The sequence below is a fragment of the Methylococcus capsulatus genome (assembly GCF_036864975.1).
GTDB lineage: Bacteria > Pseudomonadota > Gammaproteobacteria > Methylococcales > Methylococcaceae > Methylococcus.
The window spans coordinates 600,320-655,000 of sequence record NZ_CP104311.1 but is presented as its reverse complement, the minus strand read 5'-3'; the positions used below and the strand labels follow the sequence as shown (position 1 = coordinate 655,000).

General features: G+C 61.5%; 48 protein-coding genes, 2 rRNA genes and 1 riboswitch (2 of these 51 only partly in view). Of the genes, 28 read left to right on the top strand and 22 right to left on the bottom strand.

The annotated features are described in order from the left end of the window. Together N4J17_RS03020 and rrf are read left to right on the top strand one after the other, a co-directional pair. Positions 1 to 2,110 (top strand): 23S ribosomal RNA (locus N4J17_RS03020); it begins 784 nt to the left of the window's first position. A gap of 103 nt (positions 2,111 to 2,213) precedes the next feature. Further along, a 5S ribosomal RNA gene (gene rrf / locus N4J17_RS03015) occupies positions 2,214 to 2,327 on the top strand. Positions 2,328 to 2,411: 84 nt separating this feature from the next. Here rrf and N4J17_RS03010 read toward each other — a convergent pair. From N4J17_RS03010 to N4J17_RS02990, 5 genes are all read right to left on the bottom strand, one after another. Then, entirely contained in the window at positions 2,412 to 2,714 is a 303-nt protein-coding gene (locus N4J17_RS03010; RefSeq protein ID WP_277458156.1) for a DUF3240 family protein, read from the bottom strand. 3 nt (positions 2,715 to 2,717) lie between these two features. Beyond that, positions 2,718 to 5,768 (bottom strand): efflux RND transporter permease subunit, encoded by a 3,051-nt coding sequence (locus tag N4J17_RS03005; RefSeq protein WP_198324051.1) that lies wholly within the window; start codon positions 5,766 to 5,768, stop codon positions 2,718 to 2,720. Continuing rightward, on the bottom strand, positions 5,765 to 6,862 hold the full coding sequence (locus tag N4J17_RS03000; protein WP_198324052.1) for an efflux RND transporter periplasmic adaptor subunit: 1,098 nt from the start codon (positions 6,860 to 6,862) through the stop codon (positions 5,765 to 5,767). The genes N4J17_RS03005 and N4J17_RS03000 overlap by 4 nt, the downstream gene beginning before the upstream one ends. Beyond that, on the bottom strand, positions 6,859 to 8,103 hold the full coding sequence (locus N4J17_RS02995; protein ID WP_277458155.1) for a TolC family protein: 1,245 nt from the start codon (positions 8,101 to 8,103) through the stop codon (positions 6,859 to 6,861). Before N4J17_RS02995 ends, N4J17_RS03000 begins: the two co-directional genes overlap by 4 nt. A gap of 98 nt (positions 8,104 to 8,201) precedes the next feature. Further along, positions 8,202 to 8,609, bottom strand: coding sequence for a hypothetical protein (locus N4J17_RS02990; RefSeq protein ID WP_198324053.1), 408 nt, complete (start codon positions 8,607 to 8,609; stop codon positions 8,202 to 8,204). A 286-nt stretch (positions 8,610 to 8,895) separates the two neighbouring features. Here N4J17_RS02990 and N4J17_RS02985 point away from each other — a divergent pair, with 286 nt between their 5' ends. Genes N4J17_RS02985 through N4J17_RS02975 form a run of 3 tightly spaced genes read left to right on the top strand, consistent with a single transcriptional unit; the run spans position 8,896 to position 13,624 of the window. After that, on the top strand, positions 8,896 to 11,574 hold the full coding sequence (locus tag N4J17_RS02985) for a UPF0182 family protein (RefSeq protein WP_232470713.1): 2,679 nt from the start codon (positions 8,896 to 8,898) through the stop codon (positions 11,572 to 11,574). An 11-nt stretch (positions 11,575 to 11,585) separates the two neighbouring features. Next, a complete protein-coding gene (gene thiO, locus N4J17_RS02980) occupies positions 11,586 to 12,743 on the top strand; it encodes a glycine oxidase ThiO (protein ID WP_232470714.1) in 1,158 nt (385 codons plus the stop codon). 5 nt (positions 12,744 to 12,748) lie between these two features. After that, entirely contained in the window at positions 12,749 to 13,624 is an 876-nt protein-coding gene (locus N4J17_RS02975) for a Kdo hydroxylase family protein (protein WP_198324054.1), read from the top strand. A gap of 4 nt (positions 13,625 to 13,628) precedes the next feature. Here the strand turns inward: N4J17_RS02975 and N4J17_RS02970 are convergent, their stop codons facing one another. The 13 genes from N4J17_RS02970 to N4J17_RS02910 all read right to left on the bottom strand — a co-directional run bounded on the left by N4J17_RS02970 (position 13,629) and on the right by N4J17_RS02910 (position 30,466). Next, a complete protein-coding gene (locus N4J17_RS02970) occupies positions 13,629 to 14,678 on the bottom strand; it encodes a glycosyltransferase family 9 protein (protein ID WP_198324055.1) in 1,050 nt (349 codons plus the stop codon). Then, on the bottom strand, positions 14,675 to 15,343 hold the full coding sequence (locus N4J17_RS02965) for a sulfotransferase family 2 domain-containing protein (RefSeq protein ID WP_198324056.1): 669 nt from the start codon (positions 15,341 to 15,343) through the stop codon (positions 14,675 to 14,677). The genes N4J17_RS02970 and N4J17_RS02965 overlap by 4 nt, the downstream gene beginning before the upstream one ends. A gap of 1 nt (position 15,344) precedes the next feature. Further along, positions 15,345 to 16,958: a cytochrome P450 gene (locus tag N4J17_RS02960; RefSeq protein ID WP_198324057.1), complete on the bottom strand. Its 1,614-nt coding sequence runs from the start codon at positions 16,956 to 16,958 to the stop codon at positions 15,345 to 15,347. A gap of 8 nt (positions 16,959 to 16,966) precedes the next feature. Continuing rightward, complete coding sequence (gene thiC, locus N4J17_RS02955) at positions 16,967 to 18,841, bottom strand: phosphomethylpyrimidine synthase ThiC (RefSeq protein ID WP_232470715.1); 1,875 nt, start codon at positions 18,839 to 18,841, stop codon at positions 16,967 to 16,969. A gap of 64 nt (positions 18,842 to 18,905) precedes the next feature. Then, positions 18,906 to 19,002, bottom strand: a riboswitch (TPP riboswitch). Positions 19,003 to 19,110: 108 nt separating this feature from the next. Further along, on the bottom strand, positions 19,111 to 19,458 hold the full coding sequence (locus N4J17_RS02950; protein ID WP_198324058.1) for a hypothetical protein: 348 nt from the start codon (positions 19,456 to 19,458) through the stop codon (positions 19,111 to 19,113). Further along, positions 19,440 to 19,973, bottom strand: coding sequence for a hypothetical protein (locus N4J17_RS02945; RefSeq protein WP_198324059.1), 534 nt, complete (start codon positions 19,971 to 19,973; stop codon positions 19,440 to 19,442). The genes N4J17_RS02950 and N4J17_RS02945 overlap by 19 nt, the downstream gene beginning before the upstream one ends. Positions 19,974 to 20,013: 40 nt before the next feature. Next, positions 20,014 to 21,828, bottom strand: a complete 1,815-nt coding sequence (gene ftsH, locus N4J17_RS02940) for an ATP-dependent zinc metalloprotease FtsH (RefSeq protein ID WP_198324060.1) — start codon at positions 21,826 to 21,828, stop codon at positions 20,014 to 20,016. A gap of 173 nt (positions 21,829 to 22,001) precedes the next feature. Beyond that, on the bottom strand, positions 22,002 to 23,087 hold the full coding sequence (locus N4J17_RS02935) for an AI-2E family transporter (RefSeq protein WP_232470716.1): 1,086 nt from the start codon (positions 23,085 to 23,087) through the stop codon (positions 22,002 to 22,004). 397 nt (positions 23,088 to 23,484) lie between these two features. Next, positions 23,485 to 25,290 carry a sodium-extruding oxaloacetate decarboxylase subunit alpha gene (gene oadA, locus N4J17_RS02930; RefSeq protein WP_198324061.1) on the bottom strand — a complete coding sequence of 602 codons (1,806 nt, stop codon included), beginning with the start codon at positions 25,288 to 25,290 and terminating at the stop codon, positions 23,485 to 23,487. A 19-nt stretch (positions 25,291 to 25,309) separates the two neighbouring features. Further along, entirely contained in the window at positions 25,310 to 26,728 is a 1,419-nt protein-coding gene (locus N4J17_RS02925; RefSeq protein ID WP_198324062.1) for an acetyl-CoA carboxylase biotin carboxylase subunit, read from the bottom strand. Between the two features lie 345 nt (positions 26,729 to 27,073). Beyond that, positions 27,074 to 27,901, bottom strand: a complete 828-nt coding sequence (locus N4J17_RS02920; RefSeq protein WP_198324063.1) for a F0F1 ATP synthase subunit gamma — start codon at positions 27,899 to 27,901, stop codon at positions 27,074 to 27,076. Then, positions 27,898 to 29,409 (bottom strand): F0F1 ATP synthase subunit alpha, encoded by a 1,512-nt coding sequence (locus N4J17_RS02915; RefSeq protein WP_198324064.1) that lies wholly within the window; start codon positions 29,407 to 29,409, stop codon positions 27,898 to 27,900. The genes N4J17_RS02920 and N4J17_RS02915 overlap by 4 nt, the downstream gene beginning before the upstream one ends. Beyond that, positions 29,369 to 30,466, bottom strand: a complete 1,098-nt coding sequence (locus tag N4J17_RS02910) for a helix-turn-helix domain-containing protein (RefSeq protein ID WP_277458154.1) — start codon at positions 30,464 to 30,466, stop codon at positions 29,369 to 29,371. Before N4J17_RS02910 ends, N4J17_RS02915 begins: the two co-directional genes overlap by 41 nt. Before the next feature lie 386 nt (positions 30,467 to 30,852). Between N4J17_RS02910 and N4J17_RS16560 the strand changes: the two genes are divergently transcribed. The 6 genes from N4J17_RS16560 to N4J17_RS02885 all read left to right on the top strand — a co-directional run bounded on the left by N4J17_RS16560 (position 30,853) and on the right by N4J17_RS02885 (position 39,491). Further along, entirely contained in the window at positions 30,853 to 31,059 is a 207-nt protein-coding gene (locus N4J17_RS16560; protein WP_232470719.1) for a pentapeptide repeat-containing protein, read from the top strand. A 162-nt stretch (positions 31,060 to 31,221) separates the two neighbouring features. Further along, positions 31,222 to 31,959: a pentapeptide repeat-containing protein gene (locus N4J17_RS02905; protein WP_232470717.1), complete on the top strand. Its 738-nt coding sequence runs from the start codon at positions 31,222 to 31,224 to the stop codon at positions 31,957 to 31,959. Positions 31,960 to 32,057: 98 nt separating this feature from the next. Next, positions 32,058 to 33,320, top strand: a complete 1,263-nt coding sequence (locus N4J17_RS02900) for a TolB family protein (RefSeq protein ID WP_198324067.1) — start codon at positions 32,058 to 32,060, stop codon at positions 33,318 to 33,320. Positions 33,321 to 33,422: 102 nt separating this feature from the next. Beyond that, positions 33,423 to 35,279, top strand: a complete 1,857-nt coding sequence (locus N4J17_RS02895; RefSeq protein WP_198324068.1) for an InlB B-repeat-containing protein — start codon at positions 33,423 to 33,425, stop codon at positions 35,277 to 35,279. A gap of 108 nt (positions 35,280 to 35,387) precedes the next feature. Beyond that, positions 35,388 to 37,643 (top strand): alpha/beta hydrolase family protein, encoded by a 2,256-nt coding sequence (locus tag N4J17_RS02890; protein ID WP_198324069.1) that lies wholly within the window; start codon positions 35,388 to 35,390, stop codon positions 37,641 to 37,643. 93 nt (positions 37,644 to 37,736) lie between these two features. After that, entirely contained in the window at positions 37,737 to 39,491 is a 1,755-nt protein-coding gene (locus N4J17_RS02885; RefSeq protein ID WP_198324070.1) for a S8 family peptidase, read from the top strand. Between the two features lie 18 nt (positions 39,492 to 39,509). Here the strand turns inward: N4J17_RS02885 and N4J17_RS02880 are convergent, their stop codons facing one another. From N4J17_RS02880 to N4J17_RS02865, 4 genes are read right to left on the bottom strand one after another with little or no spacing between them, the layout of a single operon-like run. Beyond that, complete coding sequence (locus N4J17_RS02880; RefSeq protein ID WP_198324071.1) at positions 39,510 to 40,271, bottom strand: F0F1 ATP synthase subunit delta; 762 nt, start codon at positions 40,269 to 40,271, stop codon at positions 39,510 to 39,512. A gap of 2 nt (positions 40,272 to 40,273) precedes the next feature. Then, complete coding sequence (atpE, locus tag N4J17_RS02875) at positions 40,274 to 40,540, bottom strand: ATP synthase F0 subunit C (RefSeq protein WP_198324072.1); 267 nt, start codon at positions 40,538 to 40,540, stop codon at positions 40,274 to 40,276. Next, positions 40,537 to 41,223, bottom strand: a complete 687-nt coding sequence (locus N4J17_RS02870; RefSeq protein ID WP_198324073.1) for a F0F1 ATP synthase subunit A — start codon at positions 41,221 to 41,223, stop codon at positions 40,537 to 40,539. Before N4J17_RS02870 ends, atpE begins: the two co-directional genes overlap by 4 nt. Before the next feature lie 6 nt (positions 41,224 to 41,229). Further along, on the bottom strand, positions 41,230 to 41,523 hold the full coding sequence (locus tag N4J17_RS02865; protein ID WP_198324074.1) for an AtpZ/AtpI family protein: 294 nt from the start codon (positions 41,521 to 41,523) through the stop codon (positions 41,230 to 41,232). Between the two features lie 681 nt (positions 41,524 to 42,204). Here N4J17_RS02865 and nifE point away from each other — a divergent pair. The 17 genes from nifE to hscA all read left to right on the top strand — a co-directional run. Beyond that, entirely contained in the window at positions 42,205 to 43,887 is a 1,683-nt protein-coding gene (gene nifE, locus N4J17_RS02860) for a nitrogenase iron-molybdenum cofactor biosynthesis protein NifE (protein WP_198324075.1), read from the top strand. A 7-nt stretch (positions 43,888 to 43,894) separates the two neighbouring features. Further along, positions 43,895 to 45,268 (top strand): nitrogenase iron-molybdenum cofactor biosynthesis protein NifN, encoded by a 1,374-nt coding sequence (gene nifN, locus N4J17_RS02855; RefSeq protein ID WP_198324076.1) that lies wholly within the window; start codon positions 43,895 to 43,897, stop codon positions 45,266 to 45,268. Between the two features lie 43 nt (positions 45,269 to 45,311). Beyond that, entirely contained in the window at positions 45,312 to 45,737 is a 426-nt protein-coding gene (gene nifX / locus N4J17_RS02850; protein ID WP_198324077.1) for a nitrogen fixation protein NifX, read from the top strand. After that, a complete protein-coding gene (locus N4J17_RS02845; protein WP_198324078.1) occupies positions 45,730 to 46,209 on the top strand; it encodes a NifX-associated nitrogen fixation protein in 480 nt (159 codons plus the stop codon). Before nifX ends, N4J17_RS02845 begins: the two co-directional genes overlap by 8 nt. Before the next feature lie 14 nt (positions 46,210 to 46,223). After that, on the top strand, positions 46,224 to 46,415 hold the full coding sequence (locus tag N4J17_RS02840; protein ID WP_198324079.1) for a CCE_0567 family metalloprotein: 192 nt from the start codon (positions 46,224 to 46,226) through the stop codon (positions 46,413 to 46,415). A gap of 11 nt (positions 46,416 to 46,426) precedes the next feature. Next, positions 46,427 to 46,735: a ferredoxin III, nif-specific gene (gene fdxB, locus N4J17_RS02835; protein WP_198324080.1), complete on the top strand. Its 309-nt coding sequence runs from the start codon at positions 46,427 to 46,429 to the stop codon at positions 46,733 to 46,735. A 48-nt stretch (positions 46,736 to 46,783) separates the two neighbouring features. Next, a complete protein-coding gene (locus tag N4J17_RS02830; protein WP_198324081.1) occupies positions 46,784 to 47,377 on the top strand; it encodes a nitrogen fixation protein NifQ in 594 nt (197 codons plus the stop codon). Further along, a complete protein-coding gene (locus N4J17_RS02825; RefSeq protein WP_198324082.1) occupies positions 47,356 to 48,426 on the top strand; it encodes a YgfZ/GcvT domain-containing protein in 1,071 nt (356 codons plus the stop codon). Before N4J17_RS02830 ends, N4J17_RS02825 begins: the two co-directional genes overlap by 22 nt. A 52-nt stretch (positions 48,427 to 48,478) precedes the next feature. Continuing rightward, positions 48,479 to 48,859: a Co2+/Mg2+ efflux protein ApaG gene (gene apaG / locus N4J17_RS02820; RefSeq protein WP_198324083.1), complete on the top strand. Its 381-nt coding sequence runs from the start codon at positions 48,479 to 48,481 to the stop codon at positions 48,857 to 48,859. A 54-nt stretch (positions 48,860 to 48,913) separates the two neighbouring features. After that, entirely contained in the window at positions 48,914 to 49,534 is a 621-nt protein-coding gene (clpP, locus tag N4J17_RS02815) for an ATP-dependent Clp endopeptidase proteolytic subunit ClpP (RefSeq protein WP_277458157.1), read from the top strand. An 87-nt stretch (positions 49,535 to 49,621) separates the two neighbouring features. Then, positions 49,622 to 50,890: an ATP-dependent Clp protease ATP-binding subunit ClpX gene (clpX, locus tag N4J17_RS02810; protein ID WP_198322378.1), complete on the top strand. Its 1,269-nt coding sequence runs from the start codon at positions 49,622 to 49,624 to the stop codon at positions 50,888 to 50,890. A gap of 376 nt (positions 50,891 to 51,266) precedes the next feature. Beyond that, positions 51,267 to 52,478 (top strand): IscS subfamily cysteine desulfurase, encoded by a 1,212-nt coding sequence (locus N4J17_RS02805; RefSeq protein ID WP_198322377.1) that lies wholly within the window; start codon positions 51,267 to 51,269, stop codon positions 52,476 to 52,478. Between the two features lie 41 nt (positions 52,479 to 52,519). Then, positions 52,520 to 52,939, top strand: coding sequence for a Fe-S cluster assembly scaffold IscU (iscU, locus tag N4J17_RS02800; protein WP_198322376.1), 420 nt, complete (start codon positions 52,520 to 52,522; stop codon positions 52,937 to 52,939). Positions 52,940 to 52,964: 25 nt separating this feature from the next. Continuing rightward, positions 52,965 to 53,351, top strand: coding sequence for an iron-sulfur cluster insertion protein ErpA (gene erpA / locus N4J17_RS02795; RefSeq protein WP_198322396.1), 387 nt, complete (start codon positions 52,965 to 52,967; stop codon positions 53,349 to 53,351). A 30-nt stretch (positions 53,352 to 53,381) separates the two neighbouring features. Beyond that, the gene (iscA, locus tag N4J17_RS02790) at positions 53,382 to 53,705 is read left to right on the top strand and encodes an iron-sulfur cluster assembly protein IscA (protein ID WP_198322375.1); all 324 of its coding nucleotides are present in this window, start codon (positions 53,382 to 53,384) and stop codon (positions 53,703 to 53,705) included. Between the two features lie 11 nt (positions 53,706 to 53,716). Then, positions 53,717 to 54,250: a Fe-S protein assembly co-chaperone HscB gene (gene hscB / locus N4J17_RS02785; RefSeq protein ID WP_198322374.1), complete on the top strand. Its 534-nt coding sequence runs from the start codon at positions 53,717 to 53,719 to the stop codon at positions 54,248 to 54,250. Further along, positions 54,250 to 54,681: the 5' portion of a Fe-S protein assembly chaperone HscA gene (gene hscA, locus N4J17_RS02780; RefSeq protein ID WP_232470336.1), read on the top strand. It continues 1,428 nt past the right edge of the window; the window shows 432 of its 1,860 coding nt (coding positions 1-432); its start codon is at positions 54,250 to 54,252; its stop codon lies off the right edge, out of view. Before hscB ends, hscA begins: the two co-directional genes overlap by 1 nt.

The window sequence follows — 54,681 nt, the reverse complement described above, 5'->3', positions numbered from 1 at the left end:
CTCGGAGATAGCTGGTTCTCCTCGAAAGCTATTTAGGTAGCGCCTCGTGTCTCACTCTCGGGGGTAGAGCACTGTTTCGGCTAGGGGGTCGTCTAGATTTACCAAACCGATGCAAACTCCGAATACCGGGAAGTGCAATCACGGGAGACACACGGCGGGTGATAAGGTCCGTCGTGAAAAGGGAAAGAGCCCAGACCGCCAGCTAAGGTCCCCAAATCATCGCTCAGTGGAAAACGATGTGGGAAGGCCCAGACAGCCAGGAGGTTGGCTTAGAAGCAGCCATCCTTTAAAGAAAGCGTAATAGCTCACTGGTCGAGTCGGCCTGCGCGGAAGATTCAACGGGGCTAAGCGATGTACCGAAGCTGCGGATTCACCTTTGAGGTGAGTGGTAGAGGAGCGTTCCGTAGGCCTGTGAAGGTCAACTGAGAAGTTGGCTGGAGGTATCGGAAGTGCGAATGCTGACATAAGTAACGACAAAACGGGTGAAAAACCCGTTCGCCGAAAGCCCAAGGTTTCCTGCGCAACGCTAATCGGCGCAGGGTTAGTCGGCACCTAAGGCGAGGCCGAAAGGCGTAGTCGATGGAAAACCGGTTAATATTCCGGTACCGGTTGCAACTGCGATGGGGTGACGGAGAAGGCTAGGTCAGCCGGGTGTTGGACGTCCCGGTTTAAGCGTGTAGGCAGACTCTTTAGGCAAATCCGGAGGGTCAATGCCGAGGCGTGATGACGGTGCTGAAGGCGACTTCAGCCGAAGTGATTGATGCCAGGCTTCCAAGAAAAACCTCTAAGCTTCAGGTTGCAAGCGGCCGTACCAAAACCGACACAGGTGGGCAGGATGAAAATTCTCAGGCGCTTGAGAGAACTCGGGTGAAGGAACTAGGCAAAATGGTACCGTAACTTCGGGAGAAGGTACGCCCCTGGTAGGTGAAGTGGCTTGCCCATGGAGCCGAAGGGGGTTGCAGTGAAACGGTGGCTGCGACTGTTTATTAAAAACACAGCACTCTGCAAAGACGAAAGTCGACGTATAGGGTGTGACGCCTGCCCGGTGCCGGAAGGTTAATTGATGGGGTCAGCGCAAGCGAAGCTCTTGATCGAAGCCCCGGTAAACGGCGGCCGTAACTATAACGGTCCTAAGGTAGCGAAATTCCTTGTCGGGTAAGTTCCGACCTGCACGAATGGCGTAACGATGGCCACACTGTCTCCACCCGGGACTCAGTGAAATTGAACTTGCTGTGAAGATGCAGTGTACCCGCGGCTAGACGGAAAGACCCCGTGAACCTTTACTATAGCTTTGCACTGGACTTTGAATTGACTTGTGTAGGATAGGTGGGAGGCTGAGAAGCTCGGACGCCAGTTCGGGTGGAGCCGACCTTGAAATACCACCCTGGTGAATTTGGAGTTCTAACCCAGGTCCGTGATCCGGATCGGGGACCGTGCATGGTGGGTAGTTTGACTGGGGCGGTCTCCTCCCAAAGCGTAACGGAGGAGCACGAAGGTGCGCTCAGCGTGGTCGGAAATCACGCAGAGAGTGTAAGGGCAAAAGCGCGCTTGACTGCGAGACGAACAAGTCGAGCAGGTACGAAAGTAGGTCCTAGTGATCCGGTGGTTCTGTATGGAAGGGCCATCGCTCAACGGATAAAAGGTACTCCGGGGATAACAGGCTGATACCGCCCAAGAGTTCATATCGACGGCGGTGTTTGGCACCTCGATGTCGGCTCATCACATCCTGGGGCTGTAGTCGGTCCCAAGGGTATGGCTGTTCGCCATTTAAAGTGGTACGCGAGCTGGGTTTAGAACGTCGTGAGACAGTTCGGTCCCTATCTGCCGTGGGCGTTGGAGATTTGAGGGAAGTTGCTCCTAGTACGAGAGGACCGGAGTGAACGAACCGCTGGTGTTCCGGTTGTCATGCCAATGGCATTGCCGGGTAGCTATGTTCGGACAGGATAACCGCTGAAAGCATCTAAGCGGGAAGCCCCTCCCAAGATGAGATCTCCCTGGGACCGTGAGTCCCCTGAAGGGCCCTGGAAGACCACCAGGTTGATAGGTCGGGTGTGGAAGCTCAGTAATGGGTGAAGCTAACCGATACTAATGGCCCGTGAGGCTTGACCATATAACACCCAAGACGTTTGGCGGGTGTGGATCGTGCGACAAGACCGCGAACACCGTGTACGTTGACCAAATTCCTTAGGGCTCCAGTGCCAAGACCAGTTTTGCCTGGCGGCCAGAGCGAGCGGGAACCACCCGATCCCATCCCGACCTCGGAAGTGAAACCGCTTAGCGCCGATGATAGTGCAGAACACCTGTGCGAAAGTAGGGAACTGCCAGGCTCTTATTTCCAATGCGACACCCCAACCCCGTCCCTCCTCCCCCCGGAGGGACGGGGTTTTTTGCGCGCCCCGGGGCCAGCCACCTCATAAACCGCCCACCGCCTGCACCGGCAGCACCCAGTAATGGACGCCGCTCCCTCGAAAATCCGCATGCAAAGCCTTCAGGGTCTCCGCCAAGCCGGCAGCAGCGATCTGGGCTTCGAAACGTATACGCCGGCTCCGCCCAGAAACCTGCTCTTGCAGGCTCAGTCCTTCGGTACGGCTCGAATGCCCCGAGACCACCTGGCTGCTGAAACCCTGGATGCCCGGCGTGCTCAGCAGCCAGTCCACCAAAGCGTCTTCAAGCGGAGGGGGGGCCAGAAGCGTCAGCAGTACGAGATCGGACATCGGTCATTTATCCTCGCCATAATGTCGGTAAAGGATGGGGAGCAGCACGAGCGTCAGAAGGGTGGATGTGACCAGTCCTCCCACCCCCACGATGGCCAGCGGCCGCTGGATTTCCGATCCGGGGCCGGTAGCGAACAGTAGGGGAATGAGCCCGAACGCGGCGATACTGGCGGTCATGAGTACCGGCCGTAGTCGCCGCGACGCGCCCAGGCGGACGACTTCATCCAGAGGAAGGCCGATCGCCCGAAGCTGATTGAAGTAGGTCACCATCACCACGCCGTTGAGCACGGCAATGCCCAAGAGGGAAATGAATCCCACGGAGGCGGAGACAGACAGGTATTCACCGGATAGCCAGAGGCTGGTGACCCCGCCGACCAGAGAAAAGGGGACATTGGTGAGTACCAGTATCGCCTGCCGGACCGACCCAAAAGTGGTAAACAGTAATAGAAAGATCAAGCCGATCGATATGGGAATGACGATGGACAAGCGTTGTGCCGCGCGTTGCTGGTTCTCGAACTGTCCTCCCCAGGTGAGGTAATAGCCGCTGGGAAGCGGTACGCGTTCGCCGACCGCCTTACGTGCCTCTTCCACGAAGCCGACCAGATCACGGCCCTGGACATTGGTTCGGACGACCGAGAAGCGCTGACCGCGCTCTCGGGTGATGGCAACCAGTCCCTCGGTACGCTCGACGCGGGCGAGGGCGGAAAGTGGCACGCGGCGACCGTCGGGGAGAGTCACCTGCAGTAATGCGAGTTGCTCGGGGTCGGCGGCTGCCCGGAGTAACAAGGGGGTCCGCTTGATGCCTTCCTGCACGATGCCCAGCTTGAGCCCCTCAATCTGTGCGCGCAGCATCCGTTCCAGGGTATCGCCGTCAAGTCCCAGGCGCCCCGTCGCGAGGCGGTCTATCTGGACCTGGAGGTATTGCATGCCAGCATTACGCATCGTGAACACATCCGAAGCGCCCTCTACTGACCGGATCACGTCGGCGATGGCCTCGGCTTTTTCGTTGAGTACTGCGATGTCGGGACCGTAGAGCTTGACGGCTACGTCGCCGCGTACGCCGGTGAGCATCTCCGTGACCCGCATCTGGATCGGCTGGGTGAAGCCGAAAGCGATGCCCGGGAGGGTTTCCAGGACTTTTCGGAGGTCTTCGACCAGTTCTTCGCGGGTCTTGCCGTTCCATTGCTCGACGGGCTTCAAAACGACGAAGTTGTCCGTTTCATTGAGTCCCATCGGGTCCAGTCCGATTTCGTCCGATCCCACGCGCGACACGACCCGCTCGACCTCGGGAACGTGGTCCAACAGCGCTTTCTGGAGTTGCTGGTCGAGCCGGACGGATTGCTCCAGATTGATCGATGGCAGTTTTTCCACTTGAACGATGATGCTGCCCTCATCCAGCGTCGGCATGAAGGTTTTGCCGATCTGGGTGTAGATCACCCCCGTCAGGGCGAGCAAGATGCCGGCGGCGATGACGACCAGGCGGCTGTGATCGAGTGCCCACCGTAGCACCGGTTGATAGTATTCATGGAGTTTCCGGGCGAGCCAAGGCTCCTCGTGCTTCACCTTGCGCATCAGCCACGACGCCAGGACCGGGATGACCAGCAGCGACATGAACAGCGATCCGGCCATGGCGAACACGTTGGTGAAGGCGACGGGCCTGAACAGCTTCCCCTCGAGTCCCTGCAGCGATAGGAGCGGTACGAAGACGATGGCGATGATGAGGGCGCCCGATACCACCGGCGCGGTGACCTCGCGCATGGCACGGTAAATGAAGTGCAGCCGCGGTAGTTTGCCTTGCATCCTGGGATCAGCCAGATGTGTCGTGATGTTCTCCACGACCACCACAGCCGGATCAACCAGCTTGCCGATGGCGATGGCCAGGCCGCCGAGGCTCATCAGGTTGGCCGAAAGTCCAAACTGATGCATCAGCAGGAAGGTGAAAAGCGCCGAAAGCGGCAGGATGCAAGCCACGGTCAACGCGGCGCGCAGATCGCCCAGGAACAGGAGGAGGAGGACGACGACGAGGACGATGGCTTCTACCAGGGCGCGGACGACGGTATGGGTGGCACGGTTCACCAAATCGCTGCGGTCATAGAACACATCGAGCACGACGCCTTGCGGGAGGGCCGGCCGGATTTCCTCGATCTTTCTTTTGACGCCCTCGACCACCTCCCGCGCGTTGGCGCCGCGCAACCCCAGCACGAGCCCCTCCACGGCCTCCTCCCGCCCATCCCGGCTGACCGCGCCATAGCGGGTCAGAGCGCCGATCCGTACTTCGGCCACGTCGCCGATGGTGATGGCGACACCGTTCTGGTTGGCAATGACGATGGAACGGACATCATCCAGATCCCGGATCTGACCTTCGGCACGCACGAGCAACGCTTCTTCGCCCTCCGGCAAGCGGCCGGCGCCGTCGTTACGGTTGTTGGACTTGAGCGCTCCGATCAAGGCTTCCATGGTGATGCCGCGCGAGGACATCCCCGCGTTGTTCGGGATCACCTCGAAGCTTCGCACAGTCCCGCCCAGGGAATTGACGTCGGCCACGCCGGGCACCGTGCGAAGCGCCGGACGGATGACCCAATCCAGCAGGTTCCGCCGTTCCATCAGCGTGAGGTCGCCGCCCTCGACGGTGAACATGAACATTTCGCCCAGTGGCGTCGTCATGGGTGCCATGCCGCCTTCGCTGCCCTCGGGCAGGCTGGCCCACACGCCGTTCAGCCTTTCCGCGATTTGCTGCCGTGCCCAGTAGATGTCGGTGCCTTCTTCGAAGTCGATGGTGATGTCGGTCAGCGCATATTTGGCGATGGAGCGCAGCATGGTCTGCTTTGGAATGCCGAGCAGTTCCAGTTCGATGGGTGCGGTGATGCGGCTTTCGACTTCCTCCGGCGTCATGCCGGGGGCTTTCACGATGACCTTGACCTGGGTGGGGGAGACGTCGGGGAAAGCGTCGATGGGAATCTGCAGGGTGGCGACATAACCGGAACCCGCCAGCAGGGCAGTGAGAAGGACGACCAGCAGGCGCTGCGTCAGAGCGAACTGGATCAGCCGGCTCATTCGTCACCCCCGCCTAGACCGGTCCAGGCGGCTTTCAGGGCGGCGACGCCCTGGACGGCGACCCGGTCGTCGGCCGTCAAGCCCTCATGAATGATGGCTTTGCGCCCGGACACGGCGGCGACCTTCACTGCACGCACCGCGAAACCCTCGGGTGTCCGGACGAAGACGTATTGCCGCTCGTCCTGGCTGAAGACCGCGGCGAGCGGTACCCGGCAAATGAAGTCGGTACTGGCGTGCATGACCTGGACGTTGACGTTCTGGCCGGCGCGGACGCTGTCGTCGTGCTCGTCGATGATGGCGCGCACCAAGGCGGTCTGGGTGTCTGGCCGTACGTTCTGGCTGACTTCGATGATCGTTGCCCGGATTCGCGGCGAATCCAGTTCGACCCGGTCTTTCAGCCGGATTTCACTCAGGCGCTCCTGCGGCATGTCGATTTCCAACCACAACTGGTCGACGTTGCCGATGCGGAACAGCGGGGCCAGCATGCTGACCCTCTGCCCTACGGTGGCCAGGCGTTCCAGCAGCACGCCCCGGATTGGCGTGCGCAAGGAGAGGGTATTGCTTATGCGGCGTGACCGCTTGAGTTCTGCTATGTCCTTCGCCGACATCCCGCTGGCCTCGAGCACTTGCTCGGCCTGGCGCAGATTGGCCTGGGCCTTGTCGAAGACGCTGCGGGTCTCCTGCCAGCGCAGCTTGGAGATGACGCCTTCGTCAAGCAGCTTCTGGTCCCGATTCAGTTTGGAGCCGGCGAGCTCGTATTCGGTGGCGGCATTGAGGAGGTCTCTTTGGAGGGTCAGCAGGTCCGGACTTTGCATTTCCGCGACGACCTGTCCCGGGGTCACCGAGGATCCCAGTGCCACGTCGATTCGGGTGATGACACCGGCCTGCGGCGCGCTGACGATGAACTCCCGGTCTGGTGGAATGACCACGCGCGCCGGTGCCCAGGCCAGGGGCAAGGCATCGACGATTTCGGGTTTGGCGACACGGATGTCGAGGTGCTCGATCTGCTGGGCATCCAGTTTGATGATCGGATCGGCTCCGGCCGGCGTTCCCAGCAGCAGGGGGGCCAGAACGGCCAGGACCCGCGGCTTCATGGTGTTACCCCCACCACTTGGTTATAAGCGGCGATGTCCCGTTTCAACTGGATTTCCTTCTGCATCGCGTCCCAGATTGCCGCCTGCGCGGTAGTCTGGACCTGCAGAAAGTCGATCAGCTGGATTTCGCCGGTTTCAAGCGCGATCCGGTTCATCCGGATCAGGGTTTCGGCCATATCGCGCCGGTTCCTGGCGATGTCCAGCGCTTTGCGGTCCGCCTCCAGGGTTTGCTGTGCCTGCTTGAGCGATCGCTGGAGTAGGCGGATCAGGTTGTCGCGTTCCGTGATCTTCTGGGTCAGTACCAAATTCGCCTGGGCGACGAAGGGCTCGTTATAGGCATCGCCCCCGATCGGTATCTGGAGAACCACGTTGGTGTCGTTCTGCAGGTTCTTGTTGACGAAGGCGCGATGCTGGGCGCCGATCAAGACGGTGGGCTGGGTACCTTGCTTCCATTGCCGGACGAATTCCACATCGGCCTGGGCACGCTCGATCATGGCATTCAGGGCGGCCAGCTGGGGGTGTTCCTCGGTGATGGCCGTCAGCCTGGAGAGTTCTTCATCGAATTTTTCAGGTGCCGATTGCATTCGGGTCAGGTTCGCGAAAGCCTGGTGGGCATGCTGCAGGTCGACGGCGGCCTGGGTGAGCGAGGTCTTCTTTTCCAAAGAGTCGCTCTGGGCCAGCAGCAGGTCGGCCTGGGCGAGATCGCCGAGCTCGACACGGCGTTTGACCGTTTCGACCAGTTTCAGCGACACCTCGTACACAGTCCTGGCGAACTGATGACGGTTTTGCATCATTTTGAGATTCCATAGGCTCTCCCGGACCAGGCCGGCGACCTCGTGTTTGAGGCCCAGCCCGAACCGTTCCGTGCTTTCGGCGGCCCTATCGGTGACTGCCTGGCTCGCATCCCGTTGTCCCCAACGCCAGAGGGGGACCTGGTAGCCCCATTGCGTCATGCCTTCACCATCGCCTGCAATGTTCTGGTTGTTTTGGATATAGACCATGGGGTAGCCCGGAATCCAGCTGTCACTGCGCTGCTGCAAGGCGTTGGTTTCCAGGCGCATGGCGTCGACCATCGCCGTTTGCGGATAGTTCTCGAAAGTGGTTTGCACCACGCCGTGGAGGCTGAGCCGGGCGTCGAAAGGCAGCAGGCCGGCAGGCTCAGTCATGGCGTCTTCCTCGCCCCGGGCCGAAGCGGAGGCGATGGCGAGGAAAACACCGAGGAGTCCATGAAGGAGGATCATCGGCAGTACCGGATTCATAGTGTCAGCATGCCCGCCGTCTCGATTTCGGGGAATCGTCGGTAGGCGCCGTTACGCGCGGGGAAGCCGCGACGCAAAGATCAGACGTGAGTCGGCGGGGCGCGTGCCGAGGGCGGTTTGACGGCCTGGAAGCCGTAGGGCAGCAGGATAAATGGAGAGCGGGGAAGATCTGCCAGGGGCTCCGGTGTCGGTAAACGGGCATCGGGCGGGCCGGGAGGATGGTCCGGCGTCTGTTCGTCCATCCGGCAAGGGCACGAGACACACGAGGGCTCCAAAATGCCGCTTTGCATCGCAACGACCAGGGACGTCTCTGCTCCTGCATCCGGAGCATGCCATCCTTTCCCCTGGGGACGCTCGAGAAACTCGAGACCGGGCAGATGGAACTTGCCCCAGGGTTCGCTGTTGGCCGGATGGGCGTGGAGCAGAGGTGCCCATACCTGGATCAGTACCAGGACACACAGCGTGAGGCGTCGGGCATATCGGTTCAAACAGGGGAACCCCATTCCGCAGGCGTTTGTCGGCCATTTTGGCGGTTTCGGGAAGCTTGTGATCGCTTCCGCCGCGGTGAGTATAGCCGAAATCCACCACCCCGGCATGCCGGCTTCTGTACCGTCCGCTCTCGCCTACCAGATTACGGGGTAGTCGGGTATCATCTAATGGCTTGGCACGCCAGCGCGAACAAGGCCGATCGCGCCGGAGCATGCGCCTGCCGCCTGCGTTCCATCCCCCTGTAAGCCCATCCATACGAGTAACAAAACACCGAACGAGGACGATATGGGAAACTGGAAACGACTGCTGATGTCCGCAGCCGTGGTCATGGTGGTTTTGGTGGGGCTGCTGCTGGCGATCGTCCTGGCGGCCACGCATTTCCTGGTCGACTGGTGGTGGTTCAAGTCGCTGGACCTCGGCGCCTATTTCTGGCTGCGGGTCCTGTACCGCTACATTTTGTCCGGCGGGGTGACTCTTTTCTTTTTCCTGATCTTTTTCCTGAATTTCTGGGCCGCTTCGCAGTATCTGGGGGTCGATCAGGCGATTTATGCCGCAGGGTCGGAGGAGTCGCGCTACCGGCGCTGGCTGCGCATGTTCCAGACCGGGGCATTGCCGGTTTATCTGCCGCTGTCGGTGTTTCTGGCTGTGCTGGTCGCGTTGCCGTTCTACCAAGAGTGGGAGGCCGGCCTGCTGTTCTTTTTCGCCCCCGATGCCGGCATCACCGAGCCGGTGTTCGGGAAAGACGCCGGTTTTCACATGTTCCGGCTGCCGATTCTGGGCCTGATCCAAGCGGAATTGCTGGTATGTGTCAGTGTGCTGGCCGTCATGGTGGCGGCGCTCTACTGGGTGGAGCACGAATTCTCGCCGGCCCGCCGCCGGCCATGGCCTCGCGGTGCCCGCATCCATTTGAATCTGCTGGTGCTGCTGGTTGCTGTGGTGGCGGCCTGGGGATACCGTCTGCAGCGGGAGGAGCTGCTCTACGTCGACGCCCACGAACCCTTGTTTTTCGGCCCTGGTCTGATCGAACTCCGCTACCATCTGCCTTTGATCTGGGTCGAGATCGTTTCTCTCGTCGTCGGTGTGGTGGCCGCGCTGTGGTTCGTGCAGCGCCATCGCGGACTCAAGCTGGCGCTGACCTGTGCGCTGATTTGGGTTTCCGCCACCGGGTTGCGCAAGGTCGACGTGGTGCCGGAGCTGATCGACCGTTTCGTGGTCAAGCCGAATCCGGTCAAAATGGAGCACAAGTACATCAAGTACAACATCGATGCGACGCTGGCGGCTTTCGATCTCGACGAAATCCGCACCATCGACATCACGGCGGTGCCTGAGGGTGCCGAAACCATCGATCCGCGCATCCGCGAGCATCTGCACAACATTCCAGTATGGGATCCGGAATACCTGGATGATGTGTACCAGCAGCTTCAAGGCATACGGCCCTATTATAATTTCACGGAGGTCGACACCGCGCGTTATCTCGTCAACGGCCAGATCGAACAGGTCAATCTGGCGGCACGTGAAATCAATCTCGCCAAGTTGCCCGAGGAGGCCAGGAACTGGGAGAACACCCATTTGCGTTATACCCACGGCTATGGTGCGGTGATCACGCCGGCGGCGCAGTCGGGCGATCATCCGATGCAATGGTGGCTCAGGGACCTGAACATGCATTCGGACGTCGGTCTGACCACCGAGAAGCCCGACATCTATTTCGGTCTGGAAAACCTGGATTACGCGATCGTTCCCAACCGGCTCGAGATCGTCGACATCGCCAGTTTCGATCAGGGATCCAGCCAGAACTATTCGGGCAGCGGCGGGGTTCCGATCTCCTCCCTCCTCAGACGTCTGCTTTTGTCCATTTATTTCCGCGACGAGCGGCTGTTTTTCTCACTCAATATCACCAAGAGCAGCCAGGCGTTGTTCCGCCGAAACATCATTGAGCGGATCAACACGGTCACGCCGTTCCTGGCGCTGGATCGCGACCCCTACATCGTGGTGACCCCACAGCGGATTTTCTGGGTCGTCGACGCTTACACGACGCTCAATTCCTATCCGGTTTCCAAGCGTACACGCTACAAGTTTCGTGGTGACACCGAAGAGCGCGAATTCAACTACATCCGCAATTCGGTCAAGATCGTGGTTGATGCTTTCGACGGCTCGCTGGACTATTACGTCGTGGATCACGACGACGCCGTCCTCAAGGGCTACATTAAGGCTTATCCGGGTCTGTTTCAGGACGCCAGCGCCATGCCGCCATTGATTCGGGAGCAGCTGCGCTTTCCCCAGGACTTGTTCGTGATCCAGATGCGGATGTACGCCAAATACCACCAGACCCAGCCGGAACTGTTTTATCAACAGGCGGAGACCTGGGATTTCGCCAAGGTCGGCGTCCGGATGCGCGATGGCCGCACCGTGACTCGGACCGTGGCACCCTACTATTTCACGACTCAGCTCGACGGCTGCGAAAACATGCAGAATTTCGTGCTGATCAATCCGATGACGCCGATCGGGCGCAATAACATGAGCGTGCTGGCGATCGGCGGCGCATTGCGGCCAGAAGCCTGTGGCATGCCTTACTCGAAGTCCATCGTCCTCTACAAGTACAGCAAGGATGTCCAGGTCGATGGTCCGGCACAGGTGAGCGCAATGATCGATCAGGACGCCGAAATCGCTAAGGAGTTCGCCCTGTGGGATCAGAAAGGCTCGCATCTCACCCGCGGCCGCATCATCATCGTGCCCATCGGGCGATCGCTGTTGTACGTGCAGCCGGTCTACATCGAGTCCACCAGCAGCGTCAAAATTCCGGAACTCGCGCGGGTGATCCTGTCGATGGGGGACATCGTGGTGATGGAGACCTCCCTGGAGGCGGCGTTAAACAAGCTGGAGCAGCGGCTCATCGCCTTGCAGAAGGCGCGTGGAATCACACCGCTGCCGTCCAGGCGGGATGAGCCCGGCATGCATCCCCTGTGATGCGGATGTCCATGCCAGTGAAGGGAATGCGGCAAGCGGTGAAGTCGACCGACGTTCTCATCATCGGCGCCGGGATCAGCGGCCTTCTGGCGGCGCGTGAGCTGGCCGCGGCCGGCCTGTCGGTCCGGATTCTCGACAAGGGACTGGCTGGACGCGAGTCGTCCTGGGCAGGGGGCGGCATTCTATCGCCGCTCTGTCCTTGGCGCATGCCGGAAGCCGTCACCGCGCTCTGTGCCTGGAGCCAGCAGCGCTATCCCGTCCTTGTCGCAGAATTGCTGGACGCAACCGGTCTGGATCCCGAATGGCGGCAAAGCGGGCTGCTGGTGCTGCAGCCGGAAGAGCCCGCGGTTGCCGATGCCTGGTGCGCGGCGCACGGAGTTCCGCGCGAGTGGATCGAACCAGCTGTCCTGGCCTCGCTGGAGCCCCGGCTTGCGCCGTCTTCCCTGCCGGCGATCTGTCTGCCTGAGGTGGCGCAGGTGCGCAATCCCCGTCTGTTGCGCGCGATACTGGCCGATGCCCGCCAGCGCGGCATCGCCATCGAGGAAGGCGCTGGGGTGACAACTCTGGAATCACGGGATGGCAAGGTCTTAAGGGTAGTGACCGCGAAGGGGACGTTCGTGGCAGAAACCTATCTCGTCACGGCCGGTGCCTGGTCCGCGGAAATACTGCGGGCTGTGCTCCCGAACCTGCCCGTCGCGCCGGTCAAGGGGCAGATGCTGGCGTTCCGGGCGCCGGTCGGGCTTGTCGACCATATCGTCCTGGCGGGAGATCGTTACCTCATTCCGAGGCGGGACGGCATAGTGCTGTGCGGCAGCACCGTGGAACAGCGCCGGTTCGACAAGGTGCCAGATGCCGAAGGGCGGCGTATCCTGCTGGAATTCGCCCGCCACTGGTTGCCTGCGCTGGCGGATGCGGAGGTCATCGGCCATTGGGCCGGCCTGCGTCCAGGGTCGCCGAAAGGCATTCCGTTTATCGGCCCGACGCCGGCGTTCAGTAATCTGTATTTGAGCTGCGGCCATTTCCGCAATGGTCTGACCATGGCCCCCGCCTCGGCCCGGCTGGTGGCCGACCTGATTCTCGGCCGCCCGCCGATCGTGCCGGCCAAGCCTTATGGCGTGCCGCAGGGGTGGACCAACCCGGATAACGAAGAGGCATCAGTAGAGAGGTAGAGCGTATGAGCAGAATTTTCGAGTTCGGCAGCGCCGACTGGGATGCATCTTTTTCCGCGAAGGAGCGTGCCGACGCATTGACTGAAATCGAGCACGGCAAGGTCCTGTATTTCCCCCGACTCGGATTCGCGATCGAGGCGCATGAAAAGACCTTCCTGTCGCCGGAGACGGTGGGCAAGAGCAAGAACGTCAGCTTCGATGCCGCGAGCCGCGATCTGCACGGGACCGGCCCGGCGGTGGCCGATGTGGAGGCGCTGCGGGGCATGATGGCGCGCTTCGCCGGCCAGGCCGCCGGCCTGGTGGCGAGGCTGCTGCCGCAATACAGCGCCGCCCTGGTGCAAGGCCGCACCAGCTTCCGGCCGGTGGAGGCCGCCGGACGCGCGAGCTCCTGGCGTAAGGACGATACCCGGCTACATGTCGATGCCTTTCCTTCCTCACCCGTGCAAGGACGGCGGTTGTTACGGGTGTTCGCCAACGTGAATCCGGCAGGCCGCCCCCGCCGTTGGCGTCTGGGGGAGGCATTCGAGCCGATGGCCAGGCGCTTCCTGCCCGCCATTCCGGCGCCATTTCCCGGCAGTGCTCCCATCCTGCGGTGGCTGGGGCTGACCAAGAGCCGGCGCAGTGCCTACGATCACTACATGCTGCAGTTGCACGACAGGATGAAAGCCGACTTGGCTTATCAGGCCGAAGTGGATCAGGCGCCTTTCGACTTCCCCCCATCCACTACCTGGATGGTGTTCACCGATCAGGCCTCGCATGCGGTCATGGCCGGCCAGTATCTGCTGGAGCAGACCTTCTATCTTCCGGTCGAGGCCATGCGCGATCCCGCCATGTCTCCGCTCAGGATACTGGAACGGTTGACGGGGCGGGCGCTGGTTTGAGGGCTCAAGGCCGGTTGAGGATGCCGTCGATTGCGGCGAGGGTCTTCTCGACCGTGAGTTGCGCCATGCAGGTGAAGGTGCCGTCGCAGCTGGGGCGGCGTTCGCAGGGCGAGCAGAGCAGGGCCTCATACAGCACCACTGCATTTTCCCTCCCCGTTTCCAGATAGGGGGCGGTAGAGCCGAACAGGGCGACAGTGGGGCGCCTAAGGGCGATGCTCATGTGGGTCAGGCCGGTATCCACGCCGATGCCTAAACCGGCGTGTCGGATCAATGCGCCGCTGACTCCCAGCCCGGTTCTTCCGGCGAGATTCTTCAGGTCCGACCGGCAGCGCTCCCGTATCCCTTCGGCCCGGACGGTATCGCCCGGCCCGCCCAGCATGACGACGGGCCACCGGTAACGGGCGCTGATCTCATCGGCCAGGGCTGACCAATTCCCGTCGATCCAGTGCTTCTGCGGCCGGGTGGTGAAGGGAAAAATCGCCGCATAGGGGCCGTCGATGCCTGACTGCTCCAGGATCTTCGCAGCTTCCGTCTCCGCCGCTGTCCCCGGCACGAAATCCATGGCGAAGGCCTCGGTGTCGAGTCCAAGTTCGACGGCCAGTTTGAGGTAGTCGTTGCCGATCGTGTTCGACTCAGTGCGGCGGTCGATACGCTTCGTCATCAGGAATTGGCTGCCTTCGCGCGAGCCGAGGCCGATGCGGGTCTTGCCGCCGGCCAGCGCCGCCCACACGCCGCTCTTCAGGAGTCCTTGCAGGTCCAGGACCCAGTCGAAGCGCTCTTCCCGCAGGCTCCGGACCAAGTTGCGGAATTCCTTGAGCAGGGTGGCGTAATGCCCTTCTTTACGCAGCCTGTCCCAGCGGGCACGCGGCCAGATCGCGAGCCGGTCCAGCCGTGGATTGTGGATCAGCAGATCCTGGTTGGCTTCGTCGGCCAGCCAGACCAGCCGGGCCTTGGGAAATGCCTGCCGCAGCACCGGAATCAGGGCGGAGGCGAAGACGATGTCACCGATGGCGCCGAGCCGGACGATGAGGATGGAGCCGGGGCGGTCGGTCACGGCAATGGCTCGTCAAAGCGGTAGCCGAAGCGCTCGATGTCGGGGCGGTAGTGCGCTTCGATCAGTTCGGCAGTGGCGTCGTTGTAATAGCGCCGGTAGTCCTTGCCGCGGTCGGTGGCCTTGCGGCTGTGCAGCAGTTTGGGGCAGGCGATGCCGATGCGGCGGCAGGCTTCCTCGAAATCCTCGGCGAGGCGTTCGTAGCGGCCGACGAAATCGACGATGAGATTGCCGTGCAGGTCGATCAGGTAGTCCGTCTGCAGTTCGATCGACATGTCGGCGTGGTATTGCGGCGCGCGCTCGGGGTCGAGTTTCCAGCGCAGGAATGCCTCGAAGTCGTCGCGGCCTACCAGCAGATCGGGCCGTTCGCGCCGGATGTGATGGTATGAGCTGACCTGCAGATCCCATGGATTGCGCACGAAGGCGAACTTGAACAGCTTCTGATACAACTCGCGCGGCAGCATCTCCATGGCGGCGATGGCCTTGGCGTGGCGCGGGAACTTGGCGCCGATCTCGTGGCCGGTGAGCGCACTGAGCTTGCTGCACAGGAACTGCGGAATTCGGGCCGGATCGGTCCATTTGTAGCGCCACAGCGAGTCGCGCACGCTGGTTCCGCCGGTCTTGGCGATATGGACGAACAGGAAGTTGTAGCGGAGCGAGAGCAGCATCTTAAGCGTCCAGCGGCAGGATCTTGATCGCCCGTGCTGGGCAAAATTTTTCCGCAGCCTGGGCGTTCCCGGCCAGGATAGGAGCGGGCGTCTCATTGAGCAGCGTCAGGCGGCCGTCTTCGTCGACCTGGAAAATCTCCGGTGCTTCGGCCATGCAGTTGCCATGACCCTTGCATAGATCCCAGTCGACGGTCACCCGGAAAGCGCCGCGGATGACGTGGGCATTAGCCTCGCTGGCGCCCGCCTTCGCATCCACGGCGCCCGGCGCGTCGCGCCTACGGTAGCGGATCTGGCAGGGTGAGGCCGGTTCGACCACCATTTTCTTGTAGTCGTCCTGATAGGTTTCGGGGGCTGCGGCCAGCTCAAACTCGTAGTTCCGCAGTAGAACGCAGACGATGGCCTTGATCTGGAACATCGCGAAGGCATTGCCCGAGCATTTGTGGCGGCCGCCGCCGAAGGCCTGCCAGCCGTACAGGTCCTTGTCCTCGGCCCGTTCCGGGGTGTAGCGGTCGGGATCGAACAGTTCGGGGTTGGGGAACAGCTCGGGAATCCGGTGCGTGACCGAAGGTGCGGCGCAAACGAACTTGCCCGCCTCGATGCGCATCCCCTGGACCTCGAAATCCTTCATCACTTTGCGCATCAGCAGGATCAGCGGCGGATGCAGCCGCAGCACTTCCTTGATGACGTTTTCCAGTTGCGGCATCTGCCGAAGGGATTCAAAAGTGACTTGGCCATGGGTTTCGAACAGGGCGTCGATCTCCTCCAGCACCCGGCGCAGGTATTCCGGGCGCCGTAGCAGCTCGATCAGCACCCAGGCGGTGGTGCCCGAACTGGTATGGTGGCCGGCGAAGATGGTGGCGATCAGCATCCCAGTGATTTCGTGGGGTGTCAGTTTGCTGCCGTCGTCGTAGCTGGCGTCGATCAGCATCTGGAACACGTTGGTGCTGTGCTCCTGCGATCGGGCGCGCCGCTCCATGATCTGGGTCACCAGTTCCTGCAGCCTTACCCGCGCCTGGTCGCGACGTTTGAAAACCGGCAGTGGCAAGTTGGGGAAGACATAGGCGATCGGCTGGATGCCCATTTCCAGATCACGGTAGATACCGGCGAATTCGGTGTTCAGTTCGTGGCGGAACTCCGCGCCCAGCAGGCAGTGGCTGGAGGTGTAGATCGTGAGTTCCTTGGTGAGCTCCAGCAGGTCGATGGTGCCGGCATCCTTCCAGTCCCGGATCATGGCCTCGACTTCGGCGACGATGATCTCGGAGTAGGTGCGCATCGGCTTATCGCGCAGGGCCGGCATCAGCATCTGCAATTGCTGGTTCTTGCGCTCGATGCAGGCGTCGAACACCACGCCGCGGCCAAAGATCGGGGTCATGATCTTGTAGGCCGGCCCCTGGTCGAGTACGTCGTCCGGCGCCCGGTAGAACGCCTCGCTGGCCTTGCTGCCGGTGAGCAATACCATGCGCTGATGGAACATCCGGAACTCGGCGACGTCGCCGAAGTCGCGCCGCAGGGCCATCATGAACGCATGCGGGTTCTTGCCGAATTCCAGGATATGGCCCAGCAAAGGCAGGCCGCCTGGTTTGACCGGCGGTGTGTTCGACGGGAGAGGGCGCATCGTCGCGATCAAGTGCGCCGGTAGACCTCGGCCCCGGACCTTACGAACTCGTCCGATTTTTCTTCCATGCCTTTAGCCAGGGCTTGCGCCTCGTCCAGACCGTGTTCGCGGGCATAGTCGCGCACATCCTGGGTGATCTTCATGGAGCAGAAGTGCGGGCCGCACATGGAACAGAAATGGGCCTGCTTGGCGCCTTCCTGGGGCAGGGTCTCGTCGTGGAATTCCAGGGCCTTCTCGGGATCGAGCGACAGGTTGAACTGATCCTGCCAGCGGAATTCGAAGCGGGCCTTGGACAGGGCATTGTCACGCACCTGGGCGCCGGGATGGCCTTTGGCCAGATCGGCGGCATGGGCGGCGATCTTGTAGGCGATGATGCCGTCGCGCACGTCTTGCTTGTTGGGTAGACCCAGGTGTTCCTTGGGCGTGACGTAGCACAGCATGGCCGTGCCGTACCAGCCGATCATGGCCGCGCCGATGGCCGAGGTGATGTGGTCGTAGCCGGGCGCGATGTCGGTGGTCAAAGGCCCCAGGGTGTAGAAAGGCGCCTCGTGGCAGTGTTTCAACTGCTCGTCCATGTTGGCCTTGATCAGGTGCATGGGCACGTGGCCCGGCCCTTCGATCATGACTTGCACGTCGTGTTTCCAGGCGACCTGGGTCAGCTCGCCGAGGGTACGCAGTTCCGCGAACTGGGCCTCGTCGTTGGCATCGGCGATGGAACCGGGCCTGAGGCCGTCGCCCAGGGAGAAAGCCACGTCGTAGGCCTTCATGATCTCGCAGATGTCCTCGAAGTGGGTGTAGAGGAAGCTCTCCTTGTGATGGGCCAAACACCATTTGGCCATGATGGAACCGCCGCGCGAGACGATGCCGGTGGTGCGCTTCGCCGTCAGCGGGATGAAGGGCAGGCGGATGCCGGCATGGATGGTGAAATAGTCCACGCCCTGTTCGGCTTGCTCGATCAGCGTGTCGCGGAAGATTTCCCAGGTCAGCTCCTCGGCCTTGCCGTCCACCTTCTCCAGGGCCTGGTAGATGGGCACCGTGCCGATGGGTACGGGTGAGTTGCGGATGATCCACTCGCGGGTCTCGTGGATGTGCTTGCCGGTGGACAAATCCATCACCGTGTCGCCGCCCCAGCGGATGGCCCACAGCATCTTTTCGACTTCCTCTTCTATCGAAGAGGTGACGGCGGAGTTGCCCAGATTGCAGTTGATCTTCACCAGGAAGTTGCGCCCGATGATCATGGGCTCGGACTCGGGGTGGTTGATGTTGGCCGGGATGATGGCCCGCCCGCGCGCCACCTCGTCACGCACGAATTCGGGGGTGATGACCTTGGGGATGGCCGCGCCGAAGGCTTCGCCGGGATGCTGGAACTTGTAGAGGTCGGCTAAGGCCTCCAGCCGCTGGTTCTCGCGGATGGCGACGAATTCCATCTCCGGCGTGATGAGGCCCCGCCTCGCGTAGTGCATCTGGGTGACGTTGGCGCCTGCCTTGGCCCGGCGAGGCTTGCGGATATGCTCGAAGCGCAGGGCCGCGAGGGCCGGCTCGTGCTGACGGGCGCGACCGTAGCTCGAACTCGGGCCGTCGAGCAGCTCGCTATCGCCGCGCTCGACGATCCAGTTCTCACGCAACGGGGGCAGCCCCTGACGCAGATCGACCGAGACGCTCGGGTCGGTATAGGGGCCGGAGGTGTCGTAGACGTAGATTGGCGGGTTCTTTTCCCGGCCCGTGCTGGTGGGCGTGTCCGACTGGCTGATCTTGCGCATTGGGACGCGCAGGTCTGGGCGGCCACCCTGGATGTAAACTTTTTCCGAGGCCGCGAACGGCTGGACGGAAGCTTTTTTGGCAGTGACTGCTTCGTGTAGGAATTCTTGGGGGATCGCGCTCATCGCTGGCTCCTGGTTGGACACGGATAAGGCGCGCGGGGGAGGATGTCGATCGGGTTCTTCGAACAGCTCGAAAGCTCAGCTTCCCTACGCCGGTATCAGCCGGATCAGGTTCGAAGGGTGTGTCTCAGCCCGGCAATTGCCAGGCACCCCCAGCCTTACGGATCGCTCACGGTAATGCATCGAAGGGGGGATTTCAAGCTTTCCGTCCGGAGGGGAATTCCGGCGGGCGCCGGCGGAAACCACTCGCGCTGTTTTTTGATAGATCGACCTCACAAGCCGACGATCATGGCGATCGCACAAAGGGGCAATTGCTGGGCCCGGTTTCCTGCCATTGGGCTCAGTCGCGGACATCCCCTTGATCGAGGCGTTCCAGGGATGCATGGGGATGTTCCAGAAATAGGGCGGCGCGCGCGCAGCATGGGCACCAGTTGATAAATGGCGAACGCGGCCAAGAGATGCTTCAGAGTGCGCCCGCTGACCATTCCCCCGATGGCGAAGAGGGCCGGATCGAAGTATTCGGTCAATACCGCTGAGGCGTAGAGCATCGCCGCCCGTAAGAGATCCGCCTCACGGGTGTAGACTGGCGCAAAAAAACGTATCACGAGCACAGCGGCCACGATCGTCCCGGCCTGAAAAGCGCAATAGGGCGGCACGTTTTCGGCTCCCCTGGCCAGTGCAGCACGGTGCCGCTGGCGGCCAGGGGGACAAGCCGCGCCAACTCGGCACGGATACTCACGCGTTCGGCGATCAGCGCACCGAAACACAGACTTAAGGGCAGGCGATCCCAGAATAGCACGGCGTTGTTCGGGGCCAGGTGATACCAGGCCGAGCCGAAACCCGTCGCTGCCAGGCCCAGGAAAAATACCGCCCAGGGCAGCCGCTCCCTACCTTTGACGAAAGCGCCGGGTCGAGGCCGGCGCAGGGTGGCCAAGCCCCGCATCGCCATCAGGAGGAAAGGCAGGTTGGAGACCACGTTGAGAAAGTTGGGCAGCCCGAGTATCGGCGAAGCGATGATAGCTTTGGGGCTGAGCCAAGGGCGGCAGGAAGGTGACGGCCACTGCCAGTGCGAGGGCGGCCAGCAGCAAACCCCACAGGCGCCGCCGCGCATCCCCCCTGTCACGAGTACCGGCATGAAATCGCCTTCCGACCTCTTTTCGCCAAAGCCCAGCTCGTCATTCCGGCGGCGATAATCGTAATGGTGCCAGATCTTCCTCGACCAGCGTCTCCTTTTCGAGCAGGAGCTTGGCGCCACGTTCGAGACTCTCCCGTCTTTGTTCAAGAATCAATGTCGCGGTCTTGAAGGCCCCGGTCACGATTTCCCTCACCGCGCAGTCGATCTCCCGCGCGGTTTCCTCGCTGAATCCGCGCCGCATATCCGGAACTGCAGGACCGCCGAGAAAGGTCGGCCGTTCGGCTTCATAGGTGACGTGCCCCAGCTTCTCGTACATCCCATAGCGCATCACCATGCTGCGCGCAATGTCGGTGACCTTGGCAAGATCGTCGGCAGCGCCGGTGGACAGATGTCCGAACACGATCCGCTCCGCAGCCCGCCCTCCCAACAGTACCGCCATCTTGTTTTCCAGCTCGTCCCGCGTCATGAGGAAACGGTCCTCGGTGGGCCGCTGGATGGTGTAGCCCAGGGCGCCGATACCGCGGGGAATGATGGAAATCTTGTGGACTGGATCCACGCCGGGCAGGGACAGGGCGACCAAGGCGTGTCCCATCTCGTGGTAGGCGACGATCTTGCGCTCCAGCGGGTTCAGCAAACGGTTCTTCTTCTCCAAGCCGGCCACGATCCGCTCCACCGCCTGGGTGAAATCGTCCAGGGATACGGCGTTCGCCGCCCTTCGCGTGGCCAGCACAGCGGCCTCATTCACCAGATTGGCGAGTTCCGCTCCGGAAAAGCCTGGCGTCAGGGCGGCGATCTTTTCCGGATCCACATCCTCGGCGAGCCGCACTTTTTTCAGATGCACCTTGAGGATCTGCACCCGGCCGCTCTTGTCGGGCCGATCCACCAGCACCTGGCGATCGAAGCGGCCCGCGCGCAACAGGGCGGGATCGAGAATCTCGGGACGGTTGGTGGCGGCGAGCAGGATCAAGCCCACGCTGGGGTCGAATCCGTCCATCTCCGAAAGCAGCTGATTGAGGGTCTGTTCCCGCTCGTCATGTCCGCCCATGCCCGGAAAAGCTCCGCGCGCCCGGCCGAGGGCGTCCAGCTCGTCGATGAAAATGATGGCGGGCGCCTGTTGCCGGGCCTGTTCGAACAGATCCCGCACCCTGGCGGCGCCGACGCCAACGAACATCTCGACGAATTCCGAGCCGTTGATGGAAAAGAAAGGAACCCCCGCTTCACCCGCGACGGCGCGCGCCAAGAGGGTTTTGCCCGTGCCGGGCGGCCCCACCAGCAACACGCCCTTGGGCACATGGGCGCCCAGGCGGCCGTAGTCCTTAGGGTGTTTCAGGAACAAAACGACCTCCTGCAACTCTTCCTTGGCCTCGTCCACTCCCGCCACATCGTTGAAGCTCACCTTGGTGTCGGTCTCCATATAGACCTTGGCCTTGCTCTTGCCGATGGAGAGGAAGCTACCGCCGCCCATGCGCTCGGCGAACCGGCGCATCACGAACATCCAGATGGAGAAAAACACCAGCGCCGGAATGATCCAGGAAAGCAGATCGCGCAGCCAGGTGCTTTCCACCACCGCGCCGTACTTCACGTCGTATTGCTCCAATTCCTTGGCGAGCTCGGGTTCGACCCGGACCGCGACGAATTGTATCTGACCGCCGGGTCTGGGCTGTTTGAAAGTGCCCCGGACGGTGTTGCTGAAAATCTGAACTTCCTCAATCTCGCCGTTTTTCAGCGCCTGCTGGAACTCGCTGTAGGTGATGTGCTCCACCTCTTGCCTGGCGACCCAAAGCTCGTGCAGATAGATGACCGCCATCAAGGCGAGCATGAAATACCAGAGATTGAACTGCGTTTGCTTGTTCATGAACGAATCCGGTGAATTCCCGGCCATCTTTCGGCGGCCCGCGTGATCTTCAGGGGATAAGGATGAATCGTCAGCCGCGCGATTCATCTCCTCGCCAGACCCAAATGACGTTTGAGTTTGGCGATCATTTTCCACCGCTTGGGCGGTTGAAAATAGCAGGTACTTCTGAATTTCTAGAGATAGCCATGTGTAGACGTGTCGTTTTCATCATTTCCACGAAATTCCGTCCTCTGCAACTGCAGCCATTCCCGCCACACCGCCAGCGCCATCGCCAGGATCACCGGTCCCAAGACCAGGCCGATGAAGCCGAAGCTGGCGAGTCCTCCCAGCACTCCGAACATCACCACCACGAACGGTATGTGTGTAGCGCTGCTGATCACCAGGGGACGGATGATATTGTCGATCCAGCTGATCACCAGCGTACCCCAAAGGGCGAGGGAGATGCCTGCCCAGGTTTCGCCCTGCAATAAGAGCCAGATACTGATGGAGCCCCAGGCGAATGGCGTCCCGAACGGGATCATTGCGACGAAGGTGGTCACGATCCCGAGCACGATCGGCGCTTTCACGCCGACTGCCCAGTAGCCCAGCCCGGCCAGGAAGCCCTGCGCCAGCGCGGTCAGGACGATGCCGTAGAGGACGGCCTTGACCGTCGCTTCGACCGTCGCGAAATACCCTTTAAGCCGTTCACCGAGTACCCGCGTGAAAATCTGTCGGACTTCCGTAGCCAATTGCAAGCCGTCGCGGAACAGGAAAAACAGCGTGAACAACGTCATGATCAATACAGTGGCGTTCTGTACCAGGGTGGTCATGATGCCGAGCAGAGGGGATCCGAGGCGCCGCACCCACTCGGGGGCATGTCGTTTCAGCAGGCCGTGCAGGTCTTCGAACTGGTCGACCACGGCCTGGAGTTCATCGCCGAAATAAGGGATATGCGAGACGAAATCGGGCAGCCTGGGCTTTTGTTCCAGCCAGTCGGGGAAGGAGCGGATCAGTTCCAATACTTCGCCTTGCAGCAAGAAGGCGAGCCAGATCAGGGGTGCCAGTACCACCGATCCCAGCAGCGCCGTTGTCACCAGGGCCGCAAGGGATTCCCGGCCTTCGAACCGTTTCCGACACCAGACATGCAGCGGCCAGGCGACGTAGGACACAAAGACCGCCCAGCCGATCGGAACCAGGAAGGGCCGCATGACCGCATAGGTCAGGCCGGCCAGACCAGCGAGCATCAAGGCTATCGTGATCAGGCGGAGGCTTCGATTCATGTGTCGGGTGGTTCAGGTGCCAGGGCCTGCCAGATGTCGCGGCCGGTGGACGAAAGACGGCAAGGTTCGAGCCGGAAAGCGGGACACCTGACCGGTGATGTGCATTCGGCGACAGATTGGGCGATATCCCTCGGGTTCGGAAGCGTGCAGCGCGGCGGCTAGGAATGATGGCCCCGTCGCGCGCGGTCTGCCTGGATGCTGGTCTCGAGCGCTGGCCCGTTCGAGGCTGTCACCAGGCTTCCTGGCTATGGTAACTCTGCAAAAGAGTGGACGGGACCCGGTAATGAGATCGGACTTTTTCGGGAAGGCGGGGCCGGTCCGGGGGACCAAATGGCTCGCGGAGTCCGGGCATCTCCGTCCCGTGGGAGGCTGCATGGGGGCGGAGCGTCGCTCGACGTCATGGTTCGATTTCCAGCAACACCTCGTTGGGGTTGACGCGCTCGCCCTTGCTGACGTGGATGCGGGTCACGGTCCCGGCAATGGGGGCCTGGATCTGCGTCTCCATCTTCATGGCTTCGGTGACCAGCACGCCGTCGCCGGCCTGGACCTGGTCGCCCGGTTTCACCAGGATGTCGACGATGTTACCGGGCATGGTGGTGACCACGTCGCCCGGTTTGCTCGGCACCGGGCGCTGACCGGCCTGGGGTTCGCGCTGGTAGCCTGAGAGTACCTCCAGATCGATTTCCTGGGGCACGCCGTCCAGGGTGATGTAAAAGCGCCGATGGCGCTGGTCGCCGATGTTGGCCCCGGTGATGTGCACGTCATAGGTTTCGCCATGCACCGAGACTTTGAACTCAGTGGGCGCGAAACGCTCCCCGCACGGGGCGGTGCCGATGGGCGAGGGCGGTATGAGCGGTTCGGGGTTCAACCGGCCTTCGCGGCGCTCCTCGAGGAAGGTTCTAGCTATCTCGGGAAACAGGGCGAAGGACATGACGTCGGTGTCTCGCCCGGCCAGATCGCCGATCTCTTCGCGCAAGCCATCCAGCTCCGGCTCGAGCAGGTCGGCCGGACGCGCTTCGATCACGGCTTCATGACCGATAGCCTTGCGCTTGAGTTCGGCGTCGACCGGCGCCGGCGGCTGGCCATAGCCACCCTGCAGGTAACGCTTCACTTCGTTGGTGATGGTCTTGTAACGCTCGCCGGTGATGACGTTCAACACCGCCTGCGTGCCGACGATCTGCGAGGTGGGCGTGACCAGGGGCGGATACCCCAGATCGCGCCGGACCCGGGGAATTTCCGCGAAGACTTCGTGGATACGGTTTAAGGCGCCCTGTTCCTCCAGTTGTTTGGCCAGATTGGACATCATGCCGCCCGGCACCTGGTTGACCTGGACCCGCGTATCCACCCCGGTGAATTCGCTTTCGAACTGACGGTATTTCCTGCGCACCTGAGCGAAATAGGCCGAGACTTCCTGCAGTGCGTCCAGGTCCAGGCCGGTGTCGTGCTCGGTGCCGCGCAGCGCCGCCACCATGCTTTCCGTGGGCGGGTGACTGGTGCCGCCGGCAAAGGCCGACAGGGCGGTGTCGATGTGCCGGCAGCCGGCTTCGATCGCCTTGAGCTGGCACATCTCGGCCAGGCCGGCAGTCGCGTGGCTGTGCAGGAACAAGGGCACGTCGACGTGTTCGCGTAAGTGCCGCACCAGTTCGGAAGTGGCATGCGGCGTCAGCAGGCCCGCCATGTCCTTGATGGCGATGCTGTCCGCGCCCATGTCCACCATTTCGCTAGCCAGCTTCACATACAGAGCAGTGGTGTGCACCGGGCTTATGGTGTAGCAGATCGTCCCCTGCGCGTGTTTGCCCTGTTCCTTGACGGCGGTCAACGCCATCTTGAGGTTGCGGATGTCGTTGAGGGCGTCGAACACGCGGAACACATCGATGCCCTCGCGTGCGGCCAGACGCACGAACTCGCGCACCACGTCGTCCGGGTAATGGCGGTAACCGAGCAGGTTCTGGCCACGCAACAGCATCTGCAGGCGTGTGTTGGGCAGAGCCTCCCGTAGCCTGCACAGGCGCTCCCAAGGGTCTTCCTTGAGAAATCTCAAGCATGCGTCGAAGGTGGCACCGCCCCAGACCTCCAGGGACCAGAAGCCGATCCGGTCCAGTTGCGGGCAGACCGGTAGCATGTCCTCGGTGCGCAGGCGGGTGGCGATGAGGGATTGGTGGGCATCGCGGAGGATGGTGTCGGTGATGTAAACCTTGCTCATCGAGTGATCTCCGATATCTTCAGAATCCCACATGCGCGGCGATGGCGGCGGCGATGGCGAGCGTGGTTTCTTCCGGGCTGCGCTTGAGGGAGTAATGGGTCAATTCCGGATGAGCGGCCAAAAAACCGGTGTCGAACCGGCCGGCCTGAAAGTCCGGGTGATCGAGGATTTCCTGGTAGAAGGGGATGGTGGTGCGCACGCCACCGATCATCATGTCGTTGAGGGCGCGCTGGCCGCGGGCGACGGTCTCGGCCCAGGTGCGTCCCCAGACGATGACCTTGGCGACCATGGAATCGTAGTGCGGCGGGATTTCATAGCCGGTATATATGGCGGTATCGGTGCGCACCCCCGGCCCGCCCGGCGCGTAATAGCGGGTGAGGCGGCCGAAGCTGGGGAGGAAGTCGTTCTTCGGGTCTTCCACGTTGATGCGGAACTGGATGGCATAGCCGCGCGGCTGCACCTCCTCCTGGGTGAAGCTGAGCGGCTGGCCCTCGGCGATACAGATCTGTTCCTTGACGATGTCGATCCCGGTGATTTCCTCGGTGATGGTGTGTTCCACCTGGATGCGGGTGTTCATCTCCATGAAATAGAATTCACCTTGGGCGGTGAGCAGGAATTCGACAGTGCCGGCATTTTCGTAGTTAACTGCCCTGGCGGCGCGCACCGCCAGTTCGCCGATGCAAGCGCGCTGCTCGGGCGTGAGCTGAGGCGAGGGGGCGATTTCGATGAGTTTCTGATTGCGGCGCTGGATGGAGCAGTCGCGCTCGAACAGATGCGCCACGTTGCCGTGGCGGTCAGCCAGGATCTGCACCTCGATGTGACGTGGATTCACGATGCACTTTTCAATGAACACGTCGGCTGAGCCGAAGGCTTTGGTCGCCTCGGAAATCACCCTTTCGTAGTTGGCCTTGAGCTCTTTTTTATCGTTGCAGCGGCGGATGCCGCGCCCGCCGCCGCCGGAGGTGGCTTTGAGCATGATCGGGTAACCGATGCGCTCCGCCTCCTTCAATGCCTCGTCGAGGTTCTCGACATTGCCGGCACTGCCCGGCGTGACCGGCACACCGGCTTGCATCATGGCACGGCGCGCCTCGGTCTTGTCACCCATGAGGCGGATCACCCGAGCGTCCGGGCCGATGAAACGGACCCCGCGCAGAGTGCAGATCCGGGCCAGTTCCGGGTTTTCCGACAGGAAGCCGTAGCCTGGATGGATCGCGTCGCAACCGGTTTCTATCGCAAGATTGACGATGCGGTGTGGATTCAGATAGCCGGCCAGGTCCTCGCTGCCGATGCAATAGGCTTCGTCGGCTTTTTTTACATGCAGGGAGAAGCGATCGGCCTCGGAAAAGATGGCCACCGAGCGTAAGCCCATCTCCGCGCAGGCGCGGGCGATGCGGACTGCGATTTCGCCGCGGTTGGCGATCAGAATTTTCTTGATCATTCCTCATCTCTCCATGAACGATCCGGTCATCCGGGCCTGGCCGGCAGACGGTGAAAGTCCAAGACCGACCGGAACAGGACTTGAAAAGCGTTCCGCGTCGTTCCGGATGTGGACAATGTGAACGGCTTGTAAGGCTCTAAGAGAAGTTCTTGGTGCTGATGGCCGAAAGCATCTCATATTAACGCAGGCAGTCATTGAGAAAACTCAATTGTTTTAATCGATATGATTAGCTCAGATAAATGATCATGCATTTGAGTCGGCGTTAGTTGACACTGTTCGAGGCGGTGGCGAAGCACCTGAACTTTACTCCCGCCGCCGGTGAGGTTTTGATACGGGAAAACCGGATCAGACCGGACTCAGTGCCTCGGCGCCAAGGAGGATGACCTGCAGCTCCTCCGTGATCTCCTCCTGGCGCAGCCGGTTGTTGGCCGAGCGCAAGGTGTCCAGAGTGTCTTCGATACGGCGGGTGGCCCCGTCGAGGTGGCGGATCCGATACTGGTGTTCGCTCAACAATGAGCGATCCAGCAGCCAGTGCATGACGGCGAACAGATAGTGTTCAACGATGTGGTGGAACACTGTGTCCGGCGCCTGGTACAGCAATGGCGGGAACGGGTTGCCGGGTAGAGCGGAGGCTTTGCCGAAAGGCGGTACGATCCGTGTTTCCAATACCGTTTCCGCATCATCGGCATGGTGGAGAGCGATGATCCGCCGAGGACCCCGGCTTTCGAGGAGCCGGTTGACGGCGTCGATCAAGGCCGGGAGCCGTTCGGCGGTTTCATCCGCCGTGAGCGGACCGGGCAGTTGGCTCTCGCAACCGACCTCCTGGGAAAGTTCGGCGCCGATCCGGCTACCCACGACGATCACCGGCTCGCCGACGGACCGCCGCTGTTCCAGGGCGGTGCGCAGACGGGTATTGAAGTCGCCGCAGAAGCCCCGCTCGGAGCCCAATACAAGCCATGCAGTGTTCGGCGGCTCGACGGGTGTCAGCGCCGGATGATGACTCATCAGCTCCTCGGCGATGCCCCGCAGCGCCGTTTCCAAATGACGCTGGCATTCCACGGAACGCGTCAGCCGGCGGCTTTCGATCACGGCCAGCGTGCGCATCGAATCGAGGATGCCGGCGATTTCGCCCAGCGCCTTCATCCGCCGCCGGAGGGCGTGGCGTCGGCTCATGGCGGGCCCTGTTGCGGCGCGGGCAGATTCTGCCTCAGCCATTGCAGCCAGTCGGCGCGCGAGGCCTCCAGCGCCGGCGAGCCGCTCCGGAGGGCGACGTTCAGTTCGCTCAAGGTGGTTTGAACCCTGCCGGGAGGCAGGGCGTCCAGCAGCCCCTCGTTGTAGGCGGTCATCCAGGCGAGCTGGAACTCCGGGGGCAGCGGCTGCAGGCGCTCCTGCCGAAGGATTTCCCGGAGCAGACGCCCGCGCCTGATGCGGGTTTCCATCCCGCTTTCCAGTCGCGCCCCGAACCGGGTGAAGATCTCCAACTCCAGGAATTGCAGGTAGTCCAGTTTCATCCGTCCCGCTTCTTCCTTGATGCGTGGGTGCTGGGCCTTGCCGCCGATGCGGGAGACCGAGCGGGTGACGTCGATGGCTGGCTTGAAGCCCGCGGCGAACAGATCGGGGTCCAGGTAGATCTGGCCGTCGGTGATCGAGATCAGGTTGGTGGGGATGTAGGCTTCGATTTCTCCCAGGCGGGTCTCAACGATGGGTAGTGCCGTCATGCTGCCGCCGCCGTTGGCTGGGTTCAGTGCCGTGGCGCGCTCCAGCAGCCGGGCATGGAGGTAAAAGATATCGCCGGGGTAGGCCTCGCGCCCCGGCGGGCGCCGCAGCAGCAGCGACAGTTCGCGATAGGTCTGGGCATGGGTGCTCAGGTCGTCGTAGACCACCAGAGTGTCGTGTCCCTGTGCCATCCAGCTTTCGGCGATGGCGCAACCGGCGAAGGGGGCCAAGTACTTGAGGCCAGGCAGGGCGCCGGCTTCCCCCACCACGATCGTGGTGTAAGCGAGCGCGCCATAGTTTTGCAGTAGCCGGATGGTGCCGACCACGGCGGATCGCTTCTGGCCGATCAGCACGTAGACACAGCGTACCTCACGGCCCTTCTGGTTGAGGACCGCATCGATCGCCAGGCTGCTGCGCCCCGTTCCCTCATCGCCGATGATGAGCTGGCGTTGGCCTTTGCCGATGGGTACCAGGGTGTCCACCAAGCGGCTGCCGGTGTAGAGCGGCTGCTGCACGAAGTCGCGTGCAATAATGGGGGGCGAGGGGCTGTCAAGCGGGTGACGGCTGCGTGATTCCAAGGGACGCCCCCCATCCAGCGGATTCCCGATCGGGTCGATCACCCGTCCGAGCAGTGCCTCCCCGACCGGCAGATCGAGCGTTCTGCCGGTCAGACGGGCTGGGGTGCCGGCGGTCAGGCTTTCGGTCTGGTGCAGCAGCACGGCGCCGATGCGCTTCTTGGTCAGGGCGAACACTACGGCCCAGCTCCCGTCCTCGAACATCAGCACATCGTCCATCGCCGCCGAGGGCAGGCCGGTCACCCAGGCGATGCCGTCGCCGACGGAGGTTACCGTGCCGTATTCGCCGATGCGCAGCCGGAGCTTGTAGTCGCCCATGCGAACCTTTTTCCTAGGCAGGGAAGCCGGCTCAGAAATCGGGGGCATTGAGTTCTCTGACCCAGCGCTCATGGCGGCGATCGATGGGGTGATCTTGATGTCGGGCAGTATAGCGTATGTCCTGCAGAGCGATGGACCGGGCTTCGCTCGGACTCATGCCGAAGGCGTGACGGAAGCTTCTGCTGAAATGCGCCTCGTTACGGTAGCCCACCCGGTAAGCGATCTCGCTGATCCGTCTTGGCCGGGTGCTTGGTCTGGTCAGCTCCAGGTAGGCGCGCCGCAGCCGTTGCTGCTGGATATGGCGGGTGATTCCTCCCAGTGGCTGGAACAGGGAATACAGGTAGGAACGCGACACGCGGAAGTACGCCGCCAGGGATTCCGGCGTCAGCCGGGGATCGCCCAGATGATCCGCAATATGGCGGCGTACCGTCTCCAGCAAGGCGGCCCCGGTTTCCGGACGGTCTTCCTCGACCCGGCCTTCGCCGAAATAGGCACCGATCAGTTGGACCAGTCCCTGTGAAATGCAGTGGGCCTCGTCGGAACTCAGCGTCGTCGCGACCTCCCACAGCGTGCGGATGTGCTGGCCTAACAGGCGTCCGCGGGCCGAGTCACGGGCCAGCGAGAGGTCATGCAGCCGCTCGGGCGCGCCAAGATGAGGCGCCAGCAAATCACGCGGCAGCATCAGCGTCAGATTGCGGAAATCGCTGGCGCAGGAATCCAGCGGCTGGGTCAAGTCGAGCAGGAAGACGTCGCCCGGCTGTACGGTACTGTGTCTTTTCCCCCATTCGCCGCGGGTCGTGCCGTTTTGGTAAACCTGGATGATGCAATGGTCCAGCCCGTCGCGCGCGATCAGTGGCGATTTGCGCTGAAAGTACTGCCCGATGCTGGACGTATCCACCAGCAGCATGGAGCCGAGATGACAGGTCGTCAGCGTTGCGGCAAACGGCGCGGAGCCTCCGTCGACCTCCCGTTCCACGTCGAAAATGACGGAAATACTCTCCTTCCAGATCGAAAAGCGGTCTTCTGCTGGAACATTGTCCAGATCGAAGCGGGCGATCGGGACGGTGTCCGGAAGTTTTTCTGATTCGCCCTTCAAGTCATTGCCCTCTTGGCGCAGGTGCTTTTTCATCGCTGGCGACGGACCGTTGGATCATGCGCATTCGAATTGGCTCCCCCGTGGCTTTGGTACGAAAGCGGGCCGCCAGCCTTGTGGACTTTGCGGCAACAAATCGTGGACGTAGAGTAAAAACGAGTGCCTCGATTTTATCTACGATGTCGGCCTGGACGCGATATTGGCGTTCGAACGCGCTGGCACATTGGATTTCACGAAACGCCAAGGTGTCATCGGTAACATCACCGGGTCACTGCCTTTCGGGAAAACAGGATTTGCAATGAACAGGCTGGCGGCGGATTTCATCCAAGCGGCCGTTTCCGGAAGGTTCGCGTTGCGCCACCGACCTCAAGGGATGGTGCGGAGCGGGGATCGTGGATGCCTATGCCGCGGTGAAGGCTGCGATGCCGACACCGCCGGTTGGCAGACTCGAGCCCAATGCGCGATGCAACTGCGCCGATTTGTCCGGCCGGAATCTGTCGAAAGCCAACCCGACGGGGGCCGAGCTGGAGCGGGCGAATCTGGCCGGCTCCCGCCTGACCGGAGAGATTTTCTGCCGGACCCGGATGCCCGATGGTTCGGCGAATAATGCAAATTGTCCGGTTCAGTAGACAGGCGACGTTGCTCGCAAAATATTAAACATTCGAAATAATGCCATAGCGATCCCTCTTTCTGCCCGGATGGGATCGATGGATCATGCCGACGATCTGCGAGTTTTCCAGTTGGCAATCGGAGACTGTCATGAGTTTGTCAGAGGATATGGTAGGAGATATATGCTGAATAACCCGACTATCACGTTACAGCAGCGGTTTCTGGCAGGCATCATTAAACTCGGCATGTGTTTGCTGCTTTCGATTGCCGCCGAGGCTCAGCCCGCTTCGGTGACAGTAACAAACTACGGATGGTTTGTTGCCAGTTTCGCACTGAAAGGCTGTGACAAAGAACTTAATGCCGGCGATATCCCAGTTGAACAATATCGCACCTTCGACCTGGATGAATTGGGCTGCTCCAAGGAGCAAACGGCGAGGCTAGAGATATATTATAATTGGTGGGGATGGAAAACCCTTGATTTTCCTCCCGTCGTGGAGTTGCGTTGGGTAGGTGACGGGGTGTGGCGTGTGATGAATAAGCAGAACTGGGCGATGGCGACGCAAGGCAATATCTTGATTCGTTTGGACGGCCCTGCGTGGGCCCCCGAAGCGTCCCTTATTGATTTTAAAAAGGATCTGTGGAAGGCCAACTTGCCTGGTGCGGATCTGGCTGGTGTCGACCTGAGTATGGGGAACCTGGAGTCTGCCAATCTGCCCAGGGCGGATTTGAGCGGAGCTATCCTACGCAGGGCCGATCTGTCGCGGGCTAATCTGTCCAATGCGGACTTATCTAGTGCGAATTTATACGGCGCGGATTTGAATGGAGCCGACCTTTCCGGAGCGAAGGGCGCTAATCTTGCGGCTGCTATCACGACAGGGTCGACGATCTGTCCCAATAAAAAGCACGGACCTTGCCGTTGAGATTGGTATTGAGTACTTGGCCTGTTTGGAGATCCAGTATGATTAATCGCCTTGGCTACAGCGGCCGTGTTGACTCGAATCCTGTCTTGCCGCTCTGCGTGCTGGTGGCGCTGCTGTCGGGAGGGGTTGCCGAGGCCGCCGTGCCGACCCTCAAGGCCGTCAGTCCGCCCGTACGGACCAGCGGCCTGCCTTCGGTCAGCGCGGACGCAAGCCGTGTGGCCTACATCACCAATGTGGTTCGGAAGCGCGGCGAACAGCAGCGCGATCAGATTTTCCGGTGGGAGGATGACGCTGCCCATCGCAGGTTGATTAGCCGGAATGGTGAAGGACAACAGGCCACCGGCAACAGTCTTTTTCCCGCGATCAGCGGCGATGGCTCGGTGGTGGTGTTCGCTTCCGATGCGGCGGATATCGATCCGGCTTGCGCCGTTCCGGGCGTCACGAATATTTTTCGGCAGGATGCCTTGGAACGGGAAACGCGACCCCTCTGCCTCTCCGTCCCTGCTACAGCGGCGGGCGCCGACGGCGACAGCCTGTATCCGGCGGTCAGCGGCGATGGCCGGGTCGTAAGCTGGGCATCGTCGGCGAGCAATCTGGTGAACGGTGACAGCAATGGTCTCCCTGACGTGTTTCTCCGCGGTGCCGGTGGAGTCATCCAGCTTGTCAGCATCGCGAGCAGCGGCGAGCAAGGCGACGGCATAAGCTCCCTCTCCAGCCTGAATGGCGACGGCAGCCGCATCGTCTTCATGTCCGAGGCGACGAACCTGGTTGCCGATGACAGCAACGGGGTCAGCGACATCTTCCTGCGCGACTTGGTCAGCGGTGAGACTACGCGTATCAGCAAGTCTTCGACGGGCGAGCAGGGCAACGCTCCCAGCTATGGCCCTGTCTTCAGCGCCGGAGGCCGCTACGTTGGATTCGTTTCCTCCGCGTCCAACCTGGTTGCGGGCGACAGTAACGGCAAACGAGACATTTTCCTGCGAGACCTCGAAACCGGTATCAGCGAACGGGTCAGTGTCGCCACCGATGGTGGCCAAGCCGACGGCGACAGCGATTATGCCAGCGTCACTGCCGACGGACGCTGCGTCGCCTTCCAGAGCAAGGCCACCAATTTGGTGCCGGACGATGGCAATGGCGATGAGGATGTGTTTGTCCATGACCGGCAGACCCGCAAGACGCTCCGTGTAAGCGTGAGCGGCAAGGGCAAGGAGGCGCGCGGTGCGGGTTTTTTCCCCGTCATCAGCGCCGACGGCAGTGCCGTGGTTTTCACCTCCGACGCCCCGGGCCTGACGCCGAACGCCGACGGTAAAGGCGATCCGGATGTCTATGTCCGGCGGTTGGCATCGGGGTGGTGCCGATAGATTAGGGAGGTGACAGGAGGGATATCTCCCGCCTCCCCATCCACCGCGACGAAGCAAGTTTCACCCTTTGAGCCATCAACATTCGGAGACCGTGCCTTGCCTATGTTCCGTATTGAAAGCGAAGTCCGCTCCACTGGGCGCTCCGCCATTCCGTTTTTGTGCGCCCTGGGCGTCCTGGCAAATCTTGTTTGCTTCCCAGCGCGCGCGCTGGCGGAATGGTCGTGGTCGGATCAGATCGTCGATCTCAGCGCCGGGGGCCGGATCGCTCGCAATCCCGCGGCAGCGGTGGATGCGAGCGGCAATGTGACCGTCGTGTGGGGGCTCGACAATTCGAACGAGGCTACGATCCTGCAGGGCAACCACTTCAGCACCGGCGGCTGGAGCGGGGGCGTCGATATCGATGGCACGGGCAGCAATTGGCAGCCCCGTGCCGTGGCGGAGCCGGCTGGCGCCGTGACTGCCGTCTGGGAGTCGAAAACCGGCGAGCATTGGGCGATCCGGACCGCCCGGTTCAGCAACGGCAGCTGGAGCGGCCCGACCGGCCTCAGCGCCCCTGGCCTGGATGCGCGGTTTCCCGCTGTGGCCGGGGACGCAAGCGGCAACGTCACGGCCGTGTGGCAGCGCGGAAGCACTATCCAAAGCGCGCGGTCGATCGGAGGGACCTGGGAGGGCGTCGTCGACCTGGGAGATGCCGGTGCAGGGTCGGCGTTTCCTCAAGTGGCAGCGGATGCCAAGGGAAACCTGACTGCAGTATGGGAACGCGGGGGTGACGGCGGCGTAACCATCCAAAGTGCCCGGTTCAGCGAGGGACATTGGACTGCTCCCGTCGAAATCAGCGTCCCGGGAAAAGATGCAAGGCGGCCGAACGTGGCAACGGACTCGGACGGCAATGTCACGGTGGTCTGGGAACTGGCCAGCGCTGCGGAACGGACCGTCCAGAGCGCCAGATTCAGTGCCGGCGCCTGGACTGCCCCGATAGATCTGAGTAATGCAGGCACTCAAGCTGCCAAGGCGCAAGTTGCGGTTGACGGAACCGGCAACGTTACCGCGGTTTGGGGTGCCAAGGTGGGTACCGATTTGGTCATCCAGAGTGCCCGCTTCGGCAATGAAGGCTGGAGCAGCGCCGTGGACATCGGCGTCGCGGGCAAACTCGAGACCTGGGGGGAGCGAGGTTTGCCCTCGGCAAAGGTGGCCTCGGACAGCGCGGGGACGGTGACGGTCGTTTGGGAGCGCGTCGACGATCGCGGCGTGAGCGTCCAAAGTGCCCGTTACGCGTCGGGAAGCTGGGGGGGCGTCACCCAACTCGCCGAGGCGGGAACAGCCAGCGCGTTTCCACAAGTCGTCGCTGATGATGCTGGCAACGTCACCGCGGTGTGGTTGAACGGCGGCATCGTTCAAAGCAAACGAGGTAGCGACAACCCCCAGCCGCGCACCTACACCATCACCGTAGCCAAGTCGGGCGAAGGGACCGTCACCAGCTCACCGGAGGGCATCGATTGCGGGACGGTCTGTAACGCCGCCTTCGAGGAGGGCAGCTATGTCTTTTTGTTCGCCAAGCCGGGTTCCGGCCAAGTGATAAGCGGCTGGTCGGGCGACTGCGGGCAGTGGATAGGGCCTCCGAAAGAATCCTGTACCTTGACCATGAAATCCAACAAGACCGCAAGCGTCTCGTTCCGCCCTGCCAGTGCCAAGACAAAGACCCTGCAATTGATAAAGAAGGGCAAGGGCACCGGAACCATCCACAGCGAACCCGCCGGATTGTCCTGCAGGGAAGATTGCCGGGCCACCTTTGCCAGTTTCGAGAAAGGGGCTCGAGTGGTGTTGACGGCAGCAGCGGGCGAGGGCTCCCGCTTCAAGGGTTGGAGTGGCGCCTGTTTTGGCAAGAAGACAACCTGCGTGGTGAAGATGGGCGAGAGCAAGCGGGTTGGCGCGAAATTCGATACCTATCCAAGGAACTGAGCCCAACGGAATTGAAAATGACTTGCCAGGTATTCCACATAGACAGGGGAATACCGTTTGAAAGGTAATTCCGTACTATCGCCAGCAAAGCTATTGAAGGAAGCTATCATGGCCCGCTATGCAGGACTCATCATTTTTGTCTCTTTCGTTGGTTTCTCATCGATAAGCGCGCTCGGTGCCATGCCTCCCGGCCAGCCTGATGAAAGGCTGATCGTAGGCGTGGACGAGGTGCCGCGCGATTTACTTTCCGCGGAAGAAGTCGAAAAAATCCGAATACTTCAAGCCGCAGCCGCGCCTCGTGTGCTCAGCGGTATCGATCCGGCCGGAAGGGTTGCCTTGGTTTTGCGCCCAAATAATGAAGATGCATTAGGTTTTCTGGATATCGAGACAGGCGGTTTTACCCCGGTGGGCTTCGGAGGAACACAACCACCGGTCCTGGACGGCTCTAAAGCATTACGTTGGGCAAATGGAACTGAGATATTGACCTGGGCGAAAGGAGAGGCCGGGGAGACCCCATGGGTGTTGCTTCGAGTCGACTCTATAACCGGTAAAATTTCCCGGAGTCCGTTATTGCTGAATGCTGGCGATACCCCGGCGAGCCTTTCCCCGGATGGCCGGCTTTTGCTGTCGATGGCCAAACCCGACACGGCGATTTCGGGGAAGGTTTCAGTCCCGCGTTCCTCGGCGACGGGTGTCGATCCATTCGACGTCAAGGCGCCATTAGGGCTATACACCCCCGAGGGCGAGGGCAGCCCCCGCTTCATGGTGGCGAGCGAGGGGGTAACCTACTCCATTTTCGATTTGTCGACGGGGAAAAAGCACCCGCTCCTCACTTTGCCGGCAGGTACGGCGTTGTACGATTTCGGTGCCGTGACGCCCTATGCCTCGTCCCAAGACGGCAGCAAGCTGGGATTCGTTCGGACCATCATCCCCGTCGAAAGCTCGCGAGGCAGGGAAAGTGTAATTGATGTGCTGACCCGGTCGGCTTTGGGACAGCTTGATCCCGCAGATAATCCATTTGTCCAGGAAAATGCGGTAGAAATTTTCGACCTGAAGGAATCGAAGCATTCACAGCTTCTTGCCGGACAGAGCGGTGGCGATATCTTCAAAGGCCTGTCATGGAGTCCGGACGGCGCCTCGTTCATGGCGCTTGCAGAGCCGCCGGTAAGCCTGCGCGGACGCAAATATCCGATCTATTATCCGGAAAAAGGCTATACGGTTTATAAATTCTATGATGCGACGCTGAATCCGATCGCCAGACTGGATAAGCCGGAGCTCGGCAGCTATCTGCAACAGCCATTTTATCTTTCCTCACAGGATGTCCTGTTTCCGACTGTCGATGGTTTGAGCGTTCAGCTTTATCGGTATGGCACGGGGAGTGGAGTGCTCGAAAAGATCAGCGCCGCGGAAGGGGAATATGGGACGGTCTGGGCTACCGCCGCTCGGCAGCGGCTGGTGTTCGCTCACAGCTCCTTTGTCGATCCACCGGAGTTATACCGGATGAGCCTGGATGGATCTGCCATGACCGCTTTGACGGCAGATAATGCCCAGGCGAAGGCGCAGAATTCCGTTCAGGCTCATACGATTTCGCTCCCTGTCAAAAGCGGCGTGCAGCGCTCGGCCTATCTCATCCAACCTGCCGGAACGGAATTTCCCCCTCGGAATGTTCCGATGGTATTGTGGCAGCAGGGAGGCCCCGGCGGCGAGATGATCAACAGTTGGAGCGCCGTCGCCGAGTCGCCTTTCAATTTGTTGCCCAACTTCGGCATTTCCGTTCTGGTGCTGCCTTTACAGATGCGTCCGGGCTGGGGAGAAAAACAATGGTTCGATCTGGCAAACGGCCGCAACTTCGGCCGGATAGATATCGATGAGGCCGCCCAGTTCGTGCGTAGGCTGGTGGCCAAAGGCTACACTTCCAAACAGCGGGTCGGAATTTCAGGGTGTTCCTACGGCGGCTATTTTGCAAGCCAGAGCGTGGCGCGGCATCCCGGTCTTTACGCCGCGGCCAATCCGGCTTGCAGCCTCCTCGACATTCCCACCGAATTTGCCTCCGGCTATGCCGCGTTCATAGCTTTTCTGGAAGGGAAAACCCCCTATCAGAACCTGAGGAAGTACCGCGCGGATTCCCCCGTTTATCAAGCCGCTCGCGTGGTGACCCCCACGCTGGTTTTCCACGGCAGTCAGGATTTTCTGCCCGTCGGCATCGCGGCGAACTTCTACGCGGGCATCTCGGGCCGAGGCACGCCGGCTCGAATGGTGGAATTCAACGGCGAGGGTCATGGCATTCACGAGCCCAAGAACGCGTTGTATCAGGCGCAGGAGCAAATTGCCTGGTTTCGCTATTATTTGGGGCAGGATCGATAGACAGACAGTACGTTTAGCCGGTGCCTCGGGTACAGCGGCGTTGTGCTGATTAATCGACGGACGGCAAAATTTTGTATTGTCTGGAGTGCAGGAATGACGAAAACGCGTATTCACGATCCTTCTGTCACTGTTGCGGCCGCGCTGGCAGCTTTGCTGCTGGGAGCCGCGCCTCCCAATGCTTGGGCGGCGGATGCACCGGCCAGGGCCATCGTCATGCTGAAGGCGGACGTGGGGACGCAAGCGCCCCGTCCGGCCGATCCGGCTTTGCTGGGCCAGTGGCGGGCGGCCACCGGCGTCGCGCTGACATGGAGCGGCAATACCCGCACCGGTGCGCAGATCCTCGAGTTTCCCTCCGGTATCTCCAGCGCGGATGTTCAGGCGGCGGTGCGGCGCATGGGGGCCGCGGAGGGTGTGCTATGGGCGGAAAGCGAAGGCGGCCAGCCGGTGCGGTCTTCCCGGCAGCAGGCCAAAGCCGCGGAGGTCCGGCTGGCGATTAGGGAATTCATCGTCAAGCTGAAGAGCGGAGACGGCGAGACCGTGGAAGCCGATGTCGCGCGACTGGCGGCCATCGCCGGTATCGGGCTGGCGCCCTCGCGGGCCACGACCGGCGCCAAAGTGTACCGGCTGGCCCGTCCGGTCGACGAAATCGAAGCCCGAGAGATCGAACGGAAGCTGGAAGCAGCGGCGGAAGTGGTGTATGCCGATCCGATCCGGATGAAGTACGCCAGGACCGTCGTGCCCGACGATCCCAAGTTCAAGAAGGAATGGCATCTGCACAGTGGCGATGGGGCTCAGGCCGGTTCGGCGAACGTTCAGGCGGCCTGGGAGCTGACGCGCGGTTCGCCGGAGGTCGCGGTGGCGGTGGTGGACTCCGGGATTCTGTTCAAGCCGACGCATCCCGATCTGAAAAGCCGGTTGGTGTTCGCGGGCGAAGACCGTACTGCCATCGTCGGCTGGGACCTGGTGAGCGATGCCAAACTGGCGCGTGACGGTAACGGACGCGATCCCCGGCCCAAGGATGAGGGCGACTGGCGGCGGGCGGGTTACTGTGGTGAGGGCTCGGAAGCGCAAGCCAGCTCCTGGCACGGCAGTCATGTCGCAGGAACGGTCGGGGCGGCGACGGACAACGGCCGGGGCATCAGCGGGGTGGACTGGTTCGCGAAGATCATACCCGTCCGTGTGCTCGCGGCCTGCGGAGGCGACGATGCGGACATCGCGGACGGCATCCATTGGGCAGCGGGGCGGCCGGACGTGCCCGGCACTGAGCCCAATCCACTGCCTGCGCGCGTGATCAACTTGAGTCTGGGCGGTGACGGCCCCTGTTCGGACTCTTACCAGGCAGCCATCGACTATGCGCTGTCGCGCAATGCCGTGGTGGTGGTCGCGGCCGGCAACGAGGGCGAGGACACCGCCAACAAGGAGCCGGCGGATTGCCATGGCATCATCGCCGTGGCTTCCGTCCGCCCAGACGGCAACCTGGCCGATTACAGCAACTTCGGCGTGCAGGTTGCCGTGGCCGCGCCCGGCGGGGAAACCGCCGACAGCGATTCATACGGGATACTTTCGACCGTCAATGCCAGCAAGAAACGTCCCGCGGCCGGCGGGATGAAATACGGCTGGGAGCAGGGAACGAGCATGGCGGCGCCGGTGGTCTCGGGCGTGGTGTCGTTGATGCTGGCGGCGGACACGGCAGGCAGGCTGAACCCCCAGACGGTCAGGGAAATCCTTATGGCCACAGCCCGTCCATTCCCGGAAGGCAGCCGGTGCGCGACTGACCTTCAGGGATTGTGCGGGGCGGGTATCGTCGATGCCCATGCGGCCGTCAAGGCTGTGCAAGACCTGCAGTGACGTCGAGATCGACGGGGCTCAGCCGCTGCCAAGGGAATTGTCCGCCCCGTCCGCGAAAAATTTCAGTTCCTCCGCGACATTGGCTGCAAGCACCCGATGGCCCGCCCGCAGCCGGATACCGCAGATCAGAGCGGGATCTTCGCGGAAATGCCAGACGATGGTCCGGCCGGTACGGGTTTCGATCAGCTGCGTCAGCTCGGCGCAGGATTCGGGCTTTAAGGGAAATGCGCTGGCGATTTCGGCTTCGGGATGTTCCTGCTCCTCCAGCGCACGGGTCAGCGCCTGCCATTGTTCCGGACTCATGGCGACGAGGTCCTCGCCGAACATCCGGAGCAGGGCGGCTTCCATCTCCGGCCCGGCCAGCCGCTCGAGAAAACGGGCAGCGAACTGCCGGCTCAGGCGCAGGGCCTCGCGCTCGAGGTCCGATTCCATGTCGCGGCGCTGGCGCTCGATCAGTACCCGGGCTTTTTCCCGTTCGGCATCCAGCGCTTTCTCCAGCTCGCCCATGGCGCGCTGGCGTTCCGCTTCGAGCTCCTGTTTGAAAGCTTCGCGTGCCTGCCGTTTTTCGGTTTCCCAATCGGCCAGCCGCGACTCGTACTGCATCCGCAAGGCTTCCGCCGCCGCCTGGGCGTCGCGTGCGTCGGCCACCGTCTGGGCGATGTGCCGGCGCCGTTCCTCGATGGCTGCGCTCACCGGTTGGTACAAAAAGCGCTTGAGCAGCCATACCAGGACCAGAAAGTTGACGATTTCCAGAACGAAGGTGGACGGGTTCAGATCCACGGTCAGCGGCCGAGGTATTCGATCAGCGGATTGCGGAACAGCACGATCAGAACGATGACCAGTGCATAGATGGCCAGAGACTCGATCATTGCCAGCCCGATGAACAGCGTGCGCATGATGGACTTTTCCGCCTCCGGCTGGCGCGCGAGGGCTTCCAACGCCGTGGCGATGGCGCGGCCCATGGCGAGCGCAGGCATCATCACCGCCACAGCGATGCCGGCCACCGCGGCCACGGTGGAGAGACTGACGAACCCGGGCATGTCGTTCATGGGGAATGGTTCTCCTGTTGGGGGCCGGACTGTATGCCGCCGGCGATGTAGACCAATGCCAGAATGCCGAAAATATACGCTTGCACCAAGCCCTCGACGACGTGCAGCAGCAGGACCGGTACCGGTACGAACAGTCCGCCGATGACCAGGAGCAGCAGCCCGATCAGTTCCATGCTCATCATGTTGCCGAACAGCCGGACTGCCAGCGCCAGCGTGCGGGTGATCTCGCCGATCAGATGGAAAGGCAGCAGGATGGGGTTGGGCGTCAGGTAGTGCTTCAGGTAGGCGGACAAGCCCTGCTGGCGGATGCCGAACCAGTGCACCGAGAAGAACACCAGCACTGCCAGCGCGGAGGTCACCGACAGATCGCGCGTCGGCGAGTCGAAGCCGGGGACGAGGCTGATCAGATTGGCGGTCGCGAGGAACAGCCACAGGCTCATAATGAACGGCGTCACCTCCCGGTAAGCGGTCGGGATCACGTCACGGACCGCGTTTTCGCAAGTCGACACGATGCCCTCCAGCACCACCTGGACGCGGTCCGGCAGCGCCCTGCGGCGTCGGGTCAGGACCGCCGAAACCATCGCGAGTAAGCCCGTCAGCAGCACGGAAGTGAGGAGGCTGTCGCTGAGCGCCACCGGCCCGAGGTGGCCGAGGACCCTGGCGAAAAAGTCGATCTGCTCCATCCTTGCTCAATCCTCATGCCGTTTGATCAGCTGCCAGGCGTTCCAGGCCCCGACGACCAGCCCTAGGAACAACAGGCTCAGCGTCCAGCGGATCGAATAACCTGTACTGTGCTGGTCCAGCCATCGCCCCAGATAGGCCCCCCCCACCAGAGGCAATACGAACACCAACCCCAGCGTGCCGAGATAGGCCGCCTGCGCCAGCACCCCATGGCGCTCGCGCTCGGCCCGGCGCAGGCGCTGGGCCTGGCGGTCGACTGTGGCGCTCAGGCGGGATCTTGAATTGGCGGGGGGCGGTTTCAAAAGCAGTTTCCTGTTACCAAAGTCTCACGAAATGGCTTGGCATTATGCCCTCTTCTCGGGGGAAGTAGAGTAGATCGGGGGTGGCAAATTCCGACCACCGTCCGGCCCAGATGGGGCGAAAGCACCTTACCCACTCAAATTCCATCTAATTCTAACGGGCTGAGACCCACCGGCCCCGCAGTTCAGCGCATGAGTGTAAATCATCGACTTCGTGGAAGGAGCACAACGAAGTCGAGCGAAGCGAGTGAGTGCGACGGCCCCCGCGAAGCCGTTGGCCCGGATGTATTGTCGGACTCCGCGGCTTCATCGCGGCTGAGGGGCAAGCCACAAGGAACTGGAGCGTCACCACAATTTGCTCCCGGGGGTGACTGGATTGTCCCGTCGGGTTTCGCAAAAAATGGCGATGCCCCAGTGATGTTTTTTCCACCGGGGAACAGGCAATCATGAACCGGCCGTTTAGGCTTTTCCTTGCCTCCCGCGCGCAAGCCACGACGGTCTTCGCGGCCTCAAGCGAAGTGGGCTCCCTCGTGTTGTGCGTTTTCTTACATTGCCCGATCGGTTTGTTCATAAGGCAACAGCGCGCGACGCGGCCGAGGTTCGGAAATCAATACCAAATCAGTCGGGTGTATGGGTGGCACGCCCTCTGCATGATCAAGGTATGCGTAGTCGCGGAGGTGGGGTATGAGCAGCTTATCCGTTAAGATTCAGGACGTTTTCAATGAGCCCGGTTGCGGCAAGAATCAGGGCAAGTCCGAGAAAGAGCGCAAGAAGGGCTGCACCAAACAGCTCCAGCCCGGTGGCGCCGCTGGCGGCTGTGCCTTCGACGGCGCCAAGATCGCCCTGCAGCCGATCACCGACGTGGCTCATCTGGTTCATGGCCCCATCGCCTGCGAAGGCAATTCCTGGGACAACCGTGGCTCCAAGTCTTCCGGGTCCAATCTGTGGCGTACCGGTTTCACCACCGACATCAATGAAACCGACGTGGTGTTCGGCGGCGAAAAACGTCTGTTCAAGTCGGTGAAGGAAATCATCGAAAAATACGACCCTCCCGCCGTCTTCGTCTACCAGACCTGTGTGCCGGCGATGATCGGCGATGACATCGAGGCCGTCTGTAAGGCGGCTTCCAAAAAATTCGGCAAGCCGGTCATTCCGGTCAATTCGCCCGGTTTCGTCGGCCCCAAGAACCTCGGCAACAAACTCGCGGGCGAGGCGATCCTGGACTATGTGATCGGCACCGAAGAGCCTGAGTACACGACGCCCTATGACATCAACATCATCGGTGAATACAACCTGTCTGGCGAGCTCTGGCAGGTGAAGCCGCTGCTGGACGAGCTGGGCATCCGCATTCTGTGCTGTATCTCCGGAGATGCCAAGTACCACGATGTGGCCTGTTCGCATCGCGCCCGGGCGGCGATGATGGTCTGCTCGAAATCGATGATCAACATCGCCCGCAAAATGGAGGAGCGCTACGGTATCCCCTTCTTCGAAGGCTCTTTCTACGGCATCGGCGACACCAGCGATGCCTTGCGCGAGATTGCGCGGCTCCTGATCGAGCGCGGCGCGCCCCCGGAGTTGATGGAGCGTACCGAAGCCCTGATAGCCCGGGAGGAAGCCCGGGCCTGGGCCGCGATCGAACCGTACAAGAAGCGCCTGACCGGTAAGAAGGTGCTGCTCATCACCGGCGGCGTGAAATCCTGGTCGGTGGTGGCCGCGTTGCAGGAAAGCGGCATGGAAGTGGTCGGTACCAGCGTGAAGAAATCGACCAAGGAGGACAAGGAGCGGATCAAGGAACTCATGGGCGAAGACGCCCATATGATCGAGGACATGACCCCGCGGGAAATGTACAAGATGCTCAAGGAGGCCAAGGCCGACATCATGCTGTCCGGTGGGCGTTCCCAGTTCGTCGCGCTCAAGGCCAAGATGCCCTGGCTGGACATCAACCAGGAACGCCACCATGCCTACATGGGCTATGTCGGCATGGTGGAACTGGTCAAGGAAATCGACAAGGCTCTGTTCAATCCGGTTTGGGAGCAGGTGAGGAAGCGCGCACCCTGGGAGGAAACCACCTGGGAAGAGCGGGCCGATGCGGCTCTCGCCTCCGAAGCCGCCGCGTTGGCCGCCGATCCGGAGTTGGCCAAGGCGCAGCGCCGCGCCGTCCGCATCTGCAAGTGCAAGGCGGTGGACCGCGGTACCATCGAGGACGCCATCCTCGCGTACGGGCTGGACAGCGTCGAAGCGGTCACCGAGCGTACCCATGCGGGCAGCGGCTGCACCGGTTGCACCGGAACCATTGCCGGCATCCTCGAGAGCATCGAAGACTGGCGACCGGCTCCCTCGGCGGAACCGGCAAAACGGGCAGCGTGAGGCGGCCATGGCCAAGGTCACCCATTCGCAGAAATCCTGCACGGTCAATCCGCTGAAAATGAGCCAGCCGATCGGTAGCGCCCTGGCTTTCATGGGACTGAAGAACTGCATGCCCCTGTTCCATGGCTCGCAGGGCTGTACCTCGTTCGGCTTGGTGTTGTTCGTGCGCCATTTCAAGGAAGCCATCCCGCTGCAGACCACGGCCATGAGTGAGGTCGCCACCGTACTGGGGGGGCTCGAGAACGTAGAGCAGGCGATCGTCACCATCGCCAACCGGCAGAAGCCTGCGATCATCGGTATTTCCTCCACCGGCGTGACCGAAACCAAGGGCGATGACGTCGATGGATACCTCAAGCTGATCCGAGAAAAGCACCCCGAGTTGGATCACATCCAATTGGTGTACGTGTCCACGCCGGATTTCAAGGACGCTTTCCAGGACGGCTGGGCCAAGACTGTGACCCGGATGGTCGAGCAACTGGTCGAGCCGGTATCGGCCGATACCGCGCGCAATCCGGTCAAGGTCAACCTGTTGCCGGGCGCCCACGTGACGCCCGGCGATCTGGATGAACTGCGTGACCTGATCGAGGCCTTCGGCCTGGAGCCGTTGATCCTGCCCGATTTGTCGGGATCGTTGGATGGGCATGTGCCCGACGATTTTACTCCGACCACCATCGGCGGTATTTCGCTGGAAGAGATCGCCGGCATGGGGCTCTCGCGCCATACCATCGCGGTGGGCGAGCAGATGCGGCCTGCCGCTGAGGCGATGGCAAAGAAGGCCGGCATCCCCTACACCCTGTTCGACCGCCTCACCGGGCTCGAAGCCAATGACGAATTCATCGCTCTGCTGGCGGGTTTGAGCGGCCGGCCGGTGCCGAACAAGATCAAGCGCCAGCGCAGTCAACTGGTCGATGCCATGCTGGATGGGCATTTCCATTTCGGTGGCAAGCGCATCGCCATCGGTGCCGAACCGGATCTGTTGTGGACGCTGAGCGGCTGGTTCCACGAAATGGGTGCCGAGGTCGCGGCGGCGGTGACTACCACCGAATCGCCTCTGCTGGAACGCATCGCGACCGACGAGGTGTTGCTCGGTGACCTGGAAGACTTGGAAAGACGAGCCGCTGGCTGCGATTTGTTGGTGACGCATTCCCATGGCCGGCAGGCGGCGGAGCGGCTTGCGATCCCGTTCTACCGCATCGGCATCCCGATGTTCGACCGCCTAGGCGCGGCGCACCAGACCATCGTCGGCTACCGGGGAACCCGTAATCTCATTTTTGAGATCGGCAACATGTTCATCGCCAGCGGCCACGAGCCCACCCCTGAAACCTGGGCCCATTCTGAGGAAACGGGACATGTTGGCGAGAAGGCGCTTGCGGCTCATTAAGCCCCAAGATGTATCGGACGAATCGTTTAATCGCGGAGGAAGCATGAAAGTCGCATTCGCTACCCAGGATCTCAAGCGCGTCGATGCCCATTTCGGCTGGGCCAAGAACATCGCCATCTACGAACTCTCGACCGAGGGCGGTGAGTTCATCGAGGCGATCCAGTTCGAGGGCGATCTGCAGGAGGACGGCAACGAGGACAAGCTGGCGCCCAAGCTCGAGGCCATCAAGGACTGCGCCATTCTCTACGTGGCCGCCATCGGCGGTTCCGGGGCGGCGCGGGTCGTGGCCCAGGGCATCCATCCGATCAAGGTGCCCCAGCCGGAACCGATCGCCGAGCTGCTGGATAAACTACGGGATGTCCTCCGAGGCAACCCGCCACCATGGCTGCGTAAGGTGCTGGCGAAGGAAAACAAGGGCCGGGAACGTTCATTCGATTTTGAAGACGACGAAGAGGTGCAACATGGCTGAAGCAGCCAAAGTGATGGCGGAAATCTCCGCCTCGCCGATGGAGTCGGCGTTCATCAAGGAGCTGGTCAAACAGTGGCGAGCCCAGGATTCGTACGGAACCTGGGAGGGCAAGAGCGATGAACAGTTGCTTGAGCCGTACATTCTGGACAAGGAGAAACGCGCGGCGATTCCCATCATCGGCGATCCCGATCCGGAAACCTTGTGGCGGTTGGAGCTGTTTTACAACGCCGTGGGTCTGTCGATCGAGCGCGCCACCAAGGTGATGGTCACGCCGATGATGAAGATGTCCCATGAAGGCTTTGGCCGCATGGTTCTGATCGCCGGTCGGCTGATCGTGGTCAACAAACAGCTGCGTGACGTGCACCGCTTCGGCTTCCCTTCCATGGAGAAGCTGGCCGAGGAGGGCGAAAAGCTGGTGAATGCCGGTATCGAAATGATCAACCGCTATCCCGATGTGGCGAAATACAGCTGATCGGAGGTTTGTCAATGAGCGAAGAAGCAGAAGAACTGAAGGCCAAACTGAAGAAACTCAACGCCCAGGCCACGGCGCTCAAAATGGACCTGCACGATCTGGCCGAGGATTTGCCCACCGGCTGGAACAGGATCATGGAAGTCGCCGAAAAGACCTATGAGGCATATCGCCAGCTCGATGAATTCCGTAAGAGCACGGCCAGTTAGGAGTCAAAATCATGAGTGAATTTTCCGTGACCCTCCCCAGCGGGAAAGTCTGGGTGCCGAAGTTCGTCGGCGAGATCAACCAGGACAAGTGCATCGGCTGCGGGCGCTGCTACAAGGTCTGCGGGCGCGAGGTACTGGAGATGGTCGGCATCAACGAAGATGGGGAAGCGGTCGCTATCGGCGCCGGCGCTGACGATGACGACGACGAGTACGATAAGAAGGTGATGTCGATCGCCAATGCCGACAACTGTATAGGCTGTGAATCCTGCGCCAAAATCTGCCCCAAGCAGTGCTACACTCACGTACCCCTGGCGGCTTGATCCAAGGCCGGTGGGGTGGGGGTTTCTTCATGCCGGAGAGCGCAGACCATGCTGGCCAGAAGCGACGTATACAGCTATGACCCCTTGCTCGCTTATGCCGAGAACCCAAGCGAGCCATTGACTCTCGCCTTCGCGTCAGCGATCGAGCTGGCGCGTAGTTCTTCTCGGCTGGCAGGCCGTGGGGGCTTCGGCCTCGATCCTGCCGAATTCTGCACGCTGCTCGACCGCTATTTTCCCGGTGCGCGCGGCGTCTACATCAAGCCGGCGGGCGCCGCGGGGCGCGCGCCCGCCGACGAGTTCGACTCACTCCTGGGGCTGCTGCTCGAACATTGTCGCGGCGATGCCGTGGAATCCCGTTGGCTGGCGCATGCCATCGCCGCTTGCTGCATGGGCGATGATCACCTGTGGCAGGACATGGGGCTGGCGGACCGGAAGACGCTCTCGGATCTCCTGGCGCACCATTTCCCCGGGTTGTTCGCCCGCAATACCGGCGGCATGCGTTGGAAGAAGTTTTTTTACAAGCAGCTCTGCGAACGCGAAGGTGCCCATGTCTGCCGTTCGCCGACCTGCGCGGAGTGCGACGAATATGCGAACTGTTTCGGACCGGAGGAGGATGACGCATGGCAGCCGGTGAAGCGTTGAAGGTACAGATGCCCGGGTGTGCTGCCTTGAATGCGCCCGCCGAGTGGGTGGATTTTCTGGACCGTTGCGGTCCGGCTGTGGGCGACGGCGCGGAACTCGCGCTGGGCAGCGACATCATCGTCGACCTGTCCCATTTCGGGCTGATCGAAGTCAAGGGCGAGGAGGCCGGCAAATTCCTCGGCAGCATGCTGACCGGCGACGTGCGCCTCGTATCGGAGACCTTGGGTCAGTTCACCAGTTGGTGCGACGGCAAGGGGCGGATCCAGGCCACGTTCTGGCTGTTCCTGCGGGACGGCGCCTATTACCTGCTGGTGCCGGAGGAGTTGCTGGCTAGCGTGGTCACGCGCCTGAAGATGTTTCTGCTACGTACCAAGGCGACCATCACTGATGCCAGCGACAAGCTGGCCCGGCTCGGTCTGTCCGGCGCCGGGATCACCCACATGCTGGGCTCGGCTCTCCCGGAGTCACGGGGTGGGACGGCGTCGGTCGGTGATTGCACCCTGGTCGCTCTGGGCGGTGAACCCAGGCCGCGCTGGCTGGCAGTGGGTGCTCCCTCGGCCATGATCGCGCTTTGGAGCAAGCTCGCACCGGCAGCCCGGCCCGCGGGAGCAGGCGCCTGGTCCTTGCTGGACATATTGGCGGGTATTCCTTACATCGCCGCCGCAACCGCCGGCGAGTTCATCCCTCAGATGCTGGACCTGGAAGCGCTCGGTGGTCTGAGCTACAAAAAAGGCTGTTATCCCGGACAGGAAGTGATCGCTCGGCTGCACTACCGCGGCCAGCTCAAGCGCAAGGTCTTCCTGGCTCATGTCGACTGTACCGAGGTTCCGGCATCGGGTACCCGGCTCTATCGGCCGGGATTCGATGAAAGCGTTGGTCTCGTGGTCTCGGCGGCGAAGGATGGGCGAGAGCATTCGGTCACCATGCTCGCCGTGGCCGTGATCGAACAGAAGGCGCTGGGGGACATCCGTCTCGGCAATCCCTCAGGTCCGCTGCTGGTGTTCGCAGACCAAGACGATGAGCTGCTGCCTTCCGACGCCGGCTGCTGATACGGCAAGGTCCTGCGATTTTCACGTTGATCATGAACAAAAGGACAATGCCATGCGACGTAAACCCTACGAACTCAAAGTCGAAGTCAAAGCCGTCTATCTGCAGGAGCACTCCCGGCCCGATGCCCAGCAGTACACGTTCGCTTATACCGTGACCATGGAGAATACCGGCACCGTTCCCGCCAAGCTCCTGGGCCGTCGCTGGATCATCACCGATGCCAACGGCAAAACGGTGGAGGTGGTCGGCGAGGGCGTGGTCGGGGAGCATCCTTATCTTCGCCCCGGCGAGGCTTTCGAATATACCAGCGCGGCGACCATCGCCACCCCGGTCGGCAGCATGCACGGCAGCTATCAACTGATCGCCGACGACGGGATGCCGTTCGAGGCGCCCATCGCAGCGTTCAGCCTAGCGATCCCGCGCCGGCTGCACTGAACCGCCCCCAGGACGAGGACAAATCCGATGAATTTCTTGAAGGACAGGCACGGCATGGATTACGCAACGAGGGCTGCCGGCGGACTGGTTCCGGTGGTGGTGGAGCAATCGGCGCGCGGCGAGCGGGCCTTCGACATCTACTCGCGGTTGCTGAAAGAGCGGGTCATCTTCCTAGTCGGCCAGGTCGAGGACTACATGGCCAATCTGGTGATCGCGCAGTTGCTGTTCCTGGAATCGGAGAATCCCGACAAAGACATCCATCTCTACATCAATTCGCCGGGTGGTGTGGTGACGGCGGGCCTGGCGATCTACGACACCATGCAGTTCATCAAGCCCGACGTCAGTACGCTGTGCGTCGGCCAGGCCGCCAGCATGGGTGCGCTGCTGCTGGCCGGTGGTGCGGCCGGCAAGCGCTACTGCCTGCCGCACTCACGGATCATGATCCACCAGCCGCTGGGCGGCTTCCAGGGCCAGGCATCGGACATCGACATCCATGCCCGGGAGATTCTGGCGGTCCGCGACCGTCTCAATAAGATTCTCGCCCGCCATACCGGCCAACCCCTCGAAAAGATCCAGATCGACACCGATCGCGACAACTTCATGAGTGGAAGCGATGCAGTTGAATACGGCTTGATCGACAAAGTGCTCGTGAATCGCACAACCGGCGCGGTCTGATCGGCCGGTTCGCAGTTTGGCGCACAACTTGCCAGTCAAAAGGAGAACGACAGCCAAACACTGTTCCTAACCAGGGGAGTAAGCGCCATGAGCGAAGACAGGAAAAATAAAGAGTCCGGCAAGCTGCTGTATTGCTCGTTCTGTGGCAAGAGCCAGCACGAAGTCAGAAAACTCATTGCCGGCCCCGCCGTATTCGTCTGTGATGAATGCGTCGAACTGTGCAACGACATCATCCGCGAAGAGCTGCAGGGCGGCGAGGCCGGGACCACAGAGGGCCTGCCCAAGCCGAAGGAAATGAAGGCGATTCTGGACCAATACGTCATCGGCCAGGACAAGGCCAAGCGCATCCTCTCGGTGGCTGTATACAACCATTACAAGCGCCTCAAGGTCAGAACCTTCAAAAACGATGTGGAACTGGCCAAGAGTAATGTTCTCTTGATCGGTCCGACCGGTTCGGGCAAAACTCTGCTGGCGGAGACCCTGGCACGGGTGCTGGACGTCCCCTTCGCCATCGCCGACGCCACCACCCTCACAGAAGCCGGATACGTCGGCGAGGACGTCGAGAACATCATCCAGAAGCTCTTGCTGGCCTGCGATTATGACGTGGAAAAGGCCGAACAGGGCATCGTCTACATCGACGAGATCGACAAGATTTCACGGAAGTCCGACAGCCCGTCCATCACCCGCGACGTGTCGGGGGAAGGTGTGCAGCAGGCCCTGCTCAAGCTGATGGAGGGTACCGTCGCCTCTGTGCCGCCCCAGGGCGGGCGCAAACATCCGCAGCAGGAGTTTCTGCAGGTCAACACTGCCAACATCCTGTTCATCTGCGGCGGCGCTTTCGCCGGCCTCGACAAGACCATACGTTCCCGTTCACAAAAGAGCGGCATCGGCTTCTCGGCCGAAGTGAAGAGCAGGGAAGAAAACACCCACCTGGGGGAGGTCCTGGCAGCGGTCGAAGCCGAAGACCTGATCCGTTATGGCCTGATACCGGAGTTCATTGGCCGCCTGCCGGTGGTGGCGACCCTCGAGGAGCTCGACGAGGCAGCGCTGGTCAACATCCTCACCGAGCCGAAAAACGCTCTCGTCAAACAGTATGCCCGCCTGTTCGAAATGGAAGGCTGCGAGCTGGAAATCCTGCCGGAGGCCCTTGGAGCTATCGCTCGGCGCGCCATGGAGCGCAAGACCGGGGCACGGGGCCTTAGGACCATCGTCGAGCAGGTCCTGCTCGACACGATGTACCAATTGCCTTCCGCCGAAGGTGTTGTCAAGGTGGTGGTCGACGGTAAGGTGATCCGGGGCGAAGCCGACCCCTATCTGGTCTACCGGACCGACGAGAAGCATTGCGCCTCCGCCTAGGCTTCGAGACGGATGGAAAGGCCGGGGTGACCCGGCCTTGCTCGTTTGCGGGGCAATGGCAGCGTCGTATCGCTTTCACCGTTTCGGTGCAGCGTGTCGAGTTGTAGCAAACCCGACAAAACACCGTCATCACCCTTCCGTCCTGCTCAAACCTTCGTAATCCGTACCATCCAGGTCCTCTTTGCGTGCCGGGTGCTTGGAGAGAGCGCTACCCCCGGCGGCCCTTGTCGGCAACGAGACAAACCGATTTTTCGCATCGAGCGGGTCAAGACACGTAAAATCATACAGTTAGAGTGATTCTCAAGGGTGGCCCGAGGTTTGCAAGACAGAGGTCAAGGCAAACCGCCCACCTTCTGGCGAACTCGGAGAACATGCAATGAAGTTACCGGTCTATCTCGATTACTCGGCTACGACGCCGGTCGATCCCCGTGTTGCCGAGAAGATGATTCCGTTCCTGACGGAAAACTTCGGCAACCCTGCCAGCCGTTCCCATGCCTTCGGCTGGACGGCCGAGCAGGCGGTGGAAAACGCGCGGGAGGAAGTGGCGAAGCTGGTCAACGCCGATCCTCGGGAAATCGTCTGGACCTCTGGCGCAACCGAGTCGGACAACCTCGCCATCAAGGGCGCGGCCGAGTTCTACCAGACCAAGGGTCGTCATCTGATTACGGTGAAGACCGAGCACAAGGCGGTGCTGGATACCATGCGCGAGTTAGAATCGACCGGCTTCGAAGTCACCTATCTCGAGCCGATGGCCAATGGTCTCCTGGACCTCGACGTCTTCAGGGCAGCGATCCGGCCCGACACCGTGCTGGCTTCCGTGATGCACGTCAACAACGAGATCGGTGTCATTCAAGACATCGCGGCGATCGGCCAGATCTGCCGGGATCACGGCGTGATCTTCCATGTCGACGCTGCCCAGTCGACCGGCAAGGTCGAGATCGATCTGGACAATCTGCCGGTCGATCTCATGTCCTTTTCCGCCCACAAAACCTATGGTCCCAAGGGCATCGGCGCCCTCTACGTGCGCCGCAAGCCGCGTATCCGCCTCAAGGCGCAGATGCACGGCGGCGGCCATGAGCGGGGTCTGCGCTCCGGCACCCTGGCGACGCACCAGATCGTCGGTATGGGAGAGGCCTTCCGCATCGCCCGCGAGGAGATGACGGCGGAGAACGAACGCATCCGTGGGTTGCGTGACAAGCTGCTGGCCGGCCTCAAGGACATGGAAGAGGTGTTCGTCAACGGCGATCTGGAGCAGCGGGTACCGCACAACCTGAACATCAGCTTCAATTACGTGGAGGGTGAGTCCTTGATGATGGCCATCAAGGATCTGGCGGTGTCCAGCGGTTCGGCCTGCACCTCGGCCAGCCTCGAGCCTTCCTATGTATTGCGTGCCCTGGGACGCAGCGACGAGCTGGCCCACAGTTCGATCCGCTTCACTCTGGGCCGCTTTACCACGGCGGAGGACGTGGATTTCGCCATCTCCCTGATCAAGGACAAGGTCGCTCGCCTGCGCGAGATATCGCCTCTGTGGGAGATGTACAAGGACGGGATCGATCTCAACACCGTTCAGTGGGCCGCGGCGCACTAAACATGCCCCAAGCCCTTCACCATCCAATCAGGAGAACAACAATGGCATATAGCGATAAAGTCATCGACCACTACGAAAATCCCCGCAACGTCGGCTCATTCGACAAAGACGAAGACGGCGTGGGCACTGGCGTCGTGGGGGCTCCAGCCTGCGGCGACGTGATGAAGCTGCAGATCAAGATCAACGATGAAGGCGTGATCGAGGATGCCAAGTTCAAGACCTATGGCTGTGGCTCGGCGATCGCCTCCAGCTCGCTGGTGACCGAATGGGTCAAGGGCAAGACGGTCGACGAGGCTTTGGCGATCAAGAATTCCGATATCGCCGAGGCGCTGGCGCTGCCGCCGGTGAAGATCCACTGCTCCGTGCTGGCGGAAGATGCCATCAAAGCCGCCGTCTCGGACTACAAGGCCAAAATGGGCGTAGCCGATGAAGGCTACGAAGTTTGCAAATCGGCCGCGTGAAGGCGAGGACAACGTTATGACAGCCATGACCAGCATCGTCGATCTGACGCCTGCGGGCCCTGCATTGATATTCACCGGCAGCGCCGCGGCCAAGGTGAGCGAACTGATCGCCGAGGAAGGCAATCCGGCGCTGAAGCTCCGGGTGTACGTGTCTGGCGGCGGCTGTTCGGGGTTCCAGTATGGCTTTTCTTTCGAAGAGGCCGTGAACGAGGACGACACGACAGTGGAGAAGGATGGTGTCACTCTGCTGGTCGACCCCACCAGCCTGCAATATCTGCAGGGCGCCGAGATCGATTACCAGGAGGGGCTGGAGGGTTCCCGTTTCGTCATCAAGAACCCGAATGCCACTTCGTCCTGTAGTTGCGGCAGTTCCTTCTCCGTCGACGGCGGCGCGAGCTGCTCGTCCCACTGACGCCGGTTGGCCTTATAAGGAGGACAAAAGATGGCGGTAACGCTGACACAAAAAGCGGCTGTTCAGGTCCAGAAGCATCTGGCAGCGCGGGGTGCGGGCGTGGGCTTGCGGGTCGCCGTCAAGACGTCGGGCTGTTCCGGTCTGGCCTATGCCTTGGAATTCGTCGATGAGCCTGCGCCGGAAGATGAGCGCTTCGAAAGCTTCGGTGTCACCGTGCTGGTCGATCCGAAGAGCTTGGTCTACCTGGAAGGCACCGAGCTGGATTTCGTGCGTGAAGGCTTGAACGAAGGCTTCAAGTTCAATAATCCCAACGTCAAGAATGAATGCGGCTGTGGCGAGAGTTTCAATGTCTAGGAGCGATGGCCATGAGCGAAATGTCGCCCCGTAATTATTTCGAGTTTTTCCAGCTGCCCGAAATGTTCCGGCTGGACCAGAGCGTGTTGGACAGCCATTACCTGGAACTGCAAGCTCGCGTCCATCCGGACAAGGCCGCCCATCTGAGCGATGTGGAAAAGCGCCTGTCTCTGCAATGGGCGACTTTCGCCAATGAGGCTTACCAGACCTTGAAGCGTCCGCTGGATCGAGCGCGCTACCTACTCCGGATCCACGGTGTGGATACCCGGGAAGAGGACAATACGGCGATGCCGGCGGAGTTTCTGCTGGAGCAGATCGAATGGCGCGAGGAAATGCAGGATGCCATCGCCGGCCGCAGCGAAGCCGCGCTGGACCGGCTGGGTTTCCGCCTGAAGAAGGAAATGGATCATATGATCGAAGCGCTCGGCGCCCTGCTGGACGTCGAGCAGTCGCATCCGGAAGCCGCGGTGCTGGTGCGCCAGCTCGCCTTCCTGGAAAAACTCAAACGTGATCTCGATCAGGCGCACGCCCTGCTGGAGGACTGATGCTGCTACAGATTTCTGAACCCGGTGCCGGCGTGAAGCCGCAGCGGAGGCTCGCGGTAGGGATTGATCTGGGTACGACCCATTCGCTGGTGGCCACCGTCCGGGACGAGGGGACGGTAGTGTTGGGCGATGCCCAAGGGCGGGTTCTGTTGCCTTCGGTGGTGCGTTACCTCGATGGCGGAGGGGTCGAGGTCGGCTACGAGGCCAAGGCCCGGCAGAGCGAAGACCCTGAGAATACCTTCGTATCGGTCAAGCGCTACATGGGCCGCGGATTGGGCGACCTCGCCAGCCATCACGGCGCGCCCTATCGTTTCGTCGAAGGCGAGGGCATGGTGCAGTTCGACACTCGTGCCGGGCGTATCAGCCCGGTCCAGGTCTCGGCAGAGATTCTCAAGGTGCTGCGCGATCGGGCGGTGGCAGAGCTGGGCGGT

Bases quoted from the DNA above. Each gene is read 5' to 3' on its own strand.
- N4J17_RS03010 (WP_277458156.1), bottom strand. From the start codon at position 2,714: ATGTCCGATCTCGTACTGCTGACGCTTCTGGCCCCCCCTCCGCTTGAA.
- N4J17_RS03005 (WP_198324051.1), bottom strand. From the start codon at position 5,768: ATGAGCCGGCTGATCCAGTTCGCTCTGACGCAGCGCCTGCTGGTCGTC.
- N4J17_RS03000 (WP_198324052.1), bottom strand. From the start codon at position 6,862: ATGAAGCCGCGGGTCCTGGCCGTTCTGGCCCCCCTGCTGCTGGGAACG.
- N4J17_RS02995 (WP_277458155.1), bottom strand. From the start codon at position 8,103: ATGATCCTCCTTCATGGACTCCTCGGTGTTTTCCTCGCCATCGCCTCC.
- N4J17_RS02985 (WP_232470713.1), top strand. From the start codon at position 8,896: ATGGGAAACTGGAAACGACTGCTGATGTCCGCAGCCGTGGTCATGGTG.
- thiO (WP_232470714.1), top strand. From the start codon at position 11,586: ATGCCAGTGAAGGGAATGCGGCAAGCGGTGAAGTCGACCGACGTTCTC.
- N4J17_RS02975 (WP_198324054.1), top strand. From the start codon at position 12,749: ATGAGCAGAATTTTCGAGTTCGGCAGCGCCGACTGGGATGCATCTTTT.
- N4J17_RS02965 (WP_198324056.1), bottom strand. From the start codon at position 15,343: ATGCTGCTCTCGCTCCGCTACAACTTCCTGTTCGTCCATATCGCCAAG.
- N4J17_RS02960 (WP_198324057.1), bottom strand. From the start codon at position 16,958: ATGCGCCCTCTCCCGTCGAACACACCGCCGGTCAAACCAGGCGGCCTG.
- thiC (WP_232470715.1), bottom strand. From the start codon at position 18,841: ATGAGCGCGATCCCCCAAGAATTCCTACACGAAGCAGTCACTGCCAAA.
- N4J17_RS02945 (WP_198324059.1), bottom strand. From the start codon at position 19,973: ATGCCGGTACTCGTGACAGGGGGGATGCGCGGCGGCGCCTGTGGGGTT.
- ftsH (WP_198324060.1), bottom strand. From the start codon at position 21,828: ATGAACAAGCAAACGCAGTTCAATCTCTGGTATTTCATGCTCGCCTTG.
- N4J17_RS02935 (WP_232470716.1), bottom strand. From the start codon at position 23,087: ATGAATCGAAGCCTCCGCCTGATCACGATAGCCTTGATGCTCGCTGGT.
- oadA (WP_198324061.1), bottom strand. From the start codon at position 25,290: ATGAGCAAGGTTTACATCACCGACACCATCCTCCGCGATGCCCACCAA.
- N4J17_RS02925 (WP_198324062.1), bottom strand. From the start codon at position 26,728: ATGATCAAGAAAATTCTGATCGCCAACCGCGGCGAAATCGCAGTCCGC.
- N4J17_RS02920 (WP_198324063.1), bottom strand. From the start codon at position 27,901: ATGAGCCGACGCCACGCCCTCCGGCGGCGGATGAAGGCGCTGGGCGAA.
- N4J17_RS02915 (WP_198324064.1), bottom strand. From the start codon at position 29,409: ATGAGCGCTGGGTCAGAGAACTCAATGCCCCCGATTTCTGAGCCGGCT.
- N4J17_RS02910 (WP_277458154.1), bottom strand. From the start codon at position 30,466: ATGAAAAAGCACCTGCGCCAAGAGGGCAATGACTTGAAGGGCGAATCA.
- N4J17_RS16560 (WP_232470719.1), top strand. From the start codon at position 30,853: ATGCCGACACCGCCGGTTGGCAGACTCGAGCCCAATGCGCGATGCAAC.
- N4J17_RS02905 (WP_232470717.1), top strand. From the start codon at position 31,222: ATGCTGAATAACCCGACTATCACGTTACAGCAGCGGTTTCTGGCAGGC.
- N4J17_RS02895 (WP_198324068.1), top strand. From the start codon at position 33,423: ATGTTCCGTATTGAAAGCGAAGTCCGCTCCACTGGGCGCTCCGCCATT.
- N4J17_RS02890 (WP_198324069.1), top strand. From the start codon at position 35,388: ATGGCCCGCTATGCAGGACTCATCATTTTTGTCTCTTTCGTTGGTTTC.
- N4J17_RS02885 (WP_198324070.1), top strand. From the start codon at position 37,737: ATGACGAAAACGCGTATTCACGATCCTTCTGTCACTGTTGCGGCCGCG.
- atpE (WP_198324072.1), bottom strand. From the start codon at position 40,540: ATGAACGACATGCCCGGGTTCGTCAGTCTCTCCACCGTGGCCGCGGTG.
- N4J17_RS02870 (WP_198324073.1), bottom strand. From the start codon at position 41,223: ATGGAGCAGATCGACTTTTTCGCCAGGGTCCTCGGCCACCTCGGGCCG.
- nifE (WP_198324075.1), top strand. From the start codon at position 42,205: ATGAGCAGCTTATCCGTTAAGATTCAGGACGTTTTCAATGAGCCCGGT.
- nifN (WP_198324076.1), top strand. From the start codon at position 43,895: ATGGCCAAGGTCACCCATTCGCAGAAATCCTGCACGGTCAATCCGCTG.
- nifX (WP_198324077.1), top strand. From the start codon at position 45,312: ATGAAAGTCGCATTCGCTACCCAGGATCTCAAGCGCGTCGATGCCCAT.
- N4J17_RS02845 (WP_198324078.1), top strand. From the start codon at position 45,730: ATGGCTGAAGCAGCCAAAGTGATGGCGGAAATCTCCGCCTCGCCGATG.
- N4J17_RS02840 (WP_198324079.1), top strand. From the start codon at position 46,224: ATGAGCGAAGAAGCAGAAGAACTGAAGGCCAAACTGAAGAAACTCAAC.
- fdxB (WP_198324080.1), top strand. From the start codon at position 46,427: ATGAGTGAATTTTCCGTGACCCTCCCCAGCGGGAAAGTCTGGGTGCCG.
- N4J17_RS02830 (WP_198324081.1), top strand. From the start codon at position 46,784: ATGCTGGCCAGAAGCGACGTATACAGCTATGACCCCTTGCTCGCTTAT.
- N4J17_RS02825 (WP_198324082.1), top strand. From the start codon at position 47,356: ATGGCAGCCGGTGAAGCGTTGAAGGTACAGATGCCCGGGTGTGCTGCC.
- apaG (WP_198324083.1), top strand. From the start codon at position 48,479: ATGCGACGTAAACCCTACGAACTCAAAGTCGAAGTCAAAGCCGTCTAT.
- clpP (WP_277458157.1), top strand. From the start codon at position 48,914: ATGGATTACGCAACGAGGGCTGCCGGCGGACTGGTTCCGGTGGTGGTG.
- clpX (WP_198322378.1), top strand. From the start codon at position 49,622: ATGAGCGAAGACAGGAAAAATAAAGAGTCCGGCAAGCTGCTGTATTGC.
- N4J17_RS02805 (WP_198322377.1), top strand. From the start codon at position 51,267: ATGAAGTTACCGGTCTATCTCGATTACTCGGCTACGACGCCGGTCGAT.
- iscU (WP_198322376.1), top strand. From the start codon at position 52,520: ATGGCATATAGCGATAAAGTCATCGACCACTACGAAAATCCCCGCAAC.
- erpA (WP_198322396.1), top strand. From the start codon at position 52,965: ATGACCAGCATCGTCGATCTGACGCCTGCGGGCCCTGCATTGATATTC.
- iscA (WP_198322375.1), top strand. From the start codon at position 53,382: ATGGCGGTAACGCTGACACAAAAAGCGGCTGTTCAGGTCCAGAAGCAT.
- hscB (WP_198322374.1), top strand. From the start codon at position 53,717: ATGAGCGAAATGTCGCCCCGTAATTATTTCGAGTTTTTCCAGCTGCCC.